The sequence below is a fragment of the Cupriavidus sp. C2SS-8b genome, assembly GCF_057073745.1.
In genome coordinates this window covers 2,092,319-2,148,416 of the sequence record NZ_CP172717.1, presented here as the reverse complement: position 1 = coordinate 2,148,416, position 56,098 = coordinate 2,092,319, and the positions used below count along the sequence as shown (strand labels likewise).

General features: G+C 66.5%; 52 protein-coding genes (2 of these 52 cut by a window edge). 23 read left to right on the top strand and 29 right to left on the bottom strand.

Annotated features, from left to right (window positions below; genetic code table 11):
• From ACIGJB_RS26755 to ACIGJB_RS26735, 5 genes are all read right to left on the bottom strand, one after another.
• A protein-coding gene (locus ACIGJB_RS26755) for a quinone oxidoreductase family protein (protein ID WP_483732988.1) crosses the window boundary here: on the bottom strand, nt 1-252 show its start. It extends 726 nt beyond the left edge of the window; the window shows 252 of its 978 coding nt (coding positions 1-252); its start codon is at nt 250-252; its stop codon lies beyond the left edge, outside the window.
• A 41-nt stretch (nt 253-293) separates the two neighbouring features.
• Nucleotides 294-1,178 (bottom strand): beta-keto acid cleavage family enzyme, encoded by an 885-nt coding sequence (locus ACIGJB_RS26750; protein ID WP_483732987.1) that lies wholly within the window; start codon nt 1,176-1,178, stop codon nt 294-296.
• Nucleotides 1,179-1,215: 37 nt separating this feature from the next.
• Nucleotides 1,216-1,965: an SDR family NAD(P)-dependent oxidoreductase gene (locus ACIGJB_RS26745; protein ID WP_483732986.1), complete on the bottom strand. Its 750-nt coding sequence runs from the start codon at nt 1,963-1,965 to the stop codon at nt 1,216-1,218.
• 38 nt (nt 1,966-2,003) lie between these two features.
• A complete protein-coding gene (locus tag ACIGJB_RS26740; protein ID WP_483732985.1) occupies nt 2,004-2,924 on the bottom strand; it encodes a dioxygenase family protein in 921 nt (306 codons plus the stop codon).
• Between the two features lie 220 nt (nt 2,925-3,144).
• On the bottom strand, nt 3,145-3,399 hold the full coding sequence (locus tag ACIGJB_RS26735; protein WP_483732984.1) for a hypothetical protein: 255 nt from the start codon (nt 3,397-3,399) through the stop codon (nt 3,145-3,147).
• A gap of 58 nt (nt 3,400-3,457) precedes the next feature.
• Between ACIGJB_RS26735 and ACIGJB_RS26730 the strand changes: the two genes are divergently transcribed.
• A complete protein-coding gene (locus tag ACIGJB_RS26730; RefSeq protein ID WP_483732983.1) occupies nt 3,458-3,634 on the top strand; it encodes a hypothetical protein in 177 nt (58 codons plus the stop codon).
• 455 nt (nt 3,635-4,089) lie between these two features.
• Here the strand turns inward: ACIGJB_RS26730 and ACIGJB_RS26725 are convergent, their stop codons facing one another.
• From ACIGJB_RS26725 to ACIGJB_RS26715, 3 genes are read right to left on the bottom strand one after another with little or no spacing between them, the layout of a single operon-like run.
• Complete coding sequence (locus ACIGJB_RS26725) at nt 4,090-6,984, bottom strand: FAD-binding and (Fe-S)-binding domain-containing protein (RefSeq protein ID WP_483732982.1); 2,895 nt, start codon at nt 6,982-6,984, stop codon at nt 4,090-4,092.
• Nucleotides 6,966-8,066 (bottom strand): enolase C-terminal domain-like protein, encoded by a 1,101-nt coding sequence (locus ACIGJB_RS26720; protein ID WP_483732981.1) that lies wholly within the window; start codon nt 8,064-8,066, stop codon nt 6,966-6,968. Before ACIGJB_RS26720 ends, ACIGJB_RS26725 begins: the two co-directional genes overlap by 19 nt.
• Entirely contained in the window at nt 8,063-9,877 is a 1,815-nt protein-coding gene (locus ACIGJB_RS26715; protein ID WP_483732980.1) for a thiamine pyrophosphate-requiring protein, read from the bottom strand. The genes ACIGJB_RS26720 and ACIGJB_RS26715 overlap by 4 nt, the downstream gene beginning before the upstream one ends.
• A gap of 271 nt (nt 9,878-10,148) precedes the next feature.
• Between ACIGJB_RS26715 and ACIGJB_RS26710 the strand changes: the two genes are divergently transcribed.
• Entirely contained in the window at nt 10,149-11,192 is a 1,044-nt protein-coding gene (locus ACIGJB_RS26710) for an SDR family oxidoreductase (RefSeq protein ID WP_483732979.1), read from the top strand.
• Between the two features lie 29 nt (nt 11,193-11,221).
• On the top strand, nt 11,222-11,452 hold the full coding sequence (locus ACIGJB_RS26705; RefSeq protein WP_483732978.1) for a hypothetical protein: 231 nt from the start codon (nt 11,222-11,224) through the stop codon (nt 11,450-11,452).
• Nucleotides 11,453-11,456: 4 nt separating this feature from the next.
• Here ACIGJB_RS26705 and ACIGJB_RS26700 read toward each other — a convergent pair whose 3' ends face one another.
• Genes ACIGJB_RS26700 through ACIGJB_RS26645 form a run of 12 tightly spaced genes read right to left on the bottom strand, consistent with a single transcriptional unit; the run spans nt 11,457 to nt 23,054 of the window.
• Nucleotides 11,457-11,798 carry a cytochrome C oxidase subunit IV family protein gene (locus tag ACIGJB_RS26700; RefSeq protein WP_483732977.1) on the bottom strand — a complete coding sequence of 114 codons (342 nt, stop codon included), beginning with the start codon at nt 11,796-11,798 and terminating at the stop codon, nt 11,457-11,459.
• The gene (locus ACIGJB_RS26695) at nt 11,795-12,433 is read right to left on the bottom strand and encodes a cytochrome c oxidase subunit 3 family protein (protein WP_483732976.1); all 639 of its coding nucleotides are present in this window, start codon (nt 12,431-12,433) and stop codon (nt 11,795-11,797) included. Before ACIGJB_RS26695 ends, ACIGJB_RS26700 begins: the two co-directional genes overlap by 4 nt.
• Nucleotides 12,430-14,067 (bottom strand): cytochrome c oxidase subunit I, encoded by a 1,638-nt coding sequence (gene ctaD, locus ACIGJB_RS26690; RefSeq protein ID WP_483732975.1) that lies wholly within the window; start codon nt 14,065-14,067, stop codon nt 12,430-12,432. The genes ACIGJB_RS26695 and ctaD overlap by 4 nt, the downstream gene beginning before the upstream one ends.
• Nucleotides 14,048-14,998 carry a cytochrome c oxidase subunit II gene (gene coxB, locus ACIGJB_RS26685; protein WP_483732974.1) on the bottom strand — a complete coding sequence of 317 codons (951 nt, stop codon included), beginning with the start codon at nt 14,996-14,998 and terminating at the stop codon, nt 14,048-14,050. Before coxB ends, ctaD begins: the two co-directional genes overlap by 20 nt.
• A complete protein-coding gene (locus ACIGJB_RS26680) occupies nt 14,995-15,783 on the bottom strand; it encodes an SCO family protein (protein ID WP_483732973.1) in 789 nt (262 codons plus the stop codon). The genes coxB and ACIGJB_RS26680 overlap by 4 nt, the downstream gene beginning before the upstream one ends.
• The gene (locus ACIGJB_RS26675) at nt 15,780-16,121 is read right to left on the bottom strand and encodes a hypothetical protein (RefSeq protein ID WP_483732972.1); all 342 of its coding nucleotides are present in this window, start codon (nt 16,119-16,121) and stop codon (nt 15,780-15,782) included. Before ACIGJB_RS26675 ends, ACIGJB_RS26680 begins: the two co-directional genes overlap by 4 nt.
• On the bottom strand, nt 16,118-17,032 hold the full coding sequence (locus ACIGJB_RS26670) for a hypothetical protein (RefSeq protein WP_483732971.1): 915 nt from the start codon (nt 17,030-17,032) through the stop codon (nt 16,118-16,120). Before ACIGJB_RS26670 ends, ACIGJB_RS26675 begins: the two co-directional genes overlap by 4 nt.
• Nucleotides 17,029-17,622 carry a c-type cytochrome gene (locus ACIGJB_RS26665; protein WP_483732970.1) on the bottom strand — a complete coding sequence of 198 codons (594 nt, stop codon included), beginning with the start codon at nt 17,620-17,622 and terminating at the stop codon, nt 17,029-17,031. The genes ACIGJB_RS26670 and ACIGJB_RS26665 overlap by 4 nt, the downstream gene beginning before the upstream one ends.
• A complete protein-coding gene (locus tag ACIGJB_RS26660) occupies nt 17,619-18,158 on the bottom strand; it encodes a DUF3341 domain-containing protein (protein WP_483732969.1) in 540 nt (179 codons plus the stop codon). The genes ACIGJB_RS26665 and ACIGJB_RS26660 overlap by 4 nt, the downstream gene beginning before the upstream one ends.
• Nucleotides 18,155-19,555, bottom strand: a complete 1,401-nt coding sequence (nrfD, locus tag ACIGJB_RS26655) for an NrfD/PsrC family molybdoenzyme membrane anchor subunit (RefSeq protein ID WP_483732968.1) — start codon at nt 19,553-19,555, stop codon at nt 18,155-18,157. Before nrfD ends, ACIGJB_RS26660 begins: the two co-directional genes overlap by 4 nt.
• Nucleotides 19,556-19,557: 2 nt before the next feature.
• Nucleotides 19,558-22,407: a 4Fe-4S dicluster domain-containing protein gene (locus ACIGJB_RS26650; protein WP_483732967.1), complete on the bottom strand. Its 2,850-nt coding sequence runs from the start codon at nt 22,405-22,407 to the stop codon at nt 19,558-19,560.
• On the bottom strand, nt 22,404-23,054 hold the full coding sequence (locus ACIGJB_RS26645) for a cytochrome c3 family protein (protein WP_483732966.1): 651 nt from the start codon (nt 23,052-23,054) through the stop codon (nt 22,404-22,406). The genes ACIGJB_RS26650 and ACIGJB_RS26645 overlap by 4 nt, the downstream gene beginning before the upstream one ends.
• Before the next feature lie 912 nt (nt 23,055-23,966).
• On the opposite strand from ACIGJB_RS26645, the gene ACIGJB_RS26640 reads away from it, so the two are divergent.
• From ACIGJB_RS26640 to ACIGJB_RS26625, 4 genes are read left to right on the top strand one after another with little or no spacing between them, the layout of a single operon-like run.
• A complete protein-coding gene (locus ACIGJB_RS26640) occupies nt 23,967-25,172 on the top strand; it encodes an efflux RND transporter periplasmic adaptor subunit (RefSeq protein WP_483732965.1) in 1,206 nt (401 codons plus the stop codon).
• A gap of 1 nt (nt 25,173) precedes the next feature.
• Nucleotides 25,174-25,866 (top strand): ABC transporter ATP-binding protein, encoded by a 693-nt coding sequence (locus tag ACIGJB_RS26635; RefSeq protein ID WP_483732964.1) that lies wholly within the window; start codon nt 25,174-25,176, stop codon nt 25,864-25,866.
• Between the two features lie 21 nt (nt 25,867-25,887).
• Nucleotides 25,888-27,042, top strand: a complete 1,155-nt coding sequence (locus tag ACIGJB_RS26630; protein ID WP_483732963.1) for an ABC transporter permease — start codon at nt 25,888-25,890, stop codon at nt 27,040-27,042.
• Nucleotides 27,043-27,050: 8 nt separating this feature from the next.
• On the top strand, nt 27,051-28,217 hold the full coding sequence (locus ACIGJB_RS26625; protein WP_483732962.1) for an ABC transporter permease: 1,167 nt from the start codon (nt 27,051-27,053) through the stop codon (nt 28,215-28,217).
• 12 nt (nt 28,218-28,229) lie between these two features.
• On the opposite strand, the gene ACIGJB_RS26620 is transcribed toward ACIGJB_RS26625, so the two are convergent.
• The 5 genes from ACIGJB_RS26620 to gtdA all read right to left on the bottom strand — a co-directional run bounded on the left by ACIGJB_RS26620 (nt 28,230) and on the right by gtdA (nt 33,582).
• Nucleotides 28,230-29,573, bottom strand: coding sequence for an MFS transporter (locus ACIGJB_RS26620; RefSeq protein WP_483732961.1), 1,344 nt, complete (start codon nt 29,571-29,573; stop codon nt 28,230-28,232).
• Between the two features lie 185 nt (nt 29,574-29,758).
• On the bottom strand, nt 29,759-30,973 hold the full coding sequence (locus ACIGJB_RS26615; RefSeq protein WP_483732960.1) for a 3-hydroxybenzoate 6-monooxygenase: 1,215 nt from the start codon (nt 30,971-30,973) through the stop codon (nt 29,759-29,761).
• 27 nt (nt 30,974-31,000) lie between these two features.
• Nucleotides 31,001-31,642, bottom strand: coding sequence for a maleylacetoacetate isomerase (maiA, locus tag ACIGJB_RS26610; RefSeq protein ID WP_483732959.1), 642 nt, complete (start codon nt 31,640-31,642; stop codon nt 31,001-31,003).
• 29 nt (nt 31,643-31,671) lie between these two features.
• Entirely contained in the window at nt 31,672-32,370 is a 699-nt protein-coding gene (locus ACIGJB_RS26605; RefSeq protein ID WP_483732958.1) for a fumarylacetoacetate hydrolase family protein, read from the bottom strand.
• 165 nt (nt 32,371-32,535) lie between these two features.
• Complete coding sequence (gene gtdA / locus ACIGJB_RS26600) at nt 32,536-33,582, bottom strand: gentisate 1,2-dioxygenase (RefSeq protein ID WP_483732957.1); 1,047 nt, start codon at nt 33,580-33,582, stop codon at nt 32,536-32,538.
• A gap of 141 nt (nt 33,583-33,723) precedes the next feature.
• On the opposite strand from gtdA, the gene ACIGJB_RS26595 reads away from it, so the two are divergent.
• The 3 genes from ACIGJB_RS26595 (at nt 33,724) to ACIGJB_RS26585 (ending at nt 37,421) form a co-directional block, all read left to right on the top strand.
• A complete protein-coding gene (locus tag ACIGJB_RS26595) occupies nt 33,724-34,665 on the top strand; it encodes a LysR family transcriptional regulator (RefSeq protein ID WP_483732956.1) in 942 nt (313 codons plus the stop codon).
• Between the two features lie 78 nt (nt 34,666-34,743).
• On the top strand, nt 34,744-35,127 hold the full coding sequence (locus ACIGJB_RS26590) for a RidA family protein (RefSeq protein ID WP_483732955.1): 384 nt from the start codon (nt 34,744-34,746) through the stop codon (nt 35,125-35,127).
• Between the two features lie 650 nt (nt 35,128-35,777).
• Nucleotides 35,778-37,421 carry a methyl-accepting chemotaxis protein gene (locus ACIGJB_RS26585; RefSeq protein ID WP_483732954.1) on the top strand — a complete coding sequence of 548 codons (1,644 nt, stop codon included), beginning with the start codon at nt 35,778-35,780 and terminating at the stop codon, nt 37,419-37,421.
• Nucleotides 37,422-37,461: 40 nt separating this feature from the next.
• On the opposite strand, the gene ACIGJB_RS26580 is transcribed toward ACIGJB_RS26585, so the two are convergent.
• Nucleotides 37,462-38,328, bottom strand: a complete 867-nt coding sequence (locus ACIGJB_RS26580) for a LysR substrate-binding domain-containing protein (protein ID WP_483732953.1) — start codon at nt 38,326-38,328, stop codon at nt 37,462-37,464.
• Nucleotides 38,329-38,570: 242 nt separating this feature from the next.
• Between ACIGJB_RS26580 and psrA the strand changes: the two genes are divergently transcribed.
• From psrA to acs, 4 genes are all read left to right on the top strand, one after another.
• Nucleotides 38,571-39,662: an iron-containing alcohol dehydrogenase PsrA gene (gene psrA, locus ACIGJB_RS26575; RefSeq protein ID WP_483732952.1), complete on the top strand. Its 1,092-nt coding sequence runs from the start codon at nt 38,571-38,573 to the stop codon at nt 39,660-39,662.
• Between the two features lie 83 nt (nt 39,663-39,745).
• Nucleotides 39,746-41,050 carry an MFS transporter gene (locus ACIGJB_RS26570; protein ID WP_483732951.1) on the top strand — a complete coding sequence of 435 codons (1,305 nt, stop codon included), beginning with the start codon at nt 39,746-39,748 and terminating at the stop codon, nt 41,048-41,050.
• Between the two features lie 84 nt (nt 41,051-41,134).
• Complete coding sequence (gene phnY, locus ACIGJB_RS26565) at nt 41,135-42,580, top strand: phosphonoacetaldehyde dehydrogenase (protein ID WP_483732950.1); 1,446 nt, start codon at nt 41,135-41,137, stop codon at nt 42,578-42,580.
• A 202-nt stretch (nt 42,581-42,782) separates the two neighbouring features.
• Nucleotides 42,783-44,765: an acetate--CoA ligase gene (gene acs / locus ACIGJB_RS26560; protein WP_483732949.1), complete on the top strand. Its 1,983-nt coding sequence runs from the start codon at nt 42,783-42,785 to the stop codon at nt 44,763-44,765.
• 457 nt (nt 44,766-45,222) lie between these two features.
• Here the strand turns inward: acs and ACIGJB_RS26555 are convergent, their stop codons facing one another.
• A complete protein-coding gene (locus ACIGJB_RS26555; RefSeq protein WP_483732948.1) occupies nt 45,223-45,675 on the bottom strand; it encodes an Lrp/AsnC family transcriptional regulator in 453 nt (150 codons plus the stop codon).
• Nucleotides 45,676-45,786: 111 nt separating this feature from the next.
• On the opposite strand from ACIGJB_RS26555, the gene ACIGJB_RS26550 reads away from it, so the two are divergent.
• Nucleotides 45,787-46,419, top strand: a complete 633-nt coding sequence (locus ACIGJB_RS26550) for a LysE family translocator (protein WP_483734671.1) — start codon at nt 45,787-45,789, stop codon at nt 46,417-46,419.
• A 152-nt stretch (nt 46,420-46,571) separates the two neighbouring features.
• On the opposite strand, the gene phnA is transcribed toward ACIGJB_RS26550, so the two are convergent.
• Nucleotides 46,572-47,792 (bottom strand): phosphonoacetate hydrolase, encoded by a 1,221-nt coding sequence (gene phnA / locus ACIGJB_RS26545; protein WP_483732947.1) that lies wholly within the window; start codon nt 47,790-47,792, stop codon nt 46,572-46,574.
• Between the two features lie 168 nt (nt 47,793-47,960).
• Between phnA and ACIGJB_RS26540 the strand changes: the two genes are divergently transcribed.
• The 3 genes from ACIGJB_RS26540 (at nt 47,961) to ACIGJB_RS26530 (ending at nt 49,594) form a co-directional block, all read left to right on the top strand.
• Nucleotides 47,961-48,860 carry a LysR substrate-binding domain-containing protein gene (locus ACIGJB_RS26540; protein WP_483732946.1) on the top strand — a complete coding sequence of 300 codons (900 nt, stop codon included), beginning with the start codon at nt 47,961-47,963 and terminating at the stop codon, nt 48,858-48,860.
• Between the two features lie 174 nt (nt 48,861-49,034).
• A complete protein-coding gene (locus ACIGJB_RS26535) occupies nt 49,035-49,295 on the top strand; it encodes a type II toxin-antitoxin system ParD family antitoxin (protein WP_483732945.1) in 261 nt (86 codons plus the stop codon).
• Nucleotides 49,292-49,594, top strand: coding sequence for a type II toxin-antitoxin system RelE/ParE family toxin (locus ACIGJB_RS26530; RefSeq protein WP_483732944.1), 303 nt, complete (start codon nt 49,292-49,294; stop codon nt 49,592-49,594). The genes ACIGJB_RS26535 and ACIGJB_RS26530 overlap by 4 nt, the downstream gene beginning before the upstream one ends.
• Before the next feature lie 144 nt (nt 49,595-49,738).
• Here ACIGJB_RS26530 and ACIGJB_RS26525 read toward each other — a convergent pair whose 3' ends face one another.
• Nucleotides 49,739-50,644, bottom strand: coding sequence for a LysR family transcriptional regulator (locus ACIGJB_RS26525; RefSeq protein ID WP_483732943.1), 906 nt, complete (start codon nt 50,642-50,644; stop codon nt 49,739-49,741).
• 162 nt (nt 50,645-50,806) lie between these two features.
• On the opposite strand from ACIGJB_RS26525, the gene ACIGJB_RS26520 reads away from it, so the two are divergent.
• The 5 genes from ACIGJB_RS26520 to ACIGJB_RS26500 form a co-directional block, all read left to right on the top strand.
• Nucleotides 50,807-51,982 (top strand): acyl-CoA dehydrogenase family protein, encoded by a 1,176-nt coding sequence (locus ACIGJB_RS26520; protein WP_483734670.1) that lies wholly within the window; start codon nt 50,807-50,809, stop codon nt 51,980-51,982.
• Between the two features lie 50 nt (nt 51,983-52,032).
• Nucleotides 52,033-53,100, top strand: coding sequence for a hypothetical protein (locus ACIGJB_RS26515; RefSeq protein WP_483732942.1), 1,068 nt, complete (start codon nt 52,033-52,035; stop codon nt 53,098-53,100).
• Nucleotide 53,101: 1 nt separating this feature from the next.
• Nucleotides 53,102-54,265: a CaiB/BaiF CoA transferase family protein gene (locus ACIGJB_RS26510; RefSeq protein WP_483732941.1), complete on the top strand. Its 1,164-nt coding sequence runs from the start codon at nt 53,102-53,104 to the stop codon at nt 54,263-54,265.
• Nucleotides 54,266-54,303: 38 nt separating this feature from the next.
• Nucleotides 54,304-55,266 (top strand): Bug family tripartite tricarboxylate transporter substrate binding protein, encoded by a 963-nt coding sequence (locus tag ACIGJB_RS26505; RefSeq protein WP_483732940.1) that lies wholly within the window; start codon nt 54,304-54,306, stop codon nt 55,264-55,266.
• Nucleotides 55,267-55,500: 234 nt separating this feature from the next.
• Nucleotides 55,501-56,098: the 5' portion of a tripartite tricarboxylate transporter substrate binding protein gene (locus ACIGJB_RS26500; protein ID WP_483732939.1), read on the top strand. 395 nt of this gene lie beyond the right edge of the window; only the first 598 of its 993 coding nucleotides appear in the window; its start codon is at nt 55,501-55,503; its stop codon lies beyond the right edge, outside the window.

Genomic DNA, 56,098 nt, shown 5'->3' with positions numbered 1-56,098 from the left:
CCATACCTGCAGGCCGACCATGCCGTTCGGGCCGGCAACCACCGTGCCTGCATAGTCGCGCCCCGGCGTGCGCGGCCAGATCGCGTGCGGCATCAGGCCGAGCGTGGCCTTGACGTCGCTGGGATTGACGCCCGCGCTGGCCACTTCAATCACGCACTGGCCGTCCACGGCTTCAGGGCGCGGCGCGCCTACCAGTTCCAGTTGCAGGCTGTCGATGCCAGCGGCTTTCTCGCTGACGCGAATGGTGTTCATGGTCTCTTCCTTTTCAGTGTCTTGTCTTGTGCGGTGTTGGTTCAGGCTTCGCGCAGGCCGAGCACGCGGCGCGCTTCCTGTGGCGAGGCAATCTCGCCGCCGAGCGAGCGGACGATGTCGCTCGCCTTGGCCACCAGTGCGGCGTTGCTCGGGGCCAGCACGCCTTTTTCCAGGTAGATGTTGTCTTCCAGCCCGACCCGGACATGCCCGCCCGCGAGCCAGGCCTGCGCCACGATGGGGAACTCGGCGCGGCCGATGCCGAAGGCCGACCAGTGCGCCCCGGGCGGCAGCATGTTGCGCGCGTAGAAGAGGGTTTCCGGCGTCGGCGCGAAGCCGTACTTCACGCCGAGCACGAAGGTCCACAGCCCGGGGCCGTCGAGCACGCCTTCGCGGATGAAGTCCAGCGCCATGTTGAGATCGCCCGAATCGAAGATCTCCAGCTCGGGCATGACGCCGGCCGAGCGGATCACGGCGGCCATCTTGCGGACATTGGCCGGCGTGTTGATGACCACGTCGCCGCCCGAGTTCATGGTGTTCAGGTCCAGCGAACACACGTCGGGGCGCAGCGCCGCGATGTGCTCGACGCGCTTCGCCGGGTGCAGCAGCGTGGTGCCCGGCGCCGCCATGCGCGGCTCGTCCTCGCTGGGCACGAAGCGTCCGCCGGGACCGGTGGTCAGGTTGATGATCAGCGTGCGATGACGCTTGCGGATGCGGTCGATGACATCGGCGTAGTAGTCGAGCGACATCGAGGGACGCCCGGTCTCCGGATCGCGCACGTGGATGTGTGCGGCCGCGGCGCCGGCTTCAGCGGCTTCCAGCGCGGCGTTGGCGATCTGCTCCGGCGTCACGGGCAGGTTGGGGTACTGCTCGGGCGTGACGATATTGCCGGTTACCGCGCAGGTGATGAGGGTCTTGCGTGCGTGCATGGTTGCGTTGGCGATAGTGTGGAAAGCGAAAAAGCAATCAGCCCAGCTGTCGTCCGCCGTCGACGACGATGGTCGTGCCCGTGGCAAAGCGCAGCGACGTGGCGCAGGCGACGATGGCGTCGGCCACGTCCTGGGCCTGGCCGATACGGCGCAGCGGCGTGGTTTTGGCGGCGCGCTCGTTGAAGGTGTCGTCGCGGCCGGGCACGAAGCCCGTGTCGACCACGCCGGGCGAGACGTTCAGCACGCGGATGGCCGGCGCCAGCGCGCGGCCCAGCGACACGGCCATGACATCCAGCCCGGCCTTGGCCGCGCAGTAGGCCACGTTGCTGCCCTGGCCCGTGCGGCCCGCGATGGAGCCGACGTTGACCACCAGCCCGTCGCCATGGGCGCGCAGGTGCGGCGCGAATGCGCGGATGGCCGCGAACTGGCCGCGCCAGTTGATCGCGAACAGTTCGTCGATCAGGGCATCGTCGAGCGCGTCGAGGTCCGCGTGCGGAATGGCCCGCGTGAAGCCGGCGGTGTTGACCAGGATGTCGATCCGGCCGTAGTGGTGGCTGACTTCGCCGGCCAGCGCGTTCAGCGACGCGGTGTCGCCGATCTCGGCCACGGCGCCCAGGTGATTGCCGGCCGGCAGCGACGCGGCCGCGCTGTCCGCGCTGTCGCGCAGGCGCCCGGTCAGGACCACGCTGGCGCCAAGCTGGGCCAGCGCATGGCCGGTGGCAAGGCCGATGCCGCCGGTGCCTCCGAGGATCACGGCAACCTTGCCGGAGAGGGATGAAAGGCTCATGGTATTCAGTCGGGCTGCGTGGAAAGGGAGGCGGTGGGTCAGTCGATCGGCGGCTTCGGGAAAGTCTGTTCGCCGGGTTCGAGCGTGAAATCGAAATCGAGCGTGTAGAACGGCGCGGGCAGGTCGCCCCACGGGCTGTGACCGTGATCGACCCGTTCGAGATGGCCGACGAGTTGCCGGTGCACGCCGAAGGTCACATCCGATTCCAGCGCGTGCGCCTCGTCCACGAACACCTGCGTTACCAGCGTGCGATAGCCCGGCGCCGCCACGATGAAGTGGATATGCGCGGGGCGGTACGGATGGCGCTGCTGGGCGTCCAGCAGCGTGCCGATCGGTCCATGGGTCGGCACCGGATAGCCGGCGGGCCGCACGGTGCGGAAGTGGTAGGCGCCCTGCGCATCGGTGTGGAAGCAGCCACGCAGGTTGCGGTCGGGCTGGCGCGGGTCCTGGTTGTCATACAGACCGATCGGCGATGCCTGCCAGATCTCCACCAGCGCGCCGGACAGCGGCGCGCCATCGGTGCCGCGCACGGTGCCGCGCACGAACAGCGGCAGGCCCGGCGCGTCGTCCTGCACCACGCAGTCGCCGCAGCCATAGCGCGGGGCGTTGGCGCGATAGAACGGGCCCAGCAGCGCGCCCGGCGTGCGGCCGTCCCGGGTGCTGTTGTTCATCACCGTCACCAGCGTCGACAGGCCCAGCACGTCGGCGGCCAGCACCACTTCATTGTTGGTCGCATTGGTGGCGTGCCCGAGTGCGGCAATGAATTCCAGCGCCTGCTCGAATTCCTCGTCGGTGGGACGGACCTCGCGCAGGAAATCGTGCAGGTGCTGCACCAGCAAGCCCATCATCAGGCGCAAGCGCGGACTGTTCGTCTGCGCCATGGCGGCCTGGACGATCTGGGTGACGGAATGCTCGTCTTCAATCAGCCGAAGCGGCGCGGTGCCTTGCTGAGTCTCCATTGTTCTTCTCCTTGCAAACGTTTGCAGCAAACGTTTGCAATTATGGCCAAAGAATTGGATTGGTCAAGCATTGTTTTGAAGCAAGGAAGGACGGAGGCCGGGGAGTTTCGTTGAACGCCCGGGAAATCAGCGCTTGAGAGGTAGGGATCGCCGCGCGCCGGGGGCGGCAGAATTACGGCCCGCCGCTATCGCAGAGCGCAAAAGGCGGCCTGCTTTTCCCTTAGTTGCCAAAGGTCATTGCATGCAAAATCAGCGCACGATGCATGACCATGTCCTTGAGGCTATCGCATAGCCTGGCGCGAATTTCTTCCGCGCTCCCGGTTTCTATGCCATCCCGCCTGAGCGCAGCAATCCGTCTCTCCTGCGCTTGAATGCGCGCTCCAAGACGTTCGATGGAGCGCGCCGTCTCATCAAGCTCCCTGAGGTCCTCTTCGATGTTCCGCGCCGCCGGTCTTGCGTGCATGATGCGCTCCATGCAGATGCTGCTCTCTTTTCTTGTGATAGCTCTTGACGGAGAGGCCCGGTATCGGAGGATGTCCGACAGATGGGCACCGAGGCTGGGCTTCCTTGTCGGGCGTGGATTCTTCGCCATGCCGCTGGGCCCCGGGCCGCTTGATATCGGGCACGGGCTGGGACGACGTCCGCCGCAAACGGGCTGCGTGCTGATCCGATGGCTGCACCGGGCCGAGCGCACCAAGACGCTCCAGTAGCTGCCTGCTGGCTGCGATAGTGCGCGCCGCGCGCGCCAGCACGCTGCGATCTTCAATCATTTCTTCGTGTTCTTCATCTAACTCCATCTTTTTCCGAGTGAATAGTTGAGGCATGGCGGTTCCTCCACCTGCGGTATCGCGAGGACTACGCGAAGAAAAACCCGCTTCCGGCGGGTTTGGATGCTGGTTGGACCAAGCGACTGGCAGCAACCAAGCGGCGTCTGATTGTCTTAATTGTAGTGTTCGAAATGGACAGTATCGCGACGCAACATAATTAAATGCTGAAATAAGCAGGCTGCAACACAACTCATGCTCGTCGGGCGAAAGCCCCCTCTAAAGAGCGACGAAAAGTGCTGCGTAAATACCGCCTACGGCGAACAAGGCCCCTGCAAGCGCAAGGTAATACCGCCTTCCGTGCAGTGGCGGATGAGAATGGAAGTGATGAACGACAGGCTTCATGTCAACTCCAGTGCCCGCGCCAGCATCTGGGCGATATGAAGCGCCTGCGCGCCCGCGTGGTGCCGGATCTGCAGGCGGCAACTGAAGCCGTCAGCCACGACCATCGTCTGGGCGTCTTTCGCCAGGATGCGCGGGATCAGGGTCCGCTGGGCGCAAGCATCCGATACCGCCTGTTTTTCCGGCAGGAATCCGAACGACCCAGCCATGCCGCAGCAACCCGAATCCAGCACGGTATGGGCGACGCCGAGCGCGCGCAGTACCTGTTCTTCCCCGTCGCCCTTCCAGAGCGAGCGATGATGGCAATGCAGGTGGACGAGCGCGCTGCCTGACAGCGTACGCAGGCCGCGCAGGGAATCCTGCTGGCACAGGAAGTCGGGCAGCAGGAACGCCTGCCGGCGCAGGCGCATGGCTTGTTCGTCGCCGCCGAGCAGCTCGCGCATTTCCTCGTGGAACACGGACAGGCAGGCGGGTTCCAGCACCACCACCGGCGTACCGCGGCGGATATCGTCGGCCAGCATGTCCAGCACGCCGCGCAGATAGGCACGGGCCCGGTCCAGCATGCCGTACTCGTAGAGCGGCCGGCCGCAGCACACCGGCTCGCGCGGGATATGCACATCGTGTCCCGTGGCTTCCAGCACGGCGACGGCGTCGCGCGCGATCGCCGGCTCAAAGGCGTTGGTGAAGGTGTCCGGCCACAGGATCACGCGGCGCCCGTACGGAGCCGGGCGCGGCCGCGTGGCGAACCAGTCGCGGAACGACTGGTTCGCCACGCGCGGAATCTCGCGTTCGCTCGCCACGTTGGCCAGCTTGTGCGCCGCCTGCGAGAACAGCGGCGCATGCGTGAGCAGGTTGGCGAGGCCCGGGGCATGAAGCCCCATCCGCGCCCACCGGTCGACCAGGCCGAAGGCAAAGGCTTCACGCGGCCGGTGCCGGCGTTCGTAGTAATGCGCCATGAATTCGGCACGGTAGATCGCCATGTCGACGTTCACGGGACATTCGCCCTTGCAGCCCTTGCAGGACAGGCAGAGGTCGAGTGCATCATGCACGGCCTCCGAACGCCAGCCGTCCTGCACCACCTCGCCCTTCAGCATCTCGAACAGCATGCGGGCACGTCCGCGCGTCGAGTGCTTTTCCTCGCCCGTCGCCATATAGCTCGGGCACATCACGCCCTTGTTCTTGCGGCACTCGCCCACGCCGACGCAACGCAGCATTGCCCGCGGGAAGCTGCCGCCGTCCGTCGTGTAGTGGAAATAGACGGGCTGCTCAGGCGGGTTGTAGTCCGTCCCGATCCGCAAGTTCTGGTCGACATGAAATGGATTGACGATCTTGCCGGGGTTCATGCGATTGAGCGGGTCCCAGATCTGCTTGAACCTGCCGAAGGCGCGCATAAGCCGTTCGCTGTACATGATCGGCAGCAGGTCGGCTTTCGACTGCCCGTCGCCATGCTCGCCGGAGATCGAGCCGCCCAGGCTCACGACGAGGTGCGCCGCATCATCCAGGAAGCGCCGCCAGGTCTCGATGCCTTGCGCCGTTTCCAGGTCGAAGTCGATGCGCGTATGCACGCACCCCTGGCCGAAGTGGCCGTACAGCGCGCAGGCATAGCCGTATTGGTCGAACAGCTCGCGCAGGCGGCGCAGATACTCGGCCAGGTGCCGCGGCGGCACGGCCGAGTCTTCCCAGCCTTCCCAGGTAATCTTTTGGTTCGGCACGTGCGCGGTGGCGCCGAGGCCGGATTCCCGCACGCGCCAGATCAGTTGCTCTTCGCCGGGGTCGTCGAACAGCTTCATCGAAGGCGGGTCGCCGCCGGCCTTCAGGGCATCCATCAGCTTTTGCGCGCGGCCGTCGGCCTGCGCCTTGTCGTCGCCGCCGAATTCCGCCAGCAGCCAGCCGTTGCCTTCCGGCAGCAGCGCCACATCGTCGGGGTGCATGTGCAGCGCCTTCATGTCGCCGATCAGCCGGTCGTCCATGCCTTCCACTGCAATCGGGCCGGCGTCCATGACGTCCAACACGTGGTCGGCGGCGTGATACACGTCCGGATAGCCGAGCGCGATCAGCGTGCGCGCGCGCGGGCTGTCCATCAGCCGCAGCTTGGCCTCCAGCACGACCACGCAGGTGCCTTCGGTACCGACCAGCGCGTGGGCGATATTGCCGCCGTACTCGGGCAGCAGCGCTTCCAGGCTGTAGCCCGAGACGCGTCGCGGAATCCGCGGCATGTGTTCGCGGATCTCGTCCTGGAAGTCATCGCGCAGCGTGCGCAGGTGCCGGTAGATCTCGCCCACGCGGTCGGTCCGTGCGGCCAGCGCGTCCCACGCCTGCGGCGTGGTCGCGCCGACGGTCAGCCGGGTGCCGTCGTAGGTCAGGATGTCGAGTTCGATCACGTTGCGGATGGTTTCGCCGCCCATGACCGAATGCGGCCCGCACGAGTTGTTGCCGATCATGCCGCCGAGCGTATTGTGCGTATGCGTGGCGGGGTCCGGCGCGAACGTCAGGTGATGGCGTTCGGCGGCATCGCGCAGGCGGTCCAGCACCACGCCCGGCTGCACGCGCGCGGTCTTCTCCTGCGGATCGATGGCAAGGATGCGGTTCAGGTACTTCGAGAAGTCGAGCACCACCGCGACGTTGCAGGTCTGCCCGCACAGGCTGGTGCCGCCGCCGCGCGACAGCACGGGCGCGCCGTGCCGCCGGCACAGGGCCACGGTATCGATGACGGCCTGCACACTGCGCGGTAGCACCACGCCGACAGGCACCTGCCGGTAGTTCGATGCATCGGTCGCATAGAGCGCGCGGCTGCCCGCGTCGAAGCGCACTTCGGCGTCGACGGTATCGCGAAGGTCTTGCTCCAGCGCGGCGAAGGTTTCGCCGGGGCCGGTCTCTAACAGGCCAGGTGGCATCGTGCATCCCCTTCCTTGAAGTGCAGCCCGAGCCCGGGCCGGTCGGCATGCGGATGGAGACTGCCGTCGCGCAGTGCGGGGATGCCGTCGAAGTACCGTTGTTCGATCTGCGCATGATCCTCGAACACTTCGACGTGGATGGCCGCCGAAGCCGCGCAGCACAGGCTCGCGTGCAGGGCCGGGGCGCAATGGCTGGAAAGCGGGACGTGAAAGGCTTCGCAAAGATTCACCGCGCGCAGCCAGCCCGTGATGCCGCAGCGCGTCGCGTCGGCCTGCAGGACATCGACGCAGCGCGGTTCCAGCAGCCGCCGGAAATCGTCGCCGGTAAAGCCATACTCGCCGGCCGCTACAGCCACCCCAGGGGGCGTGTGCTCGCGCACTTCGCGCAGGCCCGAGATATCGTCGGAGGACACGGGTTCCTCGAACCACGAGATATCGGACTGTGCAAACCGGTCCGCCATGTGCAGCGCCTGCGCGACCGTGTAGGCGCCATTGGCATCGACGAACACTTCGACGTCCGGCCCGACCGCGTCGCGCATCGTGGCGACGCGCGACGGATCGTCGGCCGGGTGGCGTCCCACCTTGATCTTGACGCGCGTAAAGCCGGCATCGCGCCAGGCGCGCCCGGTCTCGCGCAGTTGCGCGGGCGTCAGGCTCGTGAAGCCGCCGCTCGCATAGCCGGGAATCGACGTGCGCGCCGCGCCGAGCAGCTGCATCAGCGACACGTCGAGCAGCCGCGCCTTCAGGTCCCACAGCGCGATGTCGACGGCGGAGATCGCCTGCGCGCACAGGCCCGAAACACCGAGATTGCGCACCGCCCCGGTCATCGCGCGCCAGCTGGCGTTCGTGGCCATCGCATCGGTGCCGAGCACGCGCGGCACGAGGATCTGCGCAATGATCGGTATGACCGCCTGGTCGGAGTACCCATACCCGCAACCGCGGACGCCGCCGGCCGTGGCATGCACGACCACCAGCGTGGTGTGGTCCCACTCCAGCGTGCCGTCGGATTCCGCGGCGGGTAGCGGAATCCGATAGGCCCGGGCTTCGACGGACCGTATCGGCGCGGGGCGGGCGTGCGTCACGGCGTGGAGTCCTTCTCGGCGTGCCGCTTCGACGGCGCCGTCAGCGATTCCCACACCTGCCGGAAGGTGGCGCGCAAGGTGCCGCCCGCATCGGCGTCGCCATGCAGCATGGCGGATAGATAGGCACGCGCCTCTTTCACCGAAATATGCGGTGGCAGCGGTGGCACATTGGGGTCCGTGACCATTTCGAGCACCGTGGGCACGGTGGCGGCCAGTGCCTGGTCCAGGGCCGGGCCGATCGACTCGGGCCGGTCGACGCGAATGCCCTGCAGGCCGAGCAGCTGCGCGAACGCGGCATAGCCGAACGGCGGCAGGTCCTGCGACGCGGCAAACTTCGGGTCGCCTTCCATGACGCGCTGCTCCCACGTGACCTGGTTCAGGTCGCCGTTGTTCAGCACGATGATAGTCAGCGACCCGCCCGACCAGCGCTTCCAGTCGCGCGAGATCGTGATCAGCCCGTTGATGCCGTTCATCTGCATGGCCCCATCGCCGGCCATCGCGATCACGGGCCGGTCCGGGTGCGCATACCTGGCGGCAATCGCATACGGCACGGCAGGGCCCATGGTCGCGAGCCCGCCGCTGAGCGATGCCATCATGCCGCGCCGTATCTTGAGGTCGCGCGCATACCAGTTGGCCGCGGAGCCCGAGTCGCAGGTCAGGATGCAGCCGTCGGGCAGCCGCTCGGACAGTTCCGTGAAGACGCGCTGCGGGTTGATGGGCTCCGCCTCGGCGGCCGCGCGCTGTGCCAGCACCTGCCACCACTCGGCCACGTTGTGCTCGACCTCCTGCTGCCATGCGAGCGGCTGCTGCTTGAGCAGCGGCAGCAGTGCGCGCAACGTGGCGGCGCTGTCGCCCTCCAGGCAGATTTCCATCGGGTAGCGCAGGTTCAGCATGCGCCCGTCGATATCGATCTGGACCCCGCGTGCCTTGCCCTCCGCGGGCAGGAACTCGGAGTACGGAAAGGCGGAGCCCACCATCAGCAAGGTGTCGCAGCCGTTCATGAGTTCCCAGCTTGGCTTGGTGCCGAGCAGGCCGATGCTGCCCGTGACGAAGGGCAGGTCGTCGGGTACGGCGGCCTTGCCCAGCAGGGCCTTGGCCACGCCGGCACCGAGCCGCCGCGCCACCTCGATGACTTCATCGGTGGCCTGCAACGCGCCGGCGCCCACCAGCATCGCCACCTTGCTGCCCGCGTTGAGCACCTCGGCGGCCCGGCGCAGGTCCGGTTCCTGCGGCACCTTCGCGCGCGCCGTGTAGCCGATGCCGGTATGCACGGTGCCGTGCTCGCGCGGCGGCACCGGCACCGCCGCCAGTTCCTGCACGTCGTTCGGGATGATGATGCACGTGACCGTGCGCCGCTCGATGGCGATGCGCATGGCGCGGTCCACCAGGTGGCGCATCTGCGCGGGATCGCTCGCCATTTCCACGAAGTCGCGCGCCACGTCCTTCATCAGCGTGGTCAGGTCGACTTCCTGCTGGTAGTCCCCGCCCAGTGCCGCGCGCTTCTGCTGGCCGACGATCGCCACTACTGGCTGGTGGTCCATGCGCGCGTCATACAGGCCGTTGAGCAGGTGGATCGCGCCGGGGCCCGATGTGGCCAGGCAGACGCCGGCCTCGCCGGTGAACTTCGCATGGGCGCAGGCCATGAAGGCGGCCAGTTCCTCGTGGCGCGCCTGCACGAATTCGGGCTCGTTGTCGGCACGGCCGAACGCGCCCATCAGGCCGTTGATGCCATCGCCGGGATAGCCGAATACGCGCCGCACGCCCCATTCGCGCAGGCGCTTGAGCACGAAGTCAGAAACGGTCATTGCCATGGTTTGCCTCCGTCGTCTGTGACACAGCCATGCATCACGCATGCCGGTTCCCGGCCGTCCCCACGCGTGCTCCGCGCAGCGCATCCGCCGCAGCGATGTCCCGGCGCGCGCCGCGTAGAAAGTGCGCATTCCGGTAAGGATTGCAAGCGCTGTTGGCGCGATGTGGCGAACAAGCGGACCGCGCATGCAGCGCAAGGCATCCGGCGCAACGCATCACGGTGGGATATATCTTGCGTGCGGTGGCGGTATTGCCTGAGGAAGTAATTCACCGATGCGCAGCCAGTTCGCGACGCCCGGAAAGCGCCTTTCTCCCGCCCGTTGCGTGGTCATCACCGGCGCCTCGGCCGGGATCGGCCGCGCCACGGCGCGCGCGTTCGGCCGTCTCGCGTGGCGCGTGGGCCTGCTCGCGCGTGGCCAGGACGGGCTGCAGGCGGCGGCAGCGGAGGTCGAGCGCAGCGGCGGCGTGGCGCTGCCGATCGTCGTGGACGTGGCGGACCATGATGCCGTCGAGCGTGCCGCGGCGAGAATCGAAGCCGAACTCGGGCCGATCGATGTCTGGATCAACTGCGCGATGGCCACCATCTTCTGCCGCGCCGACCGGATTGCCCCGGTCGACTTTGTCCGGGCGACCCAAGTGACGTACCTGGGCGCCGTGTGGGGCACGCTGGCCGCGCTGGGGCGCATGAAGACGCGCGACCGCGGCGTGATCGTCCAGGTGGGCTCGGCACTGGCCTATCGCTCGATCCCGCTACAGGCGCCGTACTGCGGCGCGAAGAGCGCGCTGCGCGGCTTTACCGATTCGCTGCGTTCGGAACTGATCCACGACGGCAGCCACATCCACCTGACCATGGTGCACCTGTCGGCCTTCAATACGCCGCAGTTCGACTGGGGCCGCACTTGCATGGACCGCCAGCCACAGCCCGTGCCGCCAATCTTCCAGCCGGAGCTGGCGGCCGACGCCATCGTCTGGGCGGCGCTGCATCATCGCCGCGAATCGTGGGTGGGCTGGCCCGCGGTGCAGGCCATTATCGGCACGCGGCTGATCCCGGGCCTGCTCGATCGCCTGCTGGCCTGGCACGGCTTCGATGCGCAGCATACTGACCAGCCGCTGCCACGCAACCGGCCCGACAATCTGTACCAGCCTGTCAGCGGCGACCATGGCGCGCACGGCAGGTTTTCCGATCGTGCCGCGCGCAGCAGCGTCCAGTGGTGGCTCGATACCCATCGCTGGGTGCTGGTGGCCTTCGTGCTCGTGGTGATCGCCGCGATCGTCATGACCGCGCTGGCCGTGGCCTGGCTCGTGCGCAGCCGCTAGCGGGCCGATGACGAAGCAGGAGAATGCACATGCTCAGCGATACCGAATTCCGGCAACGTGTCAGGCAGATGCTGGCGGACGTCCCCGTCGACGCGCGCCGCGCATGGAGCCAGGCGGAACTCACCACGTGGTGGAACACAGTCTGCATCCAGGACGATGCCCTGGCCGGATGGCGGCCGGCCGGCGACGAATTGCCCACGGCCGTGCTCTGGCGTCTTTGCAACGACCTGGTCGGGCCACACGCGGCGGAAGGGCCCTAGCGTCCTAGCGTCCGCTGGAGGCGCGCGGCGGCAGCTGCCACGCCGCGGGCACCTTGGCGCGGCTCGCGTAGTCGCCATGCGCCAGCACGAAGAGGATCGCGAGGATCGCCACCGGCACCGCGCAGGCAATCCGCAGCAGCACGCTGGCGCGGGCCAGGTGCATGAAGAAGACGGCGACCAGCATGGCCTTGATCGCCGCGATGCCGAGGTTGATCACGAGGTTCCACGGGCCGAGGCGAAGGAAGGCCGTGCCGACGGTAATGGCCAGAAGCCCCATCAGGCTCGCCCAGACAACGAGCTGATGGCGCGTTTCGGGTTGCATCGTGCGATGGCTGGCGGACTTCATGGACCGCTCCTTCCCGGCAGGTAGAGCAAAGGGAACAGGAATAGCCAGACCATGTCGACAAAGTGCCAGTACAGGCCCACGATCTCCACGCGCCCCGAATGAGCTGGGTCGGCCGCCAGAGGCCGGCGCTGCTGCATCGCCAGCGCGAACGTCACCACCAGGCCGATGCCGATGCACAGGTGGATGGCGTGCAGGCCCGTCATGGCGTAGTAGAGCAGGCGGAACATCTGCCCGGTCGGCCCGCCAGCACCGGAGGCATTGGCCGGGACAAAGCCGGCGGCGATGTCCTTCGCATACTCCCACGCCTTGATGACCAGGAAGGCTAGTCCGAGTGCCGCGGTGGCCCACAGGCAGCGCACGGCGGCACGCTGGCGACCGTCCCGCGCGGCCGATACCGCCATCGCCATGGCGAGGCTGCTGGTCATCAGGACGAACGTATTCAGCGTGCCGAGCAGCAGCTCGGTGTGCCGCGCGGCCAGCGCGAGCGAGGCCGGGTCGGTCGAGCGGACGAAGTAGTAGCCGACGAAGAGCGGGCCGAAGAACATCAGCTCGGTGCCCAGGAAGATCCACATGCCGAGCCGCGCCGCCACCGCCTGCTGGCCGGTGCTGTCGAACTGGAACGGCGGGGCCCTCATTGCGGCGTCTCCTTGCCCGAGACCGGATCGTAGAGATAGGCGTCGCACTGCACCTTCGGCACCTGCGTGAAGTTGCGCGTCGGCGGCGGCGACGTGGTCTGCCATTCGAGCCCCGTGGCCTGCCATGGGTTGGCCGGCGCCCGCTCGGCGCGGAACAGCGAATGGATCAGGTAGACCAGCGGCATCAGGTAGCCGATCGCCAGGATCGACCCCCCCGCGGACGACAGGATATTGAGCACCTGGAACTCGGGCGGATAGGCGTGGTAGCGGCGTGGCATGCCCTCGAAGCCGAGCAGGAACTGCGGGAAGAAGGTCAGGTTGAAGCCGAAGAAAATGACCACCGCCGCGACGCGTGCCCAGGTCTCGGGATAGCGGCGGCCCGTCATCTTGGGCCACCAGAAATGCAGGCCGCCAAGATAGGCCATGACCGAGCCCCCGACCATGATGTAGTGGAAATGCGCGATCACGAAGTAGGTGTCGGTCAGGTGGACGTCGAGCGCCAGTGCGGCCAGGACCAGCCCCGTGAGGCCGCCGATCGTGAAGAGACCGACAAAGCCGAGCGCATACAGCATCGGCGCGGACAGGCGGATGCTGCCCTTGTAGAGCGTGGCGGTCCAGTTGAAGACCTTGATGGCCGAAGGAATGGCCACCAGGAAGCTCAGCAGCGAGAACGTCACGCTGGCCTGGTACGACTGGCCGCTCACGAACATGTGGTGGCCCCATACCATGAACCCGAGGCTGGCGATGCCGACGATCGCCCACACCATGGCGCGGTAGCCGAACACGGGGCGCCGCGCGAAACACGGGATGATCTCGCTGGCCACGCCCATCGCGGGCAGGATCATGATGTACACGGCGGGGTGCGAGTAGAACCAGAACAGGTGCTGGAAAAGCAGCGGGTCACCGCCCAGCGCCGGGTCGAAGATGCCGATATGCGCTAGCCGCTCCAGCGCCACCAGGCACAGCGTCATGGCCAGCACCGGCGTGGCCAGCACCAGGATCAGGCTGGTGCCGTAGGCCGCCCACACGAACAGCGGCAGGCGCAGCCAGGTCATGCCGGGCGCGCGCAGCGTATGCACGGTGACGATGATATTGAGCCCGGTCAGGATCGACGAGAAGCCGGTGACGAACACGCCGGCCAGCGTCATCACCACATGGCTGTTCGAGAACATGGTCGAGTACGGCGTGTAGAAGGTCCAGCCGGTATCGACGCCGCCGGCGATCATCGCGCCCAGCGTCAGCAGGCCGCCAGCCACGTACAGGTACCAGCTCGCCAGGTTCAGGCGCGGAAACGCCATGTCGCGCGCGCCGATCATCAGCGGCACCAGGAAATTGCCCAGCACCGATGGAATCGACGGGATCAGGAACAGCCAGACCATGATCACGCCATGCGCGGTGAACAGGCGGTTGTAGGTGTCGGCCTGCATCAGGTGCCCCTCCGGCGTGACCAGGTTCAGCCGGATCAGCGTGGCGGCGGCGCCGCCGATGAAAAAGAACAGCGTGATCGACGCCATGTACAGCCATGCAATGCGCTTGTGGTCCGTCGAGCCGAGCCAGGACCCGAGCGAGAAGCCGTCGCCCAGGTAATCGGGTTCGGCCACGGTGCTGGCGCGTTCAGCGACCTGGGCTTCCATTGGCGGCTCCTGTGGTGCGCAGGTATTCGATGATGGCGACAATGTCTTCCTCGTCGATCTGGCCCTGGTAGGTCGGCATGATGGGCGCATAGCCGGCGACGATGTCCTTGCGCGGGGTCAGCATCGCGTCGCGCACATAGGCCGCGTCGGCAACCACCGTGCGGCCGTCCTGCAGCGTGACCGTGCTGCCCATCAGGTGGTCCAGGCGCGGCGCCTGCACCGTCGCGCCGGCGTCATGGCAGGCGGCGCAGCCCAGGCGCTGGAACAGCGCACGGCCCCGCGCCGCCGTGGTTTCCGGGCCCACGTCCGTATCGAGCCAGCGCGCGAACTCGGCGGGCGGCATCACCACGATGCGTCCCTGCATGGCGGCATGGTCGGTGCCGCAGTATTCGGCGCAGAACAGCCGGTACACGCCCGCGCGCGTGGCGGTGAAGCGCAGCGTGGTGTAGCGGCCCGGCACCACGTCCTGCTTGATGCGGAATGCCGGCACATAGAAGCTGTGGATCACGTCCTGCGAAGTCATCGTCAGCTGCACGGCCTGGCCCAGCGGGACGTGCAGTTCATTGATCTCGCGCTTGCCGTTGGCGTGCTCCAGCTTCCACATCCACTGGCGCGCCACGACGGTGACGGGCAGCGCGCCCGCGCTCTCGCGCGCGAGCAGGGTGTAGTCATGCGCGCCCCAGGCGAAGATGCCCAGGAAGATCAGCAGCGGGATCGCGGTCCAGGCAATCTCCAGCGGCTTGTTCGACAGCGGCGGATGGCTGCGGTCCGCCGGACGGCGCTCGTGGTAGCGGATCACGGACCCGGCGATCAGCACCAGCACCGCCAGCGCGACCACGGCCAGCAGCGCGGTCAGCGACAGCATCAGGGTGTCATAGCGCCCGGCCGCCAGCGACGCGCTCTCGGGCAGCAGGTGGAAGCTGCTGTTCATGATGGGCGCCGCCGTTTGTGCCACAGCCTGTGCCACAGCCACCAGCCGGCCAGCGTGGCGAACGCGCCCAGGAACAGTGCGCGGATGCCATCGAGGATCGTCACCGTGTAGCGTCCGGTGCGCGGGTCGAAGTGGACGCAGCGCATCAGCCATTGCTGGGTGAGGGAGCCAACCTTGCCGGCCCGTGCCTGCTCGATGGCGTGGCGCAGCGCCGGGGCATCGAACCGCACGCCACTGAAGGCCTGGACAATGCGGCCGTCCGTCGTCAGCACGACGAAGCCGGCCGGATGCGCGATCTCGCCTGACCCGGCGACCCGCGACGCGCGCAGGCCGATGGCCTGCATCAGCGCGCCGATCGCCGCGGCGTCGCCGGTCAGCATATGCAGGTTGCCGCCGGACGCCGCGACCAGCGCGCCATAGCTCTGCTTCTTCGCGGCCGCGACAGACGCGGTTTCGCCGCTGTCGATGCTGAACGCGACCACGCGCCACGCGCCGCGCGGCAGGCGGGCCTGCGCCAGCGATTCGAGCACGCCATCCATGACGGTGCTGCACAGGTTGGCGCAATGGTAGTAGCCGGGTACCAGAATCACTGGCCGATCCGCGGACAGGTCGCGCAGGCGCGCCGGTGCGCCGTCGTCGTCGCGGAAGACGAGGTCGAGCGGCACCTGCCGGCCCGGGACGGGCGCGAACGCCATGTCGGGCGGAGCAGGAAGCGCGAGCGGGCCGGCCTGCGCGCACAGCGCGAGGCAGGCGGCCGGGAGCATGCCGAGCCACGGGCGTGTCATGGCGCCGGCTCCGGTGCGGGCGCGGCCATCAGTGCCATGGCCCGCTCCACGGGGATACGTGCGATGCCCGCGCGCTGATCGACCCAGCCCCAGCCGTTCAGCACGCTTTGCTTCTCCGCGTCGTAGCGCTCGCGTTCGGATTGCGGCGCGCTCTGCGATAGCGGCAGCGTGGCCTCCGGCGTGGTTGGCGCGGGCGTGTTGAGCCGGCCCACGGGATTCAGGTGACGTTCGTAGATGCCGCCCAGCAGGAGCGCAAGCGCAATCGAGACGAGCAGGACCGCCGCGCCGGTCAGCACGGCACGCAGGCTCACATGGCGGGCCTGGCGGACGCGGCTCATGTCTGGCCTCCGGCGCCGGTCGAGGGCAATACCAGCCAGAATGCGTTCAACGCATGCATGACGAGCAGCGATGCCGCCACCGTGGCCAGCATCGCGGGCGAGCGCTTCAGGCGCCGCGACAGCAGCGCCAGCATCGGCAGCACGAAATGGCCGAGCGCCAGCGCCCACGCCAGCACCGGCCACAAGCCATGGCGGCGCACCAGGTACCAGGCGGTCTCATGGGGGAGATCCTCCGCCCAGATGATCAGGTACTGCGTGAACGCCAGGTAGGCCCAGGTGATGACGGCTGTCAGCAGAAGGTTGCCCAGATCCTGAAGCACCTGCGGCGCGGCGCCGTGCCGCGCGGCCAGCCAGGTGCCGAAGGCCAGGCCGGCGCAGGCTTGCCCGGTGGCCAGCAGCAGGCCGAAGACGCTCGAATACCAGAGCGGCATCAGCGACATGATCCAGTCGACCGCCGCGATGCTCACCGTGATGCCATAGACGATCAGCGCCACCGCGGCGAACCGTGCCGAGCGCGTCCAGCGCGCGGAGCGGCTCATTGCCGCCAGCACGATCCAGATCGCGAGCACGGCCACGCCGCGCAGCACGAAGCCCAGCGGTGTCAGCCACATCGACTTGAAGGTGGCGTCGCCGGCGGCGATTTCATGCGGCCAGCGCCGGACGCCCAGCGCGGCGTCGGCGGCCCAGGGATACAGGATGGTCGTGCCGGCCAGCACGGGCACGAACAGCAGCGCCAGCAGCCAGGTATGGCGCGCCAGGTCCAGCAGCGGCGCGCGCAGCGCCTCGCCCCAGGCGCCGCCGCTGAGGTTGTGGATCCAGACCATGGCCAGCCCGCCCAGCACGATGCCGATGCAGCACCACCATGCGCACAGGTACAGGGCCAGGATCGTCGCGACGACGTGCGTGCTCATGGTCGCACTCCGTTGTCCAGGTGCCGCAGGTCGTCGGCCGTCAGGCGCGCGGCGGACGCATGCTGGCTCAACTGCAGGGCGCGGATGTATGCCACCACGGCGCGGCGGTCTGCCGGCGGCAACTGCGCGGCATAGGGCGCCATCGGGCCGCTGCCATGGGTGATCGCGTCGTACAGCCGCGCGTCGGTGGCGCTGCGCAGCGCGTCGCTGTGGAACGACGGCGGATGCGGGAAGCCGCGCCGGACCACCATGCCGTCACCGTCGCCGGTCGGGCTATGGCAAGGCGCGCAATGGATCTCGTAGCGCGAGCGTCCGCGCTGCAACTGCTGCAGCGTGAGGGGCGCGCGATGTTCCGCGCCGGGCCAGTCCTGGTCCCTGCCGCTCGACATGGCGGCGAAGGGGCCGCCGGGCACCGGTACCGAATGGTCGGGACGCGGGCGCGCGGAAGTGCCATCGGCAAAGCGGTCGCTGCGGGCGAACGGCTTGTACTTGGGCTGGTCGTACATGTCCTGGCGGGCGCGTTCGCACGCGCCGAGCGCGGCCAGCATGCACGTGGCGGCGACGTAGCGGAGCAGGCGCAGCGGCATCATTGGGGCACCTCGCTCACGCGCAGCGGCGCGGTCGCGGCCAGCAGCTCGCGGGCCGCCGTGGCCTGCGCAGCTTCCGGACGGATGCAAAGGAAGAAGCGGTACCGCGACGCCTGTTCGAAATCGGGCGCGTCGAACAGCGGATGCCGCAGCCGTGGCAGCCGGTTCGCCACCAGCATGCCGATCACCGTGGCCAGCGCCGCGCCCAGTATCGTCAGCGAGAACGTCACGGGCACGAACATCTGCCAGCTTCCGGCCGGGCGGCCACCGATATTGACCGGGTAATCGATCACCGCGGCATACCACTGCAGCAGGAACCCGCCAAGCCCGCCGCCCAGCCCGCCGAGCAGGCAGATCAGCGGCATGCGGTCGGTCGCCATGCCGATCGCTTGCGCCAGCCCCTCGACCGGATACGGCGTGAACGCTTCCAGGTGCGTGAAGCCGGCCGCGCGCGCGCGTTGCGCCGCGGCGAGCAGGGCGGCGCCGGTGCGGTATTCGGCCAGCACGCCGTAATGGTTCATTGGGTTCATTGGGGTCATGGCCGCTCCTTTGCGCTGGCAAGGACCAGCTCGCGCATCTCGGCGATCGAGATCACCGGCAGGCAGCGGATAAAGACCAGGAACAGCCAGGCGAACATCGCGATGGAGCCCGCCAGCATGATCCAGTCCCACCAGGTCGGATAGAACATGCCCCACGACGACGGCAGGAAATCGCGGTGCAGGCTCGATACCACGATCAGGAACCGCTCCATCCACATGCCCGTGTTGATGACCAGGCTCAGCACGAACAGCGCGAGCGGGCTGTGCCGCACGCGGCGCCACCACAGGCACTGCGGCGCGAGCACATTGCAGGTCATCATCGCCCAGTAGACCGGCGCATACGGGCCGGTCCAGCGGTTCTCGAACAGGAACATCTCGTAGCGGTCGCCGCTGTAGAACGCCGTGAAGATCTCGCTGGCGTAGCCATAGGCGACGATCAGGCTCACGGTCAGCATGATCTTGGCCGCATTGGCCAGGTGCCGCGTGGTGATGAAATCCTCCAGCCCGTACATGCGCCGCAGCGGAATGGCGATGGTCAGCACCATGGCGAAGCCCGAGAACAGCGCGCCGGCGACGAAGTACGGCGGAAAGATCGTCGAGTGGTAGCCCGGGGTGTTGCCGATGGCGAAGTCGAGCGACACGATCGAATGCACGGCGATCACCAGCGGCGTCGCCAGTCCGGCCAGCAGCAGGTAGGCGCTTTCGTAGCGCGCCCAGTGGCGTGCGTCGCCGCGCCAGCCCAAGGCCAGCACGGCATAGGCCTGGGCCGTGCGGCGCCGGCCGCGCAGGCACGCGCGGTCGCGCAGCGTGGCCAGGTCCGGGATCAGGCCGACATACCAGAACAGCAGCGAGACGATCAGGTAGGTGCCGATCGCGAACAGGTCCCACACCAGCGGGCTGCGCCATTGCGGCCAGACGTTCATGACGTCGGGGTAGGGCACCAGCCAGTAGAAGAACCAGGGCCGGCCCAGGTGCAGGATCGGGAACAGTCCGGCGATGGCGGCGGCAAACAGCGTCATGGCTTCGGCGAAGCGGTTCACCGAGGTGCGCCACTGCTGCCGGAGCAGCAGCAGGAACGCCGAGATGAACGTCCCCGCATGGCCGATCCCGATCCACCAGACGAAGTTGCCGATGGCAAAGCCCCATGCCACCGGAATATCGACGCCCCAGATGCCCACGCCTTTCACGAACAGCCACGCTGTCCCGCCGATGAAGACGGCCATGCCAGCAAAGGTCAGCAGGAACGCGCTGAGCCAGGGCCACCGCACCGGCCGCTCCAGCACCAGGCCGGCGATCTTGTCGGACACGCTGGCATAGCCCCAGCCCGGCCGCAGCACGCCGATGTCCTTTGAAACAGGCGGCGGGTCGGAGGGGGACGCGACGGATCGGTCTGTCATGGTCAGGCCAGCGCATCGTCGGGATTGATCACCAGCGCCGCATAGCTGGTGCGCGGCCGGGTGTTCAGCTCGGCCAGCAGGTCGAAGTTGCGCGGCCCGCGCTTGAGCTGGCTGACCACGCTGTCGGGATCATTGAGGTTGCCGAACGCGATCGCCCGGGTCGGGCAGGCGGCCTGGCACGCGGTCACCACGTCACCGTCGCGCAGCGGCTGGCCGAGCTTCTCGGCCTCGAGCCGCGCGCGCGTGATGCGCTGCAAGCAATACGTGCATTTCTCCATCACGCCGCGGCGGCGCACGGTGACCTCGGGGTTGTAGGCCGGCGGGGGCCGGTCGTCGCCCTGGTTGCTGTATTGCAGGAAGTTGAAGCGCCGCACCTTGTACGGGCAGTTGTTCGAGCAGAAGCGCGTGCCGACGCAGCGGTTGTAGACCTGCACATTGAGCCCGGCGCTGTCGTGCACCGTGGCGCCGACGGGGCAGACCAGCTCGCACGGCGCGTCCTCGCAATGCATGCACGGGACAGGTTGGAACACGCTGCGCGCCGCGTGGCCGGTAGTGTCGTGCGCATCGTCGTAGCGGTCGACGCGGATCCAGTGCATGACGCGGCCGCGCATGACCTGGTCCTTGCCGACGACGGGTATGTTGTTTTCGGCCTGGCAGGCGATGGTGCAGCCATTGCAGCCGATGCAGGCGTTGAGGTCCACGGTCATGCCCCAGCGTTCGGTCGGATACGGCCAGCGCGGATAGAGCGATGGCGCGGCCGGCGTGGCCTGGGCGAAGCGGGGATCGCGGCGATAGGCGTCCACGGTGGCGAGCGGGGCGACCTCGCGCCCCGCCATCGAGGTTTGCGTCTGGACCAGCGCGAATACATGGCGCTGTCCGGTCGCTTCGACGGCGATCTCGTGCGGACCGTGAACCGTACACAGCGCATACGCGTCAAAGCCTACCCCGTTGCCGACGCGTCCGGCATGGCGACGGCCGTAGCCAAGCGGCAGCGTCATGACGCCTTCTGCGTGGCGGGGCATCACCCATACCGGCGCCTCGATCGGGTGGCCTTGTCCATCCACGCGATGGATCGCGACCACGTCGCCGGTGGACAGGTGCCGCGCGCGTGCCGTGAGCGGCCCCATCAGCGCGGCGTTCTCCCAGGTGTGCCGCGTCAGCGCGCGCGGCAGTTCCTGCAGCCACGCGTTATTGGCCAGCTCGCCGGCATCGGTGGCGGGATCGGGCATGAAGCGCGCAACGAGTACGGGCGCGTGGAATGGCGGCGGGGCGATGGGCTGGCGCATGTCTGCCGTCGCGGCGGGTGCTGCCGTGCCGGGGATGACGCCGGTCCGCAATGCCTGCTCCCAGAAGGCTTCGAAGTCGGTGGATTGGTGCGTGCGCCAGAACGCGCGTACGAGGTCGTAGCCCGACTGGCGTGCGTCGATGGTGGCCGACAGCAGCTCGTGCGCGGAGCGGCCGTCATTGAGCGGCTCAATCACGGGCTGGACGATCGACGCGGTGCCGTCCCAGGCGCGCACGTCGCTCCAGCGCTCCAGGTCATGGGCCATGGGCGCATGCCAGGTGGTCAGCCGCGCGGTTTCATCGCGATAGAGGCCCATGTGCGCCGACCACGGTACGTGTGCGAGTGCCGCGTTGAAGCCGGTATCGCAGGGCGCGTCATAGGCGGGATTGGCGTCGATCACGAGCAGCGCGGAGACCGCGCCGGCCCGCATGGCGTCGGTCAGTGCGCCGATCGAATGCGCGTCGCCTGGCGGCCGCCTTGGCGTGCCGGTGATCGTGCGCACCGATTTGCCGAGATTGCCGAGCCGGGCGTTGAGCCGCCAGACCAGCGCCCGTGTCGGGGCGGACAGGTTGTCGCCGGCCACCACCAGCGAGCTGCCCGGTGGCGCGTCTTCGAGACGCGGGGCCAGCACGGCGAGCCAGCGCCGCGCGGGTCCGGACGCGGGCTCGGGTGTGTCCGCCGCAACGCCGACACCGAGCCTGCGCGCGAGCGACCAGGCCAGCCGCTCGATCTCATGCGGCGGCAGCGCCAGCCGGTTGTCGGCGATTTCGCCGGTCAGTGTCGGCGACGACTCGATCGCGTAGAGTCGGCGGGCCAGCGGGGGCGCCACGCCGCGGCGGTCCGCCATCAGGTCGTGCGCGACGCGCACGGCGGACGGGCCGTGGCCGATCAGGTCGGCATCCAGTGTCACGATGGTCGTGGCGGGAGCGGGATCGATCACCAGGTCGATGTTGTCGCCGAACGCCAGGCGGACTGCCGCATCGTCGCCATGGAGCGGGTCATGCACGTGCCAGCCGGCCTTCGGATAGCGCTCGAGCCATCGTGCAATCTGCGCGGCCAGTGTTGGGGAGCCCACGTTGCCGGTCAGCAGGCGCAGACCTTTCCCGCCGTTGTCGCGCCACTGGACGCGCTGTGTGGCCAGCCCCGCGTCGAACGCGGCCCAGCTCGTCAGCGCGGTGCCGCGATACGGTGCCTGGCTGCGGTCGGGGTCCCAGAGCTGCAGCACGGCGGCCTGGTCGAACGGATGCGTGGCGCCGAGGCTGGCGGGGTGGCGCGGGTTGCCCTCGATCTTGGTCGGGCGGCCCATATTGGTTTCGACGAGCACACCGCTGCCGTAGCCGTGGCGCGTGAGCGCGGTGGCATAGAAGAGCGGCCTGCCGGGCACGATGCCTTCGGGCATTTGCACGTAGGGGACGATGGTTTCGGCTGGCGGGCCGCTGCATGCCGCGCCGGCCAGCGCGGCGGAAGCCGCCATCGTCGTGCGCAGGAAGTGTCGGCGCGAGGGGCTGCGCGGCGCATCGGCCGGTTCCTGCACGGGGACGATCGGAATCACGGGGGCGGGCTTCATCGATGACAGGTGGAACAATCGGTGAGTCGTCGCGTGTCCTGCAGGTGATACATCTTCTGCAGCATGGCGATGTCATCGGCGGAAAGCGGGGCGCGGTCACGCATCGTGACGATATCGGTGGGGGCATGCAGATGGCGGATGGGGTCGCGGTGGCAGGCAAGGCACCACTGCATGTCGAGCGGTGCGACGCGGCGCGTCAGCGGCATCTGGTCCACGCGTCCGTGGCATTCCTGGCAGGCAACGCCCTTGGCGATGTGGATGCTGTGGTCGAAATAGACGAAGTCGGGCAGGTCATGCACGCGGGTCCAGGCCAGCGGGCGGTTTTGCCGGAGGCTGTCGTGCAGCGGCGCGAGCATCGGCGCGTCGCGGAACAGCACGCTGTGGCAGGTCAGACATACGCTCGTGGCGGGCATGCCCGCGAAGGCCGACGTTTCCACCGACGCGTGGCAGTAGCGGCAATCGATGCCGTCATCGGAAACGTGATGCTTGTGGCTGAAGGGGATGGGCTGCGCGACGGGTTCCTGCATTTCGATCTGCGGCGCCATGGACCAGCGGGCCATCCCGAGGGCTGCGGCGACAAGCACTACCGCGCCGAGGGCCAGCAGCTTGAGGACAAGCAGCTCCGAGCGCGTGAAGGTTTGCGCCATGGCGTTTTTCTTGGTGGCAAAACGGATTGTTTGTTGCAAGGGGGATGCCAAGGATTTGGGGGTGTCTTTGGCAAGGACTGGGGGTGTCGTGCTTGGCAGGCGCCGCTGTTTCGCCGGCGTAGCCGGCGAGTCACTTTTTGTCCGAGCGACAAAAAGTAACCAAAAAGCGCGTTTACTTGCCCTAACGGGCGAATATTGATCGTAGTGTGCTGAGGGTGTTGTACGGGTATGAGCTTCAGAGCGTGCCCGGCTGCCTGCCGCATGGTGCGCGTCCGCAAGCAGGCTCTCGGGCAATGATTGAACGAGCCCTGAACCTGTCCGTGGCCCCTGCTTCCACCGTCATCGCATCATCGCCTTCGGCTGCTACGCAGCTCACTAGTCGGTTAGTCAGGGGCATCAGCGGCGCTGGCGACGGTGCTTCCGTTACCCGCTTTTTTTGGCTTTTACTGAGCCGCGCAGCAGCCGTAGGCGATGATGCGATATCGCGGGCAGTGTCGGGCCACGGACAGGTTCAGGGCTCGTTCAATCATTGTGGGAGAGCCTGCATACGGACGCGCACCATGCGGCAGGCAGCGGGGCAGACTCTGAAGCGAGTACCCGTACGAAATTCTCCGCACACTACGATCAATATTCGCCCGTTAGGGCAAGCGACGCGTTTTTTTGGTTACTTTTTGTCGCTCGGACAAAAAGTGACTCGCAGGCTACGCCTGCGAAACAGCCGCGCGTGTCAAGAGCGACGACCCAGTCATAACCACAACCCCACCCGCATGTAGCCTTTACCTCCGCAGCCCCGATTTTCCAGAACCGCTTGCAATGCTCTCCCCCAACTGAGACCACCCCGACCATCCCGCATCCCAATCCCAAAGTGCCCCCGGCGCTATACTGGCAACCTCCCTTCAGGAGGACGACCGCTTGCCCGACCCCGATCTCTCCCGGCTGAAAATCGACCGCGGCCCGCGCGCCGCCCCGCCGCGCAGGCGCCGGTGGCTGCCCATCATCGTCGGCGCTGTTCTAATTGCAATCGCGGCCGCCGTGGCCTACAAACTGGCCGGCCCAACGGCAGTTGAAACCGTGACGGTTTCCACCGCCTATCCCTCCCAGAACTACACCCTTCTAAATGCCACCGGCTACGTCGTCCCCCAGCGCAAGGCCGCCGTGGCGTCAAAAGCGCAAGGCCGGCTCGAATGGCTGGGCGTGCTGGAGGGTTCGCACGTGAAGAAGGACGAGATCATCGCCCGTATCGAAAGCCGCGATGTCGGCGCCACGCTCGCCCAGGCCACCGCGCAGGTGAAGGTGGCGCAAGCCAACCTCGACCTGCAACAAGCCGAACTTCGCGATGCCGAAGTCAACCTGCGCCGCTCCGAACAACTACTCGGTCCGAAGGCCATCTCCGCCCAGCAGTACGACGCCGATCTCGCGCGTTTCAGGAAAGCCCAGGCATCGGTGGCGAATTCGCGCGCAGCCATCGTCTCCGCACAGGCCAATGCCCAGGCCGCTCAGGTAGCCGTCGACCAGACCATCATCCGCGCACCGTTCGACGGCGTGGTGCTGATCAAGCATGCCAACGTCGGCGACAACATCACCCCGTTCTCGTCGGCATCCGACACCAAGGGCGCCGTGGTGACCATTGCCGACATGGACACCCTGGAAGTCGAAGCCGATGTCGCCGAATCCAATATCGCGAAGATCCGCGCGGACCAGCCCTGCTTGCTGCAACTCGATGCGCTGCCCGACGTGCGCTTCGCAGGGCAAGTTTCACGCATCGTGCCGACGGTCGACCGCTCCAAAGCAACCGTGCTGGTCAAGGTCCGCTTTGTCGATCGCGACCCGCGCGTGCTGCCCGATATGAGCGCCAAGATCGCGTTCCTGTCCAAACCGCTGGCAAGTCAGGACCGCAAGCCCGTGGTAGCCGTGCAGCTTGCCGCCATCGCCACGCGCGACGGACGCAAGGTGGTGTTCGTGGTGCGCGACGGCAAGGCGCATGAGACCTCGGTGACGACCGGCGAACCCATCGGCGAACTGGTGGCCGTCAGCGGCGTGGCCGCCGGCGCTACGGTGGTGCGCTCGCCCGGCGACAAGCTGCGCGACGGCGCCCGCGTGACGGCAGGGAAGAAGTAACGTGGAGACCGCCCCGCTCGTCCGCATCCGCCATGTCGCCAAGTCATACCGGCGCGGCATGCAGACCGTGCCGGTCCTGACCGACATCACCCTCGATATCGCCGAGGGCGATTTCATCGCGCTGATGGGACCGTCCGGCTCCGGCAAGAGCACGCTGCTGAACCTGATCGCGGGCATCGACCGACCGGACAGCGGCGAACTGCTCGTGGCCGGGCAGGACATCACGCGCCTGGCCGAATCGGAACTCGCGGCGTGGCGCGCGGCCAACGTCGGCTTTATCTTCCAGTTCTACAACCTGATGCCGGTGCTCACCGCGTTCGAAAACGTCGAGTTGCCACTGATGCTGACGCGCCTGTCGCGTGCCGAGCGGCGCGCGCGCGTGGACATGGTCCTCGGCATGGTGAACCTGGCCGACCGCATGGACCACTATCCGTCGGAACTGTCCGGCGGGCAGCAGCAGCGCGTGGCCATCGCCCGCGCGCTGATCACCGACCCTGTGCTGATCGTGGCCGACGAACCGACCGGCGACCTAGACCGCAACGCCGCCGCGGACATCCTGGCCATGCTGCAGCGGCTCAACCGCGAAGCCGGCAAGACCATCATCATGGTCACGCACGATGCCCACGCCGCCAACGCGGCCCGCTCGATGGTGCACCTGGAAAAGGGGGAACTGAACCATGGCAACAGCGCCTGACCGGCACTGACCGCGCGCGCCATGTTCGTGCTCAAGCTGATCGCCCGCAACGCGCTGCGCCACAAGCTGCGCACCGCGCTGACCGTGACCGGTCTGGTGGTCGCGGTGCTGGCCTACGGACTCCTGCAGACCGTGGTCGATGCCTGGTATGCGGGCGCCGCCGCGGCGTCCAGCGGCCGGCTGGTGACTCGCAACGCGATCTCGCTGGTGTTCCCGCTGCCGCTCAGCTATGAGAGCCGCATCCGCGGCGTGGATGGCGTCACGCTGGTGGCGCGCTCCAACTGGTTCGGCGGCGTCTACCGCGACCCCAAGAACTTCTTCGCGCAGTTCGCCGTGTCGGACAACTACCTCGAGCTGTACCCCGAGTTCCGCGTCACGGCGCAGCAGCTCGCCGACTACCAGCGCGACCGCAAGGGCTGCCTGATCGGGCGGCAGCTCGCGGACCTGTACGGCTTCAAGGTCGGCGACGTGCTGCCGATCAAGGGCACGATCTATCCGGGCACGTGGGAGTTCGTCGTGCGCGGCATCATGGAAGGGCGCGATGAAAGCACCATCACGCGCCACATGGTGTTCCACTGGGAGTACCTGAACGAAACCGTGCGCAAGCGCACGCCGCGGCAGGCCGACCAGGTCGGCGTGTATATCGTCGGCATCGACAATCCGGACAACGCCGCCGCGATCTCGCGCAACGTGGACGCGGTGTTCCGCAACTCGCTGGCCGAGACCCTGACCGAGACCGAGCAGGCGTTCCAGCTCGGCTTCGTCGCCATGTCGAACCAGATCATCGCGGCCATCCGCGTGGTGTCGTACGTGGTGATCCTGATCATCATGGCCGTGATGGCCAATGCCATGGCCATGAGCGCGCGCGAGCGCACCACGGAGTACGCCACGCTCAAGGCGCTCGGCTTCGGGCCGGGCTTCCTGGCGCTGCTGATGTTCGGCGAATCGATGTTCATCTGCCTGGTCGGCGGCGGCGTCGGCATGCTGGCCACGCCGCCGATGGCCGCCGTGTTCAAGCAGGCGGTCGGCGGCGTTTTCCCGGTGTTTTCCGTGTCGCACGAGACCATGTGGATGCAGGCCGCCTGCGCGCTGGTGGTGGCGCTCGCCGCCGCCGTGGTGCCGGCCGTGCAGGCCGCGCGCGTGCGCATCGTGGAAGGCCTGCGGGCCATCGGCTAGGCGCGCGCATGGCGATCCCGCTCAGCTACATCGCGCGCAACCTGTGGGCCCGGCGCCTGACCACGGCGCTGACGGCCGGCGGCCTGGCGCTGGTGGTGTTCGTGTTCGCCACCATGCTGATGCTCGACGCCGGGCTCAAGCGCACGCTCGTCACCACCGGCGAGCCGGACAACGTGGTCATGATCCGCAAAGGCGCGGAGACCGAAGTGCAGAGCGCCATCAGCCGCGACCAGGCCAGCATCATGGAGATGCACCCGTCGGTGGCCATGGACGACAGCGGACGGCCGATGGCCTCGAAGGAGGCGGTGGTGCTGATCTCGCTGACCAAGCGCGGATCGGACACCCCGTCCAATGTGGTGATCCGCGGGGTGTCGCCCAAGGGACTGGTCTTGCGGCCGCAGATCCGGCTGGTGGCCGGGCGCGCGTTCCGGCCGGGCTCGTCGGAGATCATCGTCGGCAGCAGCGTGGCCGGCGGCTTCACAGGCGCGCAGCTGGGCGGGCGGCTGCGCTTCGCCCAGCGCGACTGGACCATCGTCGGCGTGTTCGATGCCGGCGGCAGCGGCTTCGATTCGGAGATCTGGGGCGATGCCGACCAGCTCATGCAGTCGTTCCGGCGCGCCAGCTATTCGTCGATGGTGGTGCGGCTGACGCGGCCCGACGCGTTGGCGCGCCTGCGCGCCGACATCGACGTCGACCCGCGCCTGACCGCGGAGGCCAAGAGCGAGCAGAGCTTCTACAGCGACCAGTCCAAGGCGCTGTCGACGTTCATCAACATCCTGGGCCTGACGCTGTCCACGATCTTCTCGATCGCGGCAATGATCGGCGCGATGATCACCATGTATGCGTCGGTGGCCAACCGCGTGGCGGAGATCGGCACGCTGCGCGCGCTGGGCTTCCAGCGCACCAACGTGCTCGCCGCGTTCCTGATCGAGGCCCTGCTGCTGGGGTTTGCCGGCGGCGTGGCCGGGCTCTGCTGCGCGGCGCTGATGCAGTTCGCGTCGTTCTCCACGACCAACTTCCAGACCTTCGCGGACCTGTCGTTCCGCTTTATCCTCACCCCGGGCATCGTCGCGAAGACGCTGGGGTTCTCGATGGCGATGGGCCTGGTCGGGGGCTTCCTGCCGGCGCTGCGCGCGTCCCGCATGAACATTGTCGATGCCTTGCGGGCGCGCTGACGGCTGCGTGTTTCAGCTTGCCGCGAGCGCCTGCCGGGCATGGGCGCGCCGCGCCAGCCCGAGCGTGAGCATGGTGCCGCCAGCCAGCAGCGCGGGCACGCCGATCAGGGCGAACAGCGTCGGCATGCCCAGCCCCATCGACAGCATGGTGGCACCGCCTACCGAGCCCACCACCGAGCCGAGCCGGCCTACGCCGTTGGCCCAGCTCACGCCCGTGGCGCGGCAGTCGGTCGGGTAGAAGCCGGCCGACAGCGCGTTGGCGCCGACCTGCGAACCCGATACGCAGAAACCCGCGAAGAACACGGCCACGCCCGCCAGTGCCGGCGCATCGGCCAGGCTGCCGATGGCGGCGATGAACACGCCGGCCAGCGCGTAGCTGATGGCCAGCACATAGTGCGGATTGAAGCGGTCCATCAGCCAGCCCAGCATGATGGCGCCGAGCGTGCCGCCGACCTGGAACATGGTGGTGACCAGCGCCGCGGTGCGCAGCGACAGGCCGGTGCTGCGCAGCAGCGTCGGCAACCAGCTCGACAGCAGGTAGATCACCAGCAGGCTCATGAAGAAGGTCAGCCAGAACAGCAGCGTGCCGCGCACCAGTTCCGGCTTGAACAGGTGGCGCACCGGCGAGCTGGTGCTGCGGGCTTCGGCTACGGTGAACGTGGCGCCGCGCAGGTCAGCCTGCGGGGCAATGCGCTGCAGCGTGGCGGCAATGCGCTCGGGCGCGCGGCCGGCCATCACGAGGTAGCGCACGGATTCGGGAAGCAGCAGCGCCAGCAGCACGGAGAGCACCAGCGGCATCACGCCGCCGATCACCAGCACGGAGCGCCAGCCGTAGGCTTCGATCAGCCCGGCCGAGGCCAGCCCGCCCAGCGCCGAGCCGAGCGTGAAGCCGCAGAACATGGTGGTGACCAGGAACGAGCGGCGCTTCTCCGGACAGAACTCCGACGTCAGCGTGATGGTGTTGGGCATGGCGCCGCCCAGTCCCAGGCCGGTCAGGAAGCGCAGCGCGACCAGTACCCACAGGTCACTTGACCAAGCCGAGGCCAGGCTGGCCACGCCGAAGAACAGCACCGAGAACACCAGCACGCTCTTGCGGCCGAAGCGGTCGGCCAGCGGGCCGAACAGGAAGGCGCCGGCCATCAGGCCGCCGAGCCCGGCGCCGAACAGCGGCGCCAGGTGCGCGGGCGTCAGCTGCCATTCGGCGCGGATCGCCGGCGCGATGAAGCCGATCGCGGCGGTGTCGAAGCCGTCGATGGCGACGATCAGGAAGCACAGCACCACGATCATGACCTGGTACGGCGAGAGCGGCTGGCGGTCGATGAACGCGGAAATATTGATGGTCTGGCTGGCAGGCATGGGTTGTCTCCTCCTCGTTGCCTGGTTTGGGGCGAACGATGGCTACCGGCGGCGCGGGCCGCCAGTGCCATCGTCAGTCACTGCATTGATGCGCTTAAGAATTGACCGGTGGTTTTCTCCCCTCTCCCGCTTGCGGGAGAGGGGAGCTAACAACTGGCAGTTGGAACTTCAGGGCCGTTGAATCTTCAGAGCCAAGGCGTCGCGCTCAGGCAGCGTTCCGCACGCCATCCATGCAGCCACTGCAGCGCGTCGTAGTACTGCGCCTGCGTGCGGCCGGTCCATAGCGTGTTGCGCACCATGCGGTCGACGCCCTTGGCGTGGTACACGCGGCCCATGTCGCGCGCGGCATACAGCACGCGCGCGGTGCGCGGGATGCGGGCCTCTTCGTACAGCTTGAACGCGGCTTCGAAGTCATTGCCCGCGGCTTCCACCGCGGCGCCCAGGGTGACGGCATCTTCCAGCGCCTGGCATGCGCCCTGCGCGACGTATTGCGTCATCGGGTGCGCGGCATCGCCGAGGATGGTGGCGCGGCCGAAGCTCCAGCGCGCCACGGGGTCGCGGTCGGCGGTGGCCCAGCGCTTCCATGACGTCGGGCGATCGAGCATCTGGTGCGGCAGCGCATGGATGCCGTCGAAGTACGACAGCACTTCTTCCTTGCTGCCTTCGCGCACGCCCCAGGTTTCCTGCTCGCGACTGTGGAAGGTCACGACCAGGTTGTACTGCTGGCCGCCGCGCAGCGGATAGTGCACCAGGTGGCAGTTCGGCCCGGCCCATACCACGGGCGCATTGACCTGCAGGTCCTTCGGCATGTTGTCGACCTCGACCACGGCGCGGTACACCACGTGGCCGGTCACGCGCGGCGCGTCGCCGATCAGCGCTTCGCGGATGGCGGACTTGACGCCGTCGCAGCCGACCACGGCATCGGCATGGTGGCGCTCGCCGCGCTGGTCGATGACGGTGACGCCGCGCTCGTCCTGCTCAAGCTTCTCCACGCGCGTGGCGGTGCGGAAGCTGATCAGCGGGTGATCCTGCACGGCTTCAAGGATCGACAGGTGGATGTCGGCGCGATGGATCACCGCATACGGGTTGCCGAAGTGCTTGCGATAGGGCGTGCCGACATCGACGCGGGCGATCTCGTGCGTGTCGATCGCGTCGCGTAGGCTCAGGTAGTCGGTGAAGACCGCGCGGCCGCGCGCGGCCTCGCCCACGCCCAGCGCGTCCATGGCCGCGAACGCGTTGGCCGCGAGCTGGATGCCCGCGCCGATCTCGCCGATCTGCTCGGCCTGTTCCAGCAGTTCGATGCGGATGCCCTTGCGCGCGAGCGCGAGCGCCGCAGCCAGGCCGCCGATGCCGCCGCCGATGATCAGGACCTTGCGACCCGTGTCTTGTGCTGTGTTCATGCTTGTCTCCTGGCCTGGGTCAGTCAATCAGGCGGTGTAGTCCGGTTGATGCTTCGGTGCCGCCTTGGCGAAAGCGGGGTGCGCACTGGCGTGTGCGTAGACGGCCATCGCGCGCGGATAGGCCGACAGGTCGCAGCCCATGCGCAAGGCGTTGGCCACCTGCGGCACCAGCGTGACGTCGGCCAGCGTCGGGCTGTCGCCGAAGCACCACGGGCCCGTGCCGTACCGTGCGAGCAGTCGTTCCACGCCGGCCATGCCTTCGTCGATCCAGTGGCGGTACCAAGCGTCCTTTTGTTCCGGCGTCACCTTCAGCACGTCCTGCAGGTAGCGCAGCACGCGCAGGTTGTTGACCGGATGGATGTCGCAGGCGATGAGGCTGGCGAGTTCCAGCACGCGCGCGCGCGGCTCGGCGTCCTGCGGCAGCAGGCGCGGCTCCGGGTAGTGCGCATCGAGGTAGTCCATGATCGCGAGCGACTGGCCGAGCGTGAAGTCGCCGTCCACCAGTGCAGGCACCGATGCGGACGGGTTGATGCCCTGCACGTACTCCGCCTCGCGGTGCTGGCCGGTGCGGATGTTGACCGGCAGGGTCTCGAACGGCAGGCCCTTGAGCGCCAGCGCAATGCGCACGCGGTAGGACGTGGAGCTGTTGAAGAAACTATAGAGCTGCATGATGGTTCGCTGCTTGCTGTGTCCCGGATTCAGACCACGCGGACCTTGAGTTCGCCGAGGCCTTCGACGCCGGTCACCATGGTGTCGCCGGTCTTGACCGCGCCCACGCCTTCCGGGGTGCCGGTGAAGATCACGTCGCCCGGTTCCAGGCGGAAGAACTGCGACAGGTAGGCCACCGTTTCCGCCACCGACCAGATCAGGTGCGTGACATTGCTGCGCTGCTTGTCCTCGCCGTTGACGGTCAGCCAGAGGGCGGCCTGCTGCGGGTGGCCGATATCGGCGGCGCGGTGGATTGGCGCGACCGGCGCGGACGCATCGAAGGCCTTGCCGATTTCCCACGGGCGGCCCATCTCGCGCATCTTCATCTGCAGGTCGCGGCGCGTCATGTCCAGGCCCACGGCGTAGCCCCACACGTGCTCCAGCGCCTGTTCCACCGGAATATCGGCGCCGGCCTTGCCGATCACGGCTACCAGTTCGGCTTCGTAGTGGTAGTTCTGCGTCTGCGCGGGGTAGGGCAGTTCCAGCGTCTGGCCGTCGGCCACGGGCACGATGGCATCAGCCGGCTTGCAGAAGAAGAACGGCGGCTCGCGGTCGGGATCGAAGCCCATTTCGCGCGCATGGGCGGCATAGTTGCGGCCGACGCAGTAGACGCGGCGCACGGCGAACTGGTCGTCGGTGCCGGCAACGGGAATGGCAACGGTGGCGGGGGGCGTGAAGACGTAGGACATGGTGGGAACCTTCAGGACAAAACGGTTGAGTTGGGGCTGCGAGGCTCGCTTCAGTGGCTCACAGATCGTGTCGATGACCGCATGTCGTCCCCGCGAAGGCGGGGACCTAGTGACTTTCAAAGACGCTGGATTCCCGCCTGCGCGGGAATGACGGTGGTTGAGGTGTCAGGTGCGCGCTTCGCGCAGCAGGTTCAGCGCCGACAGCACGGGGCGGTCGGAATAGCTGAACAGCACGGCGTCTTCCATCGCGCCAAGCTGCACCGGTGCCCACGACGGCGCCACGAAGACATCGCGCGGCTCGAACTGGAACTGTGCATCGCCGATGCGAACCGTGCCGCGGCCTTCCACCACGCTGTAGACCGTGGCGTCGGTGCTGCGGTAGGTCTTGCCCTGGAAGCCGGCGGGCAGGTACTGCATGAAAGTGGCGATGGTCGGCATCGGCCAGCCGCCCGTGGCCGGGTTGACGTAGCGCAGCTTCACGCCGTCCCATGCATCGAGTTCGCCATTGCGGTAGAGCTTGTCGAGCGCTTCGCGCGAACGGTCGTACGGGTAGCTGAAGACCGGCGACGTCGGGTCGGTGACCTTGTGGCGCACCGGCACCATGTTCTGGCCGAAGCGCGCAAAGCTGTCGCCTTCGGCGCGCGTGACAGGCTGCTGGGACTCGGGGTAGTTCTCGGCAAAGCCAGCGTCGAACTGCTGCACCAGCGGAATGTCGAGGCCGTCGAGCCACACCACGGGCTCGCCGCCGTCTTCGAGGCTCGGGTTGCCGTGGTCGTGCCAGGTCCAGGATGGCGTGATGATGAAATCGCCCGGGTGCATGGTGGTGCGCTCGCCGTTCACGGCGGTCCAGGCACCCTTGCCTTCGACGATGAAGCGCAGCGCGGACTGCGTATGCCGGTGGCTTGGCGCAATCTCGCCCGGCAGGATCAACTGCAGGCCGGCGTAAAGCGTCGACGTGATGCTCGACTTGCCCGGCAGGCCCGGGTTCTCCAGGATCAGCACGCGGCGCACGGCCTCTTCGGCGCTAATGAGCTCGCCGGCCTGCATGACCAGCGGGCGCAGCGCGTCGTACTTCCACAGGGCCGGGACGATTTGCGGGCGCGGTTGCGGCGGCACCAGGCTGTGCAGCGATTCCCACAGCGGCGTCATATGGCTGCGGCCGATGTCCGCGTAGTAGGCGGCGCGAGCGGGATCAGGCGAATGGTCGGACATGCTGTCTCCGTGGCTTTTTATGGTTCCCGACCGTGTCGCCGGGCTGGTGTTTGGAGTTATACGTCCGGCGATATAAGATTTGAAATGAAAAATTCCTCTTATCTATACGTTTCATCGTATAGCTGCACCCGAAGATCAGACATGGACTGGACCCAGCGCCTGCGCCTGCGCAACCTGCAGATGCTTCTCAGCCTGGCCGAGACTGGCAACATGAGCCAGTCGGCCGCGCTGCTCAACACCACCCAGCCGGGGCTTTCCAAGTGGCTCAAGGACCTGGAGGACGACATCGGCCTGCCGTTGTTCGAGCGCCAGGCGCGTGGGCTGCAGCCGACGCCGTATGGCGAGTCGCTGATCGAGCACGCGCGCCGCATTGCCGCGCAGCTCGACACCGCGCGCGACGACCTGGCGGCGATGCGCGAAGGTGGTAGCGGCCTGGTGGTGGTGGGCACGTCGGGGGCTTCGGCGGCCGATACGGTGCCGTTGGCCGTGCTGCGCCTGCTGCAGCGCATGCCGCGCGCGCAGGTGCGGGTGGTGGAGACCACCATGGACCGGCTGATGAACCAGCTTGCGCACAGCGAGCTGGATATCGTGGTCGGCCGCTCCGCGCCCGAGCTGCAGGATGCGCAGACGGTTGGCGAATCGCTCTACCTGGAGCCGATCCATTTCGTTGCGCGCCCGCGCCATCCTTTGGCCACGCAGGACGCCGTGACGTGGGAGGCGCTGCAGGGTTACCGCTGGGTGGTATGGCCGCGCGGCACGCCGATCCGCAACGCGCTGGAAGCCGCACTCGCTAGTGCGGGGCGGCCGTTGCCGGCGGACAGCGTCGAGTCGAACTCCACCGTGCTCAATCTCACGTTGCTGAACAACAGCGACATGATTGGGCTGGCGTCGCATCGCACGGCGCGCCGGCTGGAAGCGCTTGGCGCGTTGCGCATCGTGCCGCTGCGGCTGGCGGGATTTGGTTCGGTGTCGATGTATTGGCGCGAGGACTCGATCAAGCGCTCGGCCGTCGCGGCCATGCTGGACTGCCTGCGGCGCGCCGCCGATCGCGAGGTGCCGGACGCCGTCGATACCGCGCCTTGAGGGACCGGGTTCTGGCGCCTACATTGGATGCTCACACCGATGCTGCGGCGTGCCGCACATCCACCATGGAGGCGCGACATGGAATTCCTGAATTCCGGCAAGGTTCTGCCCGCGGGCCTGCCATTTTCCGAAGCCGTCCGCGTCGGGAACATGCTTTACCTGTCTGGCCAGATGGGCATCGTCCCTGGCAGTACGCGGCTGGTTCCTGGCGGCATCCGCGAAGAAGCGAAACAGGCGTTGATGAACATCCGCACGACGCTGGAAGCGCATGGTGCAACGATGCGCGATGTGGCCAAGTGCACCATCATGCTGGCGGACATCGGAGAGTGGCAGGCATTCAACGACGTCTACAAGGAATTTTTTGAAGCCCCTTATCCCGTCCGCAGCGCGCTGGGCGCGAGCGGGCTCGCGTTGGGAGCCCGCGTCGAAGTTGAGTGTGTGGCGGTGGTCGGTGGTGGCTAGCCGCAAGGTAGAAGTCTTCGCAACGCGCGACTGGTGAGCCGCGCAGCAGCCGAAGGCGATGATGCGATAGCGCGCCCACTGGCGGGCCACGGACAGGTTCAGGGCTGGTTCAATCATTGCCGGAGAGCCTGCAGGCGGACGCGCTCCATGCGGCAGGCAGCGGTGCATTCTCTGAAGCCCATACCCGTACGAAATTCTCCGCACACTACGATCAATATTCGCCCGTTTAGGGCAAGCAAACGCGTTTTTTGGTTACTTTTTGTCGCTCGGACAAAAATTGACTCGCAGGCTACGCCTGCGAAACAGCAGCGCATGTCAAGCACGCTCCCGTCCGAAGCATCCCATGCGCCTCATCCCGCCCCACCTCAAAAACGGGTAAACCTTCCCCCTCCAAAGAAGGGCCTAAACCTTCCCCACATCCCGACCGTTAGCCGCCGGCATAACACGAAGTCAAATGAACCAGGCCCACCGCGCCCCGCCTCTCCAGGCGGCATCGCAAAAGCCCTCCGCCGGAGCCCGCGATCGTCATCGCGGGTGACCGGCAACGCGAACGGGTGAAAGGCGTCGCACGCTGGCGGTTGGCCATCGTGCGAGCAGGATCGGCATGACTCAATCGCAGCGTCCGACGGACAAAAAGGGGAGGGGTATTCGTGAATTTCAGGGATCTTTCGATCAAGACCCGGCTGCTGGCCGGCTTTGGCACCTTGGCCTGCATCGTGCTGGTGGTATCCGGATACTCGCTTCATGCGCTAGGAGAGGCCACCGACGGTTTCACCCAGTACCTGAAAGGTCTCAATGCGCGCTCGGAGCTGGCTGCCGAGATACGTGCCGCGGTCGATCGCCGTGCCATTGCCGCGCGCAACATGGTCCTCGCGACGGCCTCGGCAGAGATCGACAAGGAAAAGGCCGAAGCCCTGCACGCGCATGACGACGTGCAGAGCCGCCTGGCCCGCCTGAACCAGATGGTGCAGGACAAGGGGGCCAGCGACGAAGCGCGCCAGCGCGTGGCGGACGTAGTTCGCATCGAAGCCCAGTACGGTCCGGTTGCCACGGCCATCGTCACGCTGGCCGCGCAGAAGAGTACCGAGGAAGCCATCGTCCGCATCAACACGCAATGCCGGCCGCTGCTCGCTTCGCTGATGCATGCCGTCGATGCCTATGACGACCTCACGCATCGCCGCCAGCGCGATATGGAGGCCAAGCTTGCGGCCGACTATGTCGAGCGCCGCAACCTGCTGATCGTGATCGCGCTGGCGGCGGTGGCGCTGGCGTGGACAGGCGGCTTGCTGCTTACGCGCGCCATCACCGGCCCGATTGGCCAGGCGGTGGACGTGGCCCGTACCGTCGCCAGCGGCGACCTCGGCGCGCGCATCGACGTCACGAGCGACAACGAGACCGGCCGCCTGCTCGCGGCGCTGCGCGACATGAACGAACGGCTCACCGAGACCGTCACGCGCGTGCGCTCGGGCAGCGCCAGCATTGCCGGCGCCACGCGCGAGATCGCGCAAGGCAATGCCGACCTGAGCAGCCGCACCGAAGAGCAGGCCGCTTCGCTGGAGCAAACCGCGGCCAGCATGGAAGAACTGACCGAAGCCGTCCGCCAGAACACCGAGAACGCACGCCAGGCCACCGAGCTGGCGCGCAATGCCGCCAACGTGGCGCAGCAGGGCAGCAGCACCGTGGGCCGCGTGGTGCAGACCATGCAGGGCATCAGCGCCAGCTCCACCAAGATCGCCGAGATCACGGGCATCATCGAGAGCATTGCGTTCCAGACCAATATCCTGGCGCTCAATGCCGCCGTGGAAGCAGCGCGCGCGGGCGAGCAGGGCCGCGGCTTTGCCGTCGTGGCCAGCGAAGTGCGCGCGCTGGCGCAGCGCTCGTCCGGCGCAGCCAAGGAGATCAAGGAACTGATCGAGACCTCCGGCAAGCAGGTCGCGAGCGGCGCGGAACTGGCCGGCGAGGCGGGCCAGACCATGGCGTCGGTCACGCAGGCCGTGGCGCAGGTCACGGCCATCGTCGAAGAGATCGCCACGGCGTCGTCGGAACAGGGGCGCGGCATCGAGCAGGTGAACCAGGCGGTGGTGCAGATCGACCAGGTGACCCAGCACAATGCCTCGCTCGTCAGCGAGGCGGCATCCGCGTCGCGCTCGCTCGAAGATCAGGGCCGCGAACTTATCGAGCTGGTGTCGTTCTTCAAGCTGCCGGGAGAGTCGCACGCCAGGCATGAGCCGGCGGGTATCGCGGCGCAGGCGGCGCAGGCGGCGCAGGCGCGGCAGCGCGCCGTCATGGCCTGACCCGCAGCACGCCATGCGACCCACGGCATTGCGGTTCCCGCTAACGCAATGCCGTGCCGAACAGCGCGGCAATCAACGGACGGTCCTTGCGCACCTCCAGGCAGCAAAGCGCGTAGTCGATGGTCAGCGATGGCTCGTCGACCCGCACTGCGCGCAGCCCCGGCAGCGGAATGCATTCGATCTCCGTGACGAAGCTCGTGCCCATGCCGTTCGCGACCGCGTGCAAGGTCGCTTCGCGGCTGTTGATCTCCATGGTGCAGTGGGGCACGGTGCCGCTGCGCTCGAACGCGCGCTCCACGCGATGCCGGGTCTTTGACCCCGGCTCGCGCAGGATGATCGGGTCGCGCGACAGTTCCTGCATCGAGACCGCCGGCCGGTCCGCCAGTGCATGCCCCTGCGGCACGACCGCCACGATGCGCTCGCTGCGGTATGGCGCGATATGCAGGCCTTCGACCGGATCGGGCTCCGCCAGGATGCCCACGTCGATGTCGAAATCCTGCAGGCCGCGCAGCACGGACGCTTCCGAGCCGATCGTGATGGTCAGCTCCAGCGTCGGGTGGGCGTCCCTGAACACGCGCGCCAGCTCCAGTGCAATGGGCGGCGACACCGCGCCGACGCGCACCAGCCCGGTCTTCAGCTTGTGCGCGCTTTGCAGGAACTGGATGGCCTCTTCCTCCTGCCCGAACAGTCCCTTGGTAATCGCATAGAGCCGCTCGCCTGCCGGCGTGAGCCGCGTGAAGCGGCCCGCGCGCACCACCAGTTCCACCCCGAAGCGCGTTTCCAGCGCCTTCACCTGGTCCGTGACAGTCGGCTGGCCGATATGCAGGTATTGCGCCGCGGCAGTGAACCCGCCCGTCTTCGCGACGGCATGAAAGCACCGGATGGACTTGTAGTACTGGTGGAACATGGCGCGGCTCGCGGCTTTGTGGGGACGTTTGGCCGCAGAGTCTCCCACGGATCGCCACGCTTGCGCAGGCAGGGTTTGCCCTGTGCCCGGCGCGGCCTGCGCGATCCATCGGTTTTGGCGCGCCCTGACCACAAATAAGCGATTGGACGGTACCCAGGGGGTCTCCCAAACTTCTGTCAACGCGGGATGCGGCACAGCCGGTCCCGGTCAGACCAGACCAGAACGACAAGCAAGGAGACCCCATGATTCACGCGTACCACAACCCTGTATCGATCCAGTGCGGACCGGGCAGCCTGGACCGATTGCCCGCGCTGCTGCGCGGCCGTCGGGCCGTCGTCGTGACCTTTCCCGAAGCGCGCGCGCTGGGCCTGGTCGCGCGGCTTGAAGGATTGCTTGGTGCTTCCCTGGTCGGCGTCATCGACAACGTGCAGCCCAACCCCGACGTCGCCCAGCTGTCGGGCCTCTACAACCACTTCTGGGAACAGGCGGACGCGTGCGACGCCATTGTCGCGGTCGGTGGCGGCAGCGCCATCGATACGGCCAAGGCGTTGATGGTCGGCACGAAATCCGGCCGCTTCGATTCGCTGATCGGCCTGCTGGCCGCCGGCATGGCGTTCACGCCGGAGCAGGTCAAGCCGCTGATCGCGGTGCCGACCACTGCCGGAACGGGCAGCGAAGTGACGCCGTGGGCGACCATCTGGGACGCGGCCAACCAGAAGAAGTACTCCCTGCATCTCGACCAGACGTGGCCGGAAGCCGCCATCGTCGATGCCGAGCTGATGCTGTCCGTGCCGCTGGGCACCACGGTCTCGACGGGCCTCGACGCGCTGTCGCACGCGCTGGAATCGGTCTGGAACGTCAATGCCAATCCGGTCTCGGACACCTTCGCCGTGTCGGCGGCGAAAGACATCTTCGATACGCTGCCGCGGCTGGTGCGCAACCCCGGCGACATCGTGCTGCGCGATCGCATGGCGCTTGCGGCGCTCAAGGCGGGCCTGGCGTTCTCCAACACCAAGACGGCGCTCGCCCACTCCATCTCCTACGAAATGACGCTGCGCCACGGCCTGCCGCATGGCATCGCCTGCTCGTTCACGCTGCCGCTGGTGCTCGAAAAGGCCTGGGCCTGCTGTCCGGAGCGCGACCGCACGCTGCAGGAACTGTTCGGCCCATCGCTGCCCGCGGCACAGCAGCGCCTGCGCGAGTTCCTGCGGGGGCTGGGCGTCAAGACCGAGTTCGCCGACTACGGCGTGTCCGATGACGAGGCCGGCGACATGATCGCGCGGGCGCTCGACGGTGCCCGTGGCAAGAACTTCATCGGCGCTGTTCCGGCCTAGCGGCACGATCCCGGCCGACGGTATCGGTATCGCAGGCCAACACGATCCCGCCAGACGGGACGACAATACAAGAGGAGACAAAAATGGAAACTGCCGATCGCATCCAGGTAGGGGGCTTCGTCGCCCCGGCCGAGCAATCGTTCCGGCGGGCACAGTGGCGCATGCTGCTGGCCGCGATGTTCTGCTATTTCTTCTTCTACACCGGGCGGCAGACCTTCGGCTTCGCCATTCCCGGCATCCAGAAGGAGTTCGGGCTTTCCAAGGAGGTACTCGGCTGGGCATCGACCTGCCTGCTGTGGTGCTATGCGGTCGGGCAGGCGATCAACGGCAACCTGGGCGACAAGTTCGGCGGCCGCCGCGTCATGACCGCCGGTGCGATCCTGTCGTGCGCCGCCAACTGGGTGGTCAGCTTTGCCGTGGGCTTCAAGACGCTGGCCATTCCATGGGGCATCAACGGCTATTTCCAGGCGCTCGGCTGGGCGCCTGGCAGCCGGCTGCTTTCGAACTGGTGGGGCGCAGAGGAACGCGGCAAGGTCTACGGTTTCTATGTGTTCGCCGCGGGCTGCGCGTCGGTGCTCTCGTTTGTCACGTCGATCCTGGTGGTCAACATCCTGCACCTCGACTGGCGCTGGATTTTCCGGCTGCCGGTGCTGCTGATGCTGGTTGGCGGCATCACCTTCTACCTGATCGTGCGGGAGCGGCCGGAGGAACTCGGCTACAAGTCCCCTGACACGGGTGTTGCAGATGCCGGGGGCGCCGCCAAAGGCGCGCATGCCGAAACCGATGCAGCGGAAAGCTCGTGGTCGCGCTACAAGGCCGTGCTGCGCAACCCGCGCCTGCTGATCGCGGGCCTGTCGATCGGCTTCCAGAACGCGGCGCGCTATGGCCTGATCGTTTGGGTGCCGGTGCACTTCCTGGGCAAGGACTGGAAGCATGCCGACACGCTGATCGATCCGGCGTGGATCTCGGTGGCGCTGCCCGTGGGCATGGCCCTGGGGGCGCTCTCCAACGGCTGGATTTCGGACCGCCTGTTCGGTTCGAGCCGCAGCAAGGCGATCATGCTCTACATGGTGCTGGGCGCGATCGCGTCGATGGTCATGTACAAGCTGCCCACCGGCATGGGCGCCATTGTCGCGCTGTTCCTCGCCGGCTTCTTCGTCTACGGCCCGGCCTCGTCGTTCTGGGCGCTGTGTCCGGACCTGGTCGGCGCCAAGCGGGCGGGTACTGCCACCGGCATCCTGAACTTCTTCTCCTACCTGCTCGCCGGCCTCGGCGAGCCCCTGATCGGCCGCATGCTGGATCACTCGGGCAATACGTCGCTGGTATTCCCGATCGTGGCAACGAGCTGCATGATCAGCGCCGTCATCGCGGCCTTCATCCGCCGCTGAGCAGGCAGGGCCGGCATGGCGCCGGCCCGCCTGCGGCGGCTTCATCATCTTTCATACACTGTTCGAGACCCGCAAGGGAAGATCATGACTGCACTGCAAGCCATCCCCGAAATCCGCCACGAAGCGTTGCGCATCGCCGGCGAGAAGATCTACCGCGAAGACGTGATCGAGGTGACGTACCCGTACACGGGCGAAGTCATCGCCACCGTGCCGAAAGCAACGCTCGACGACGTGCGCCGCGCCTACCGCATTGCACGGGATTACCAGCCGACGCTGACGCGCTACGAGCGCTACAAGATCCTGATGCGCGCGGGCGAGATCATCGCCTCGCGCCTCGACGAGATCTCGCGCACCATCACGCTGGAATCGGGCCTGTGCCGCAAGGACTCGCTCTATGAAGTGGGCCGCGCCTCCGACGTGCTGCTGTTTGCCGCCAACCAGGCGCTGGTCGACGATGGCCAGGTGTTTTCGTGCGACCTGACTCACCACGGCAAGAGCCGCAAGGTCTATACGCTGCGCGAGCCGCTGCTTGGCGTGATCACCGCCATCACGCCGTTCAACCATCCGCTCAACCAGGTGATCCACAAAGTCGCGCCGTCGGTGGCCACCAACAACCGCATGGTGCTCAAGCCCAGCGAGAAGACGCCGCTGGCGGCCTACCTGCTGGCCGATATTTTGTATGAGGCCGGGCTGCCGCCGCAGATGCTGTCGGTCATCACCGGCGATCCGCGCGAGATCGCCGACGAGATGCTGACGCACCCCGACGTGGACCTGGTGACCTTCACCGGCGGCGTGCCGATCGGCAAGTACATCGCCGCCACCGCGACCTACAAGCGCCAGGTGCTCGAGCTGGGCGGCAATGATCCCATCATCGTGATGGAAGACGCCGACGTGGAAGAGGCGGCCACGCTGGCCGCGAGCGGTTCGTACAAGAACTCGGGCCAGCGCTGCACGGCGATCAAGCGCATGCTGGTGCACGAGTCGGTGGCGGACCGCTTTGTCGACCTGCTGGTGGCGAAGACCGAAGCGCTCAACTACGGCGATCCCATGGACCCGAAGGTGGACATGGGCACCGTGATCGACGAGGCTGCGGCGATCCAGTTCGAAACGGTGGTCAACGAGGCGATCGCCGCCGGTGCGAAGCTGCGCTACGGCAATATCCGCCGCGGTGCGCTGTACTCGCCGACGGTGCTCGACCACGTCGATCCCGACATGACGGTGGCCAGGCAGGAGACCTTCGGGCCGGTGTCGCCGGTGATCCGCTTCAAGGACATTGAAGAGGCGATCCGCATTTCGAACGGCACTGCTTACGGGCTGTCATCGTCGGTTTGCACCAACCGGCTCGACTACATCACGCGCTTCGTGCGAGAGCTGAAGGTAGGCAGCGTCAATGTGCGCGAGGTGCCGGGTTACCGGCTGGAGCTGACGCCTTTCGGAGGGATCAAGGACTCTGGCCTGGGCTACAAGGAAGGCGTGCTGGAGGCGATGAAGAGCTTTACCAACACCAAGACGTACTCGCTGCCCTGGTGAGCGTAGGTGGCCTGTGCGCCGGTCAAGGCGGTGCAGTTCGTCCCTGCGCCGCCGGGCCGGCGCGTAGTTTCTGCTGGTGTCTCCGGTAGCTGGGAGCAGGAGGGTCTCCCGTGCCTCCGTCCCGGATTTGGCCGTCTGCGCAGGCGGCTGTTTTGTTTTCTGGCGGCGCTGTCCCGCGCCGCATCGCTATTGCCGAGCTTTCATGATGAGAATTCAATCCGTTGTGCATGAAGGGCGGATGTTTCCGCCATCCCGCCACGCCTGCGCCAATGCCACGATCTCGGGCATGGACGCCTACCGCGCGCTCTGCGCCGAAGCGGAGCGCGACTATGAAGGCTTCTGGGCCAGCCGCGCGCGCGACCTGCTGCACTGGAACAAGCCGTTCACCAAGGTGCTCGATGAGAGCAATGCCCCGTTCTACAAGTGGTTCGAGGACGGCGAACTCAACGCGTCGTACAACTGCCTGGACCGCAATCTGGAGAATGGCAACGCCGAAAAGACGGCAATCGTGTTCGAGGCCGACGATGGCACCGTGACGCGCGTCTCCTACCAGGACCTGCACGCGCAGGTCTGCCGCTTTGCCAATGGCCTGAAAAAGCTCGGGATCAAGAAGAACGACCGCGTGGTGATCTACATGCCGATGTCGGTCGAAGGCGTGGTGGCGATGCAGGCCTGCGCGCGCCTCGGTGCCACACATTCGGTCGTGTTCGGCGGCTTCTCGGCCAAGTCGCTGCAGGAGCGGCTGGTGGACGTGGGCGCCGTGGCGCTGATTACCGCCGACGAGCAGATGCGCGGCGGCAAGGCGCTGCCGCTCAAGGCGATTGCCGATGACGCTCTCGCGCTCGGCGGCTGCGAAGCGGTGAAGGACGTGATCGTCTATCGCCGCACCGGCGGCAAGGTCAACTGGGTCGAAGGCCGCGACCGCTCGATGGAAGATGTCTCGGCAGGCCAGCCCGACACCTGCGAAGCCGTGCCCGTGAGCGCCGAGCACCCGTTGTTCGTGCTCTACACCTCGGGCTCGACCGGCAAGCCCAAGGGCGTGCAGCACAGCACCGGCGGCTACCTGCTGTGGGCGCTGATGACGATGCAGTGGACCTTCGACATCAAGCCCGACGATCTTTTCTGGTGTACCGCGGACATCGGCTGGGTCACGGGGCACACGTACATCGCCTATGGCCCGCTGGCCGCGGGCGCGACGCAAATCATCTTCGAAGGCGTGCCGACCTATCCGAACGCCGGCCGCTTCTGGGACATGATCGCGCGCCACAAGGTCAGTATCTTCTACACCGCGCCGACAGCGATCCGCTCGCTGATCAAGGCCGCCGAGGCTGACGAGAAGATCCACCCGAAGCAGTACGACCTGTCGAGCCTGCGCTTGCTCGGCACGGTCGGCGAGCCAATCAATCCCGAGGCGTGGATGTGGTACTACAAGAACATCGGCAACGAGCGCTGCCCGATCGTCGACACCTTCTGGCAGACCGAGACCGGCGGCCACATGATCACGCCGCTGCCGGGCGCGACACCGCTGGTGCCGGGTTCGTGCACGCTGCCGCTGCCGGGCATCATGGCGGCCATCGTCGACGAGACCGGACAGGATGTGCCGAATGGCGCCGGCGGCATCCTGGTGGTCAAGCGCCCGTGGCCGGCGATGATCCGCACCATCTGGGGAGATCCGGAACGCTTCAAGAAGAGCTACTTCCCCGAAGAGCTGGGCGGCACGCTGTACCTTGCGGGCGATGGCTCGATCCGCGACAAGGACACCGGCTACTTCACCATCATGGGCCGTATCGATGATGTGCTGAACGTGTCGGGCCATCGCATGGGCACGATGGAAATCGAGTCGGCGCTGGTGGCCAACCCGATCGTCGCCGAAGCCGCCGTGGTGGGCCGCCCGGACGACACCACGGGCGAGGCCATCTGCGCGTTCGTAGTGCTCAAGCGTTCGCGTCCGGGCGATGCCGAGGCGCAGCAGATCGCTACGGAGCTGCGCAACTGGGTGGCCAAGGAGATTGGCCCGATCGCCAAGCCCAAGGACATCCGCTTCGGCGATAACCTGCCGAAGACGCGCTCGGGCAAGATCATGCGGCGCCTGCTGCGTTCGCTGGCGAAGGGGGAGGAGATCACGCAGGATACTTCTACGCTGGAGAATCCTGCGATTCTTGAGCAGCTCGGCGTTACGCAGTGAGTCGTCTGTCCGCTCCACGACAATGGCCGCCAGGAAGTGTATGTGTGTGGCGGACTTTTCTTCAGGTTCCTCGGCGAATTGCGGGGTTGTCGTTCTTGGCAGGCGCGGCTGTTTCGCAGGCGTAGCCTGCGAGTCACTTTTTGTCCGAGCGACAAAAAGTAACCAAAAAACGCGTTTGCTTGCCCTAACGGGCGAATATTGATCGTAGCGTGCGACGAATTTCGTACGGGTACTCGCTTCAGAGTCTGCCCCGCTGCCTGCCGCATGGTGCGCGTCCGCCTGCAGGCTCTCCAGCAATGATTGAACCAGCCCTGAACCTGTCCGTGGCCCGCCCGTGGGCGCGCTATCGCATCATCGCCTTCGGCTGCTGCGCGGCTCAGTAGTCGGCAGGCGGGAGGACATCAACAGTGCAGATGCCGGTGCGTCCCTTTCCCCCTCTACCATTCCGCTCCGTCGCTTAACTGTGCTTCCTGGACGGCGGCTGTCGCAGAGCGCGAGCGGCAATCGGTGTCGACATCACGATTGACGTGCGAGTTTCACCGTACAGGTTGATCCGTTCAATCAGCCGTTCAAGATCGGCCAAACTTACCGCGACCAACCTGAGGACATAGGAATCCGCACCTGTGACGTGATGACACTCCAGCACTTCGGGGATGGACTCGAGCAACTTCAGGAACTTGGCTTTTGCAGGTTGCGGCACGGTAATGCCAATCAGCGCGCTCACCGCGTAGCCAGCCGCTACCGGATTGATCGTAGCGGAGTAGCCTTCGATCACCCCCGTTTCTTCCAGGCGTTTGACGCGCTCCGTGACCGCCGGCACCGAGAGGTGGATCTGACGACCCAGCTCGGTATAGCTCATGCGTCCGTTGTGCTGTAGCAGGGCAAGCAGCTTCCAATCCAGTTCGTCCATGATTCCGTAGGATTTAAGGCCAAAACGCAATTGTTCCTTAAAATCCGTCTTCGTGCATCACCCCAGACGACCTACGATGCCACATCTGCATTCACTAACTCGTCGACGGTCATGTTGTTCATTAAATCCCTGGTGATCGGTTTTTGCATTGCCGCGCCGGTAGGCCCCATCGGGATGTTATGCATCCAGCGCAGTTTCGCGCGTGGCTTTCGCTCCGGCTTTGCAACGGGCGTCGGCGCAGCATGCGCGGATGGCATCTACGGGTTGCTGGGCGCGCTCGGTATCGCCGGCGTGGCTCTGGCCCTCCCGATGCTGAGCGTGGCGCTCAAAATCGGCGGTGGCGCGTTTCTCGTCTGGCTGGCCTGGGGCATGTGCAAGGAATCGCCCGCTGCCCCGGAACTGTCGCAAGGAGCGCCGCATTCCACTGTTGCTCGCGATTTCCTGACGACGTTTGCCCTTACGCTGTCCAGCCCCATGACCGTTCTGTCGTTTATCGGGATCTTTGCCGCGCTCGGGCCACTATCAGGCTCGCACGACGGCCCGGCCTGGGCTGGCGTAACGCGGATGGTCGGTGGGGTATTTGTCGGCTCTGCCGTCTGGTGGCTTTGCCTGAGCACCGCGGCGGCCACGTTACGAAAAGCGTTGTCTGCCTCGGTGATGCGCGGCTTCTCGCGCATATCGGCCAGCGTGGTAGCCGTATTCGGTTGCGTTCAGATAGTCTCTGGCGTGTCTGGCCTTCTCTAGGCCGAGCGCGCTCCACGCGGCGCCCCCCCATCGGCAAGGCGGCGCCGGACATCAGCGAGAGGAGCGCCCCCCTCGCCGTCGCCAGTCAACGGAGGCCGCCTGAGCTCCCTTGCAGCATCTGCTGGAGCGGGCGGCCTTGCTCGTCGCAGTGCTCAGTCGGCGTGGTTCAGCGCCAGGCGCAGGATGTCGAAGTTGCGCAGGCGCACGCCAGCCTCGGTGTTCACCTTGCGGTTGAACAGCAGCGGCACCTGCTGCTCAGACAGGCCGCCATGCGAGCGCAGCGGCGCGTCGAGTCCGCTCAGGTCATGGCGTGCCGGCGTGGTGCCCAGCACGGTCAGGCGTTCGCTGACGACCACCAGGTCGCCAATGCGGTCCGGCGGCAGCTCGAAACGTTCCGCGGCGGCCTGCTTGTCCAGCACCAGTTCGATCCCCGGCAGCGCCTCGATCGCATGGCGCACGGCACCCAGGTCCTGTCCCGCGGGCACGTAGACCGTTGCGTACGAGCCGAGCGCGCCGTGGTGGGCGACATAAGGATCCGTGATCGGCAGCAGGACACGCGTGGCGCCTTCGCCAAAGCGCTGGTCCAGCACTTCCTGCAGGAACAGGATGTTCGGCTTGCCCAGCGAGTCGGTCTTGGCGTTCATGCCGTGGTCGGCGGTCACGCCGATGATGGCCCCTTGCGCATCCATGCGCTGGAGGTAGCTGTCGATCATCGCGTAGAACGCGTTGGCCTGGGCCGTGCCGGGCGCATGCTTGTGCTGGATGTAGTCGGTCGTGGACAAGTACATCAGGTCCGGGCGGACGGTTTCGAGCAGCACCGCGCCGGCGGCGAACACGAACTCCGACAGGTCCGCGCTGTACACCGACGGCAGCGGCATGCCGACTTTGGCCAGCACGTCTTCGATGCCGTTCTCTTCGAGCGTGGCCTGGTCGGCTTTCTCGGCCGAGAAGCAGATGCCCTTGAGTTCGTGACCGAGCAGCGCGCGCAGCTTGTCCTTTGCCGTCACCACGGCCACGGATGCGCCGGCCTGCGCGGCGGCCGCCAGCACGGTCGGCGCACGCAGGTAGCGCGCGTCGTTCATCAGGACTTCCTCGCCCGACTCCGTGTCGTAGAAGAAATTGCCGCAGATCCCGTGCGCCGACGGCGGCACGCCGGTCACGATGGACAGGTTGTTCGGGTTGGTGAAGGACGGCACCACGCAATCGCCGGTCAGCACCGTGCCACGCTTGCGCAGGCTTTCGAAGAAGGGGGCCACGCCGGCCTGCACGGCGAGGTTGATGTACTCCTGCTCGCAGCCGTCGATGCAGACGATGACAGTGGGCCGGGCAGGCAGCTGGTAGCGGTGGCCATTGGCCTGGATGGTTGTGGGCATGGTGGTTTCGGCTTCCGTTGTGGATGGGTTGAAACCGATGCTAAGGTAAGAGATAAACTCGCACAATCGAGATTATCTTGCAGGATGTGAGAGGAAATCTCACAATTAACCCCATCCATGGCGACAAGCCTGGCCGCGCCTCGTTCGTTCCATCCAGAAAAGCTGACCATGCCGCACAAATTACCGCCGTTGAACGCCCTGCGGATCTTTGAAGTCGCCTCCCGCGCGGGAAGCTATTCAGCGGCCGCGCGCGAGCTCAATCTCACGCATGGCGCGGTCAGCCGGCAGGTCGAGATCCTGGAACAGTGGCTGGGCCAGCCGCTGTTCATCCGCCAGGGCCAGCGCATGGTGCCGACCGTGCATGCCCAGGCATTTGCCAGGGAGATCAGCGAAGCGTTCGACCATATCAGCGCGGCTTCGGAGCGCTACGGCCGCATCGCCACGCGCAAGGTGGTGCGCGTCAATGCGCCGGCCACGTTTGCGATGCGCTGGCTGATCCCGCGGCTCGACGGGTTCCGGCAACTGCAGCCGGATGTTGACGTGCGGGTGTCGACGGCCTTCAGCAATGAAGGCTCGATGAGCGGCGCCTTCGACGTCGCCATCCGCCGGACCTTCGAGCCCGGCGCGCAGTTCGACGTGACCCCGATCCTGTCCGACTTCCAGACTGTCATCGCCAGCCCCGCGCTGGTGGCGCGGATGTCGCTGCGCGATGTCGAGGATCTCGTGGAAGGGGTGTTCCTCTATACGGAAACGCGGCCGGGAGGCTGGGAGGCCTGGCTGCAGCAGGCCGGGCATGCGTCGCTGCGGCCAGTCCGGACCTTGCGTTTCGACCACTTCTTCGTGACGCTGCAGGCCGTGGTCGACAGCCTGGGCTTTGCCATCGGCACCTTTCCGACGCTGGACACCGATCTTGCCGCCGGTCGTATCGCTACGCCGTTCCATGGCATCCGCGCGCCGGGCGATACCTACTATTCGCTTGTCGCGCGCGATGCCGACAAGCCGCTGCATCTGCGGGCGTTTTTGGAGTGGCTGGAACAACAAGGCAACGATGCCACGGGCACGGTCTAACTGTTTCTTGCACTGGCTCAGTGCGCGGCAATGGTTCCCCCGCGCGTGCGAAGCACGAGGGGATTGCCGGCAATGTAACCTGGCACACAATTTCATAACTGTTATCAAGATGCGTATAATCGCGACATCGGGTCGGCCCCGCGCTGGCTCCCATATTTCCTCCAGGAGTGAACCATGATCAGTGCCGATCTCGGACAGCAACTCGAGCGCTACGTGGCCGAGTTGGTTGGCTCGGGCCGCTATGGCTCCAAGAGCGAAGTGCTACGCGAAGGCGTGCGTTTGATCCAGGACCGCGAAGCGCAACTGGCGGCGCTGGATGTGGCCATCGCGCGAAGCTTGGCCGAGGCCGACGACGGCCAGGGCGGCAATGCGAAAGATGTGTTCGACCGCCTGGAGGCGAAGTATCGGGCGATGGCGGGTGGCGGGCCGGCATGATTGTCCGTCTCACGCCGCTGGCCGAGGCCGAACTCGAGGCCATCGCCGACTACATCGCGCGCGATAACCCGCGCCGGGCGTTGTCCTTTGTGCAGGAACTGCGCGAACGGTGCCTGAGCCTCGCTGAGATGCCGCTGGCGTTTCCGCTGGTGCCGCGCTATGCCGATCGCGGCATCCGCCACCGCGTCCACGGCAACTACCAAATCTTTTACCGTGTGGTTGGCGATCCCCCCGAGCGCATCGACGTGCTGCATGTCCTGCACAGCGCCCGCAACTATGCAGCGCTGTTGTTCAGCTGATACGCGAGAGCACGCAAAATCTCGACTGTTCTCCCACTCAGTCACCACCTGTAGCCTGGGGTGTGGACGCCTGGACCGATCGACGCAACACGCGAACAAACCGAATCCAACGCGTGCGACTACGTGGCGTCATCGACTGCGGTGTCAGCGCTTGCCATTCCCTCCAGTTTCCATTCCGAGCCGCACGAAAGCCCGCACAGCTGGCGAAATCTCCCGTCGTCGGTACGCCATCGCAAGATGCACCGACAACCGGAAATCCCCGATCGGCTTGTAGCAAGTTCCCGGATGCGAAAAGCTTCGCATCGACTCTGGAACAATCGCCACGCCATAGCCAGCCGCAGCCAGACTGATCGCGGAAATGAAGTCCTGCACGCGGTACTCCAGGCGAGGCGCGAAGCCGCCGGCTTCGCCCAGGGCAGAAAGTGCAAAGCCGAAGCCTTCTTCGTCCGCGAACTGCGGCACGATAAACGCCTCGTCGGCAAGGGTGCGGGCTGATACGGTCGCGCGCCGGGCAAGAGGGTGATCGTCGGCCATCGCTGTCACCAGACGCTCCGTTTGCATGATCTTCGCGACCACGTCAGGTGGATTGAGCCGCCGCGGCCGCACGATTCCCACATCGATCCGCCCGTCACTGAGCGCTTCCAGCTGACTTGGCGTGTCCATCGGCACGACTTCCACGCGGACCATCTCGTGAGATTTCCGGAACTCCGTCAGCAGCCGGGAAAGCAGGCCGCTGGTGACGCCGGCAGTCACGTAGCCAATCCGTATGACCCCGGCAAGCCCGCGCGCGGCCAGCCGTCCCACCTGATCTGCCCGTTCGATATGCCGCAGCGCGGCAACGGCTTCGGCCTGGAACAAGCGCCCCGCATCGGTCAGTGAAACCGGCTTCCGCTTGTTTCGGTTGAGCAGCGTGACGCCCAGATCCTGCTCAAGACGCTGGATTTGCGTGCTCAAGCCTGACTGGGCCATGCCCAGCCGGTCCGCCGCCTTCGCAAAGTGGAGTTCTTCCGCCACCGCAAGGAAGCACTGCAACTGCCGGACGTCGATCACGATTTAATCTCAAATCCAGAACAAACATTACGCGATGCTATCTGGAAGCTATCAAAGAATCCAGTTGAAATAGCACTACGCATCCATGCTGAGGATGCAGGCGGTGCCGCGTCGTATCGCCTCAATACCAAGGATCAAGCGATGTTGACTGGAGAGCATGAAATGAAGGAGTTATGGAATCCGGCACTGGGAGAGGCGGAAGCAACGTGGCAGCAGACAGCGCGAGCGCTGACTGCACAAGCCTTCGCCCCGCTGGCGGCAGAGATTGATCGCGACCAGCGCTATCCGGTCGAGCATCTGCCCAGGCTGCTCGATGCAAAGATCTCCGGGATGTTTGTCCCGAAAGAACTTGGAGGGGAGGGCGCAAGCCTGACCTCGGTTGTTGCCGTGGTCGAAGCCGTGGCCGAAGGTTGCGCCTCGACATCGGCCATCCTGGCCGCACTGGCGCTTGGCGCCTTTCCCATCCTGATTGGTGGCAGCGAAGCCCAGAAAAAGAAACTGCTCGGCGGCCTGGCCGAGCGCGGCGATGCCGTGAACTTCGCCCTGAGCGAGCGGGAGGCCGGCTCCGATCCGTCCGCGATCCAGGCGACTGCCGTGCGCGAAGGAGACGGCTGGCGAATCCGCGGCGAGAAATGCTGGCTGGGCAACGGCGGCCATTCCACGCACTTCATCTTGTTCGCCCGCACCGGCGGCGCCGAGTCTCGCAAGGCGATTTCGGCATTCATTGTGCCGCGCGACACCGAAGGCCTCGTCGTTGACTTCTTCGAGGACAAGATGGGCATTCGTGGGACCACCACGACCAACCTCAAGCTCGATGTCCGGGTGCCCGCCGACAGCATCGTCGGTGCAGAGGGGGATGGCCTCAAGCTTGCGCTCGCAACGTTGACGGTGGGCCGCGTCGTGGTTGCCGCGCAAGCGAACGGCATTGCGTTGTGCGCGTACCGGGAGGCTCGCCGCTATGCGGTGAACCGGAAGACGTTCGGCCAGACGCTGATCGATCATCAGGGCGTGGGGTTCAAGCTTGCGGACTCGGCGATGACGCTGTCCGCTGCGCGAATGTTCACGTATGAAGCCGCGCGCGCCTATGACGATGGCAAGGACATTGGCACGCTGGGCGCCATGGCGAAGCTCTACGCCAGCGAGGTGTCGCACACGGTGGTGGACGACGCCGTGCAGATTCTCGGTGGCCGTGGCTATGTGAAGCCAAATGTGGTCGAACGATGCTATCGCGATCAACGCATTGTGGAGATCTACGAAGGCACCTCTGAAATCCAACGGATCGTTCTCGCCCGCGCAGTAAAGAAGGCTGCCTTGGCGGAGATCCAGGAAGCCAGGTGAAGCCGGCAGATCAGCGCGATTCCTTTATCAAATCCAAGCCAGTCATTCTCATGTCAGCCATCCAGGAAAATTCAAACTCGTCCCCGGTTTCGCAAGCAGCCGGATGGCGCGCCGTTGCGGAGCTTTATCACGCCTTCTTCACCGGCATCGTGCTCTCGACGGTGACGCGCCGGGGTACGCCCGCGGCGGCCGAACTGGCCTACGAGATCTTCTGCCGGCAGCGTCAGGAGCGCTTCCTGCCAGGTCTGCGCAAGCTCGGCATCGACCAGTTGCCACCAGCGGTTGCGGCTGCGCAGTATCACTATCTGTCCAACCACATTGGCGGCGTCGCGGTGCAGTACATGTACGAGAACGACCGGAAGGCGTGGATCCGCTACAACGCGCCGCGCTGGATCTGGTCGGGGACGGCGCTGTGCGGCATCCCCTCGGAGGTCTCACGGGCGATGCTTGCAGGCTGGCATGCCCAGAACGGGGTGACGCTTGGCAACCGCCGACTCGGCTTCGTCTGCACCAAGCAGGCGGTCGACGGACAGTCCGGCCTGGAGGGCTACTACTACGAGTATGACCACGAGCTGGAGCCGCATGAGCGGCTGCGTTTCGCCCGCCATGAAGAAGCGCCCGATTTCGACGCGGTCGCGGCCCCGACACTCCCAACCGATACCTGGCCGCAAGCGAGGCTCGACAAGGCGAAGCGAAACTACGCAATGGAATACGTGCGTAAGGCGTTGCCGGTTGCCGTGAACCTGTGGGGGCCGCACGAGGCCGAACGGATGCTGAACCTGACTGCCAGGATGATCGGCATGCAGTTCTACCACGACATTGCCGCGCAGCTTGGCACCCCAATGGACAAGACCGCCGCAAGCTTTGCCAGGTTCATGCAGGGCCTGGCGACGGCGCAGGATGACGCCTGCGAGATCGGCGGCCTCGGCACGCAGGTCTATCAACGCGGCTGGACGCTGATGGATCCGGTAGCCGATGCGCACCCGTGCGTGGCCAATGCGTGGGCCGGCCTCCTTGAGGGCGCGCTCGCGGCCCATAACCATCGCCTGTTGCTGAAGACCAATGCGCGCAAGGGCGACGAAGGCTATGTCTTCGAGTGGTCGGTCGAAGGAGACTGACATGGCCCAGGCGAACAACACCGGCGCCGGTCTCGGCGCGCTGGCCGGCCTGCGGGTGGTCGACGCATCGCGCGTGCTGGCGGGGCCGTTCTGCGGGCAGATTCTGGGAGACCATGGCGCGGACGTCATCAAGATCGAAGCGCCGGACGGAGACGAATGCAGGGGCTTCGGCCCGCCGTTCGTGGACGGGACCTCGGCCTACTTTCGCGCCGTCAATCGCAACAAGCGCAGCGTGGTCCTCGACCTGAACGCCGAGGCGGATCGCCAGGTCTTCTGGCAGCTTCTGGAGACTGCCGATGTCCTCGTTGAGAATTTCAAGGCGAGTACGCTGAAGAGTTGGGGGGTCGACGATCCGGCCTCCATCACCCGTCGATTCCCGCGGCTCATCCATTGCCGGATCACGGGCTTTGGCGACGACGGGCCGCTCGGACAGCTGCCTGGCTACGATGCCGCCGTCCAGGCGATGACGGGGCTCATCAGCGTCAATGGCGAGGCCGGCGGCAGTCCGGTTCGGCTTGGCGTTCCGGTTGTCGATCTCACCACCGGCATGAACGCCGCCATGGCGGTCCTGCTTGCGCTCAACGCCCGTCATCAGACCGGCCGCGGGCAGCTTGCCGATGTGAGTCTCTACGACAGCGCGGTGTCGGTTGCGCACCCGTTCCTGACGAACCATCTCGCGTCCGGCGTGAATCCCAAGCCGACCGGGAACAGCCACGCGAACATTGTTCCGTACGACGTGTTCCAGACGAGCACGTGCCCGCTGTTCGTCGCGGTTGCCAATGACCGGCTGTTCGCCAGGCTATGCCGCGCCCTGGCTGTGGAGCACCTGTCGGCAGACCCGAGATTTGCCACCAACCGCCAGCGCGTGGTGAACCGGGACGCGCTGACGGCGGAGCTATCGGCAGCATTCTCCAAGGTTGATGGCGAATCGTTCGGCAAGGCGCTGCTGGCCCAGAACGTTCCGGCAGCGCCGATTCTCACCATTGCCGACGTGGCAGAGGCCCCGCACACGCTCCACCGCCGGATGGTGGTGCGCCAGGATGATTACCTCGGTCCGGGCATTCCGATCAAGCTTGCCGATACGCCGGCCGCCGTGCGCAACGGCCCGCCGGCGCTCGGCAACGTTGCAGTGAAGGAGGGTCGCGTAACGTCCCTTTGGAAATAACGATGCGCCAATGACGCGCTCAACATCAGGAGACAGAAGTGAAACGTTTCTATCAGGCATTGGTGTTTGGCACGAGCTTGCTCGTGGCTTCGGCTGCAGCTGCCGCGGATGCGTATCCCGGCAACAAGCCAATCAAGATCGTGGCGGCGTTCTCCACGGGCAGCGCAACGGACACCAGTGCGCGAATCCTGGCGGAAGAACTGCGCAAAGACCTGGGCGCCACCGTCATCGTGGAGAACCGTCCCGGCGCGCAAGGTGTTATCGGCACCGAGTACGCACTCAAGTCACCGCCGGATGGCTATACGCTGACGATCGCCAGCAGTTCCATCAACTCGATCAACCCCGGGCTGATCAAGAACCTTCCGTATGACGCGAATCGGGATTTCACCCATATCGCCAGACTCACGACGATGCCGGCGCTGCTTCTGGTCCGCAGCGATAGTGACATCCAGACGGTCGCGCAACTGGTAGAGAAGGGCAAGGGCGGCAAGCTGAACTACGGCTACGGTTCCCCGGGCGGCCAGGTCGCCGCGGAGGCATTCAACAGCGTGGCGGGCATCCGGGCCACCGGCATCTCGTACAAGAGCCAGCCGCCGGCGCTGACCGATCTCGCGGGAGGGCAGCTCGACTACGTGATCGGGGATCTCTCGGTCGCCACAACGCTGATGCGTGGCGGGAAGATCCGTGCGCTCGCGGTCAGCACGGATCATCGTCTTCCGGAGTGGAAGCACGTCCCGACGTTTGCGGAGTCGGGCTTTAAATCCTATGACCTGGTGTTCTGGGTGGGTCTCGCGGGGCCGGCGGGCATCCCGAAGGATATCGCCCAACGGCTCAACGCCGCCGTGAACAAGGCGCTGGCCCGGCCGGAGATCCGCGCGCGCTTCATGGGCATGGGGATGGAGGTGTCGCCCAACGGCCTGGACGCGCAGGAGCAATTCGTCCGCGCGCAGCAGCAGAGCTGGGGAGACCGTATGAAGCAGGCGAACATCAAGCCGGAATAGCGGCGGGTCGACGGGGCAGAAGGATGCACCATGCGAGCCGCATGCCGTTGTCGAGGCCCCGGGGGATGTCCGAACTCGAGCCCTGACGCCGAAACTGGCGTTGAAAAACCGCGAAAGCACGCTTCGAAACTTTCGGATAGGTGTCCCTGCAGCCCAAAAATATACTGGCGTCGATGACTAGAACCCCGGGTCCACCCGCGAACCCGGCGGCAAACACGGACGCAGGAGACACTTATGGACCAAGGCATCACCCGCCGCCGGTTTCTCGCAACGCTTGGCGCCTCTGTCGCGCTGGGCGGCACGATCGCCGTGCCAGCCCACGCCGAAGCCTATCCCGGCAAGCCCGTCACGATCGTGGTCGCCTTTGCGCCCGGCGGCATGACGGACATCGTCGGGCGCCTGCTTGCCGCAGAACTCAGCCAGTCGTTCAAGCAGAGCTTTGTCGTCGAGAACCGGCCCGGTGCCGCAGGCCAGATTGCGACCGAATACGTGGCCCGCAAGCCGGCCGATGGCTACACGCTTCTGCTCAGCGCCACCGGCCATGTCATCGGGCCTGCTGTGCAGAGGTCGGTCCGGTATCGTCCGGTGGCGGACTTCGAGCCCATCGCGCTGGTCGCCAAGGCACCGAATATGTTGGTGGTGAACCCTTCCGTTCCTGTCCATACGGTGCCCGAGTTCGTGAAATGGGCGAAGGCCCAGGGAAGCGTGCCTTACGGCTCAGCAGGCGCGGGTGGTTCGACCCACCTGGCTGGCGAGCTGTTCCGTCATATGACTGGCGCACCGATGGTGCATGTTCCGTACAAGGGCGCTTCCCCGTCGACGAACGCCGTGG

Bases quoted from the DNA above. Each gene is read 5' to 3' on its own strand.
- coxB (WP_483732974.1), bottom strand. From the start codon at position 14,998: ATGAACAGCAGCTTCCACCTGCTGCCCGAGAGCGCGTCGCTGGCGGCC.
- ACIGJB_RS26520 (WP_483734670.1), top strand. From the start codon at position 50,807: ATGAAGGAGTTATGGAATCCGGCACTGGGAGAGGCGGAAGCAACGTGG.
- ACIGJB_RS26745 (WP_483732986.1), bottom strand. From the start codon at position 1,965: ATGAGCCTTTCATCCCTCTCCGGCAAGGTTGCCGTGATCCTCGGAGGC.
- ACIGJB_RS26535 (WP_483732945.1), top strand. From the start codon at position 49,035: ATGATCAGTGCCGATCTCGGACAGCAACTCGAGCGCTACGTGGCCGAG.
- ACIGJB_RS26515 (WP_483732942.1), top strand. From the start codon at position 52,033: ATGTCAGCCATCCAGGAAAATTCAAACTCGTCCCCGGTTTCGCAAGCA.
- ACIGJB_RS26530 (WP_483732944.1), top strand. From the start codon at position 49,292: ATGATTGTCCGTCTCACGCCGCTGGCCGAGGCCGAACTCGAGGCCATC.
- ACIGJB_RS26740 (WP_483732985.1), bottom strand. From the start codon at position 2,924: ATGGAGACTCAGCAAGGCACCGCGCCGCTTCGGCTGATTGAAGACGAG.
- ACIGJB_RS26680 (WP_483732973.1), bottom strand. From the start codon at position 15,783: ATGACACGCCCGTGGCTCGGCATGCTCCCGGCCGCCTGCCTCGCGCTG.
- ACIGJB_RS26715 (WP_483732980.1), bottom strand. From the start codon at position 9,877: ATGGCAATGACCGTTTCTGACTTCGTGCTCAAGCGCCTGCGCGAATGG.
- ACIGJB_RS26645 (WP_483732966.1), bottom strand. From the start codon at position 23,054: ATGGCGCAAACCTTCACGCGCTCGGAGCTGCTTGTCCTCAAGCTGCTG.
- nrfD (WP_483732968.1), bottom strand. From the start codon at position 19,555: ATGACAGACCGATCCGTCGCGTCCCCCTCCGACCCGCCGCCTGTTTCA.
- ACIGJB_RS26705 (WP_483732978.1), top strand. From the start codon at position 11,222: ATGCTCAGCGATACCGAATTCCGGCAACGTGTCAGGCAGATGCTGGCG.
- ACIGJB_RS26580 (WP_483732953.1), bottom strand. From the start codon at position 38,328: ATGTTCCACCAGTACTACAAGTCCATCCGGTGCTTTCATGCCGTCGCG.
- ACIGJB_RS26650 (WP_483732967.1), bottom strand. From the start codon at position 22,407: ATGAAGCCCGCCCCCGTGATTCCGATCGTCCCCGTGCAGGAACCGGCC.
- phnA (WP_483732947.1), bottom strand. From the start codon at position 47,792: ATGCCCACAACCATCCAGGCCAATGGCCACCGCTACCAGCTGCCTGCC.
- ACIGJB_RS26660 (WP_483732969.1), bottom strand. From the start codon at position 18,158: ATGACCCCAATGAACCCAATGAACCATTACGGCGTGCTGGCCGAATAC.
- ACIGJB_RS26625 (WP_483732962.1), top strand. From the start codon at position 27,051: ATGGCGATCCCGCTCAGCTACATCGCGCGCAACCTGTGGGCCCGGCGC.
- acs (WP_483732949.1), top strand. From the start codon at position 42,783: ATGATGAGAATTCAATCCGTTGTGCATGAAGGGCGGATGTTTCCGCCA.
- ACIGJB_RS26730 (WP_483732983.1), top strand. From the start codon at position 3,458: ATGTCCGACAGATGGGCACCGAGGCTGGGCTTCCTTGTCGGGCGTGGA.
- ACIGJB_RS26540 (WP_483732946.1), top strand. From the start codon at position 47,961: ATGCCGCACAAATTACCGCCGTTGAACGCCCTGCGGATCTTTGAAGTC.
- ACIGJB_RS26725 (WP_483732982.1), bottom strand. From the start codon at position 6,984: ATGCCACCTGGCCTGTTAGAGACCGGCCCCGGCGAAACCTTCGCCGCG.
- ACIGJB_RS26590 (WP_483732955.1), top strand. From the start codon at position 34,744: ATGGAATTCCTGAATTCCGGCAAGGTTCTGCCCGCGGGCCTGCCATTT.
- ACIGJB_RS26700 (WP_483732977.1), bottom strand. From the start codon at position 11,798: ATGAAGTCCGCCAGCCATCGCACGATGCAACCCGAAACGCGCCATCAG.
- maiA (WP_483732959.1), bottom strand. From the start codon at position 31,642: ATGCAGCTCTATAGTTTCTTCAACAGCTCCACGTCCTACCGCGTGCGC.
- ACIGJB_RS26710 (WP_483732979.1), top strand. From the start codon at position 10,149: ATGCGCAGCCAGTTCGCGACGCCCGGAAAGCGCCTTTCTCCCGCCCGT.
- ACIGJB_RS26665 (WP_483732970.1), bottom strand. From the start codon at position 17,622: ATGATGCCGCTGCGCCTGCTCCGCTACGTCGCCGCCACGTGCATGCTG.
- ACIGJB_RS26670 (WP_483732971.1), bottom strand. From the start codon at position 17,032: ATGAGCACGCACGTCGTCGCGACGATCCTGGCCCTGTACCTGTGCGCA.
- ACIGJB_RS26615 (WP_483732960.1), bottom strand. From the start codon at position 30,973: ATGAACACAGCACAAGACACGGGTCGCAAGGTCCTGATCATCGGCGGC.
- ACIGJB_RS26750 (WP_483732987.1), bottom strand. From the start codon at position 1,178: ATGCACGCACGCAAGACCCTCATCACCTGCGCGGTAACCGGCAATATC.
- ACIGJB_RS26550 (WP_483734671.1), top strand. From the start codon at position 45,787: ATGTTGTTCATTAAATCCCTGGTGATCGGTTTTTGCATTGCCGCGCCG.
- phnY (WP_483732950.1), top strand. From the start codon at position 41,135: ATGACTGCACTGCAAGCCATCCCCGAAATCCGCCACGAAGCGTTGCGC.
- ACIGJB_RS26595 (WP_483732956.1), top strand. From the start codon at position 33,724: ATGGACTGGACCCAGCGCCTGCGCCTGCGCAACCTGCAGATGCTTCTC.
- ACIGJB_RS26695 (WP_483732976.1), bottom strand. From the start codon at position 12,433: ATGAGGGCCCCGCCGTTCCAGTTCGACAGCACCGGCCAGCAGGCGGTG.
- ACIGJB_RS26570 (WP_483732951.1), top strand. From the start codon at position 39,746: ATGGAAACTGCCGATCGCATCCAGGTAGGGGGCTTCGTCGCCCCGGCC.
- ACIGJB_RS26605 (WP_483732958.1), bottom strand. From the start codon at position 32,370: ATGTCCTACGTCTTCACGCCCCCCGCCACCGTTGCCATTCCCGTTGCC.
- ACIGJB_RS26630 (WP_483732963.1), top strand. From the start codon at position 25,888: ATGTTCGTGCTCAAGCTGATCGCCCGCAACGCGCTGCGCCACAAGCTG.
- ACIGJB_RS26510 (WP_483732941.1), top strand. From the start codon at position 53,102: ATGGCCCAGGCGAACAACACCGGCGCCGGTCTCGGCGCGCTGGCCGGC.
- psrA (WP_483732952.1), top strand. From the start codon at position 38,571: ATGATTCACGCGTACCACAACCCTGTATCGATCCAGTGCGGACCGGGC.
- ACIGJB_RS26620 (WP_483732961.1), bottom strand. From the start codon at position 29,573: ATGCCTGCCAGCCAGACCATCAATATTTCCGCGTTCATCGACCGCCAG.
- ACIGJB_RS26735 (WP_483732984.1), bottom strand. From the start codon at position 3,399: ATGGAGCGCATCATGCACGCAAGACCGGCGGCGCGGAACATCGAAGAG.
- ACIGJB_RS26675 (WP_483732972.1), bottom strand. From the start codon at position 16,121: ATGAGCCGCGTCCGCCAGGCCCGCCATGTGAGCCTGCGTGCCGTGCTG.
- gtdA (WP_483732957.1), bottom strand. From the start codon at position 33,582: ATGTCCGACCATTCGCCTGATCCCGCTCGCGCCGCCTACTACGCGGAC.
- ACIGJB_RS26555 (WP_483732948.1), bottom strand. From the start codon at position 45,675: ATGGACGAACTGGATTGGAAGCTGCTTGCCCTGCTACAGCACAACGGA.
- ctaD (WP_483732975.1), bottom strand. From the start codon at position 14,067: ATGGAAGCCCAGGTCGCTGAACGCGCCAGCACCGTGGCCGAACCCGAT.